This is a genomic window from Streptomyces sp. AC627_RSS907 (genome assembly GCF_019049165.1).
Genome location: NZ_JAGMUE010000047.1, coordinates 1 through 57,671 on the forward strand (window position 1 = coordinate 1; position 57,671 = coordinate 57,671).

48 protein-coding genes, 2 pseudogenes and 1 riboswitch (1 of these 51 running past the window's edge) are annotated in these 57,671 nt (G+C 71.8%); of the genes and pseudogenes, 34 read left to right on the plus strand and 16 right to left on the minus strand.

Features of this window, described 5'->3' with window-relative positions; all coding sequences use genetic code 11:
* The 4 genes and pseudogenes from KUM32_RS12755 to KUM32_RS12770 form a co-directional block, all read left to right on the plus strand.
* Positions 1-816: pseudogene (locus tag KUM32_RS12755) on the plus strand (ABC transporter ATP-binding protein); the annotation flags it as partial.
* Between the two features lie 163 nt (positions 817-979).
* Entirely contained in the window at positions 980-1,867 is an 888-nt protein-coding gene (gene whiH, locus KUM32_RS12760; protein WP_217141967.1) for a sporulation transcriptional regulator WhiH, read from the plus strand.
* Positions 1,868-2,328: 461 nt separating this feature from the next.
* Positions 2,329-3,855: an RNA polymerase sigma factor gene (locus KUM32_RS12765; RefSeq protein ID WP_217141968.1), complete on the plus strand. Its 1,527-nt coding sequence runs from the start codon at positions 2,329-2,331 to the stop codon at positions 3,853-3,855.
* Positions 3,856-3,989: 134 nt separating this feature from the next.
* Positions 3,990-4,865 (plus strand): serine protease, encoded by an 876-nt coding sequence (locus KUM32_RS12770; RefSeq protein ID WP_217141969.1) that lies wholly within the window; start codon positions 3,990-3,992, stop codon positions 4,863-4,865.
* Between the two features lie 101 nt (positions 4,866-4,966).
* On the opposite strand, the gene KUM32_RS12775 is transcribed toward KUM32_RS12770, so the two are convergent.
* A complete protein-coding gene (locus tag KUM32_RS12775; protein ID WP_007445070.1) occupies positions 4,967-5,197 on the minus strand; it encodes a hypothetical protein in 231 nt (76 codons plus the stop codon).
* Between the two features lie 440 nt (positions 5,198-5,637).
* Between KUM32_RS12775 and KUM32_RS12780 the strand changes: the two genes are divergently transcribed.
* From KUM32_RS12780 to KUM32_RS12790, 3 genes are all read left to right on the plus strand, one after another.
* Positions 5,638-7,761, plus strand: a complete 2,124-nt coding sequence (locus KUM32_RS12780) for a type IIA DNA topoisomerase subunit B (protein ID WP_217141970.1) — start codon at positions 5,638-5,640, stop codon at positions 7,759-7,761.
* Positions 7,762-8,040: 279 nt separating this feature from the next.
* Positions 8,041-8,604: a DUF485 domain-containing protein gene (locus KUM32_RS12785; RefSeq protein ID WP_217141971.1), complete on the plus strand. Its 564-nt coding sequence runs from the start codon at positions 8,041-8,043 to the stop codon at positions 8,602-8,604.
* Positions 8,601-10,193, plus strand: coding sequence for a cation acetate symporter (locus KUM32_RS12790; RefSeq protein WP_217141972.1), 1,593 nt, complete (start codon positions 8,601-8,603; stop codon positions 10,191-10,193). The genes KUM32_RS12785 and KUM32_RS12790 overlap by 4 nt, the downstream gene beginning before the upstream one ends.
* A gap of 30 nt (positions 10,194-10,223) precedes the next feature.
* Here the strand turns inward: KUM32_RS12790 and KUM32_RS12795 are convergent, their stop codons facing one another.
* From KUM32_RS12795 to KUM32_RS12805, 3 genes are all read right to left on the minus strand, one after another.
* The gene (locus KUM32_RS12795; protein ID WP_217141973.1) at positions 10,224-10,904 is read right to left on the minus strand and encodes a response regulator; all 681 of its coding nucleotides are present in this window, start codon (positions 10,902-10,904) and stop codon (positions 10,224-10,226) included.
* A complete protein-coding gene (locus tag KUM32_RS12800) occupies positions 10,901-12,571 on the minus strand; it encodes a sensor histidine kinase (protein WP_217141974.1) in 1,671 nt (556 codons plus the stop codon). Before KUM32_RS12800 ends, KUM32_RS12795 begins: the two co-directional genes overlap by 4 nt.
* A gap of 111 nt (positions 12,572-12,682) precedes the next feature.
* Positions 12,683-13,627 (minus strand): sucrase ferredoxin, encoded by a 945-nt coding sequence (locus KUM32_RS12805; RefSeq protein ID WP_217141975.1) that lies wholly within the window; start codon positions 13,625-13,627, stop codon positions 12,683-12,685.
* 280 nt (positions 13,628-13,907) lie between these two features.
* On the opposite strand from KUM32_RS12805, the gene KUM32_RS12810 reads away from it, so the two are divergent.
* A complete protein-coding gene (locus tag KUM32_RS12810; RefSeq protein ID WP_217141976.1) occupies positions 13,908-15,065 on the plus strand; it encodes a GTP-binding protein in 1,158 nt (385 codons plus the stop codon).
* Here KUM32_RS12810 and KUM32_RS12815 read toward each other — a convergent pair.
* Complete coding sequence (locus KUM32_RS12815; RefSeq protein ID WP_217141977.1) at positions 15,062-17,518, minus strand: DNA topoisomerase (ATP-hydrolyzing) subunit A; 2,457 nt, start codon at positions 17,516-17,518, stop codon at positions 15,062-15,064. The genes KUM32_RS12810 and KUM32_RS12815 overlap by 4 nt on opposite strands.
* Positions 17,519-17,809: 291 nt before the next feature.
* Between KUM32_RS12815 and KUM32_RS12820 the strand changes: the two genes are divergently transcribed.
* From KUM32_RS12820 to KUM32_RS12835, 4 genes are all read left to right on the plus strand, one after another.
* Positions 17,810-19,207: a pitrilysin family protein gene (locus KUM32_RS12820; RefSeq protein ID WP_217141978.1), complete on the plus strand. Its 1,398-nt coding sequence runs from the start codon at positions 17,810-17,812 to the stop codon at positions 19,205-19,207.
* Complete coding sequence (locus KUM32_RS12825; protein ID WP_217141979.1) at positions 19,204-20,592, plus strand: pitrilysin family protein; 1,389 nt, start codon at positions 19,204-19,206, stop codon at positions 20,590-20,592. Before KUM32_RS12820 ends, KUM32_RS12825 begins: the two co-directional genes overlap by 4 nt.
* A 190-nt stretch (positions 20,593-20,782) precedes the next feature.
* A riboswitch (cyclic di-AMP (ydaO/yuaA leader) is annotated at positions 20,783-20,945 on the plus strand.
* Between the two features lie 12 nt (positions 20,946-20,957).
* On the plus strand, positions 20,958-21,722 hold the full coding sequence (locus tag KUM32_RS12830; protein WP_217141980.1) for a M23 family metallopeptidase: 765 nt from the start codon (positions 20,958-20,960) through the stop codon (positions 21,720-21,722).
* A gap of 188 nt (positions 21,723-21,910) precedes the next feature.
* Entirely contained in the window at positions 21,911-22,609 is a 699-nt protein-coding gene (locus KUM32_RS12835; protein ID WP_217141981.1) for a GntR family transcriptional regulator, read from the plus strand.
* Between the two features lie 122 nt (positions 22,610-22,731).
* Here KUM32_RS12835 and KUM32_RS12840 read toward each other — a convergent pair whose 3' ends face one another.
* Entirely contained in the window at positions 22,732-23,013 is a 282-nt protein-coding gene (locus KUM32_RS12840; RefSeq protein ID WP_217141982.1) for an HPr family phosphocarrier protein, read from the minus strand.
* Positions 23,014-23,191: 178 nt separating this feature from the next.
* On the opposite strand from KUM32_RS12840, the gene KUM32_RS12845 reads away from it, so the two are divergent.
* The 4 genes from KUM32_RS12845 to KUM32_RS12860 all read left to right on the plus strand — a co-directional run bounded on the left by KUM32_RS12845 (position 23,192) and on the right by KUM32_RS12860 (position 28,579).
* Positions 23,192-26,011, plus strand: coding sequence for a bifunctional GNAT family N-acetyltransferase/acetate--CoA ligase family protein (locus KUM32_RS12845; protein WP_217141983.1), 2,820 nt, complete (start codon positions 23,192-23,194; stop codon positions 26,009-26,011).
* A gap of 73 nt (positions 26,012-26,084) precedes the next feature.
* Entirely contained in the window at positions 26,085-26,681 is a 597-nt protein-coding gene (locus tag KUM32_RS12850) for a DUF5998 family protein (RefSeq protein WP_217142035.1), read from the plus strand.
* On the plus strand, positions 26,681-27,874 hold the full coding sequence (locus KUM32_RS12855) for an alkaline phosphatase family protein (RefSeq protein ID WP_217141984.1): 1,194 nt from the start codon (positions 26,681-26,683) through the stop codon (positions 27,872-27,874). The genes KUM32_RS12850 and KUM32_RS12855 overlap by 1 nt, the downstream gene beginning before the upstream one ends.
* Before the next feature lie 57 nt (positions 27,875-27,931).
* Positions 27,932-28,579, plus strand: coding sequence for a thymidine kinase (locus KUM32_RS12860; protein ID WP_217141985.1), 648 nt, complete (start codon positions 27,932-27,934; stop codon positions 28,577-28,579).
* Positions 28,580-28,828: 249 nt separating this feature from the next.
* On the opposite strand, the gene KUM32_RS12865 is transcribed toward KUM32_RS12860, so the two are convergent.
* Positions 28,829-29,632, minus strand: a complete 804-nt coding sequence (locus KUM32_RS12865) for a VOC family protein (RefSeq protein ID WP_217141986.1) — start codon at positions 29,630-29,632, stop codon at positions 28,829-28,831.
* A gap of 238 nt (positions 29,633-29,870) precedes the next feature.
* Here KUM32_RS12865 and KUM32_RS12870 point away from each other — a divergent pair, with 238 nt between their 5' ends.
* The gene (locus KUM32_RS12870; RefSeq protein WP_217141987.1) at positions 29,871-30,722 is read left to right on the plus strand and encodes a sulfurtransferase; all 852 of its coding nucleotides are present in this window, start codon (positions 29,871-29,873) and stop codon (positions 30,720-30,722) included.
* 255 nt (positions 30,723-30,977) lie between these two features.
* On the opposite strand, the gene sepH is transcribed toward KUM32_RS12870, so the two are convergent.
* Complete coding sequence (sepH, locus tag KUM32_RS12875) at positions 30,978-32,036, minus strand: septation protein SepH (RefSeq protein WP_217141988.1); 1,059 nt, start codon at positions 32,034-32,036, stop codon at positions 30,978-30,980.
* 470 nt (positions 32,037-32,506) lie between these two features.
* Between sepH and KUM32_RS12880 the strand changes: the two genes are divergently transcribed.
* Positions 32,507-33,370 (plus strand): hypothetical protein, encoded by an 864-nt coding sequence (locus tag KUM32_RS12880; RefSeq protein WP_217141989.1) that lies wholly within the window; start codon positions 32,507-32,509, stop codon positions 33,368-33,370.
* Here the strand turns inward: KUM32_RS12880 and KUM32_RS12885 are convergent.
* Positions 33,294-34,631, minus strand: coding sequence for a D-arabinono-1,4-lactone oxidase (locus KUM32_RS12885; RefSeq protein ID WP_254405471.1), 1,338 nt, complete (start codon positions 34,629-34,631; stop codon positions 33,294-33,296). The genes KUM32_RS12880 and KUM32_RS12885 overlap by 77 nt on opposite strands.
* Positions 34,573-35,829 carry an MFS transporter gene (locus KUM32_RS12890; RefSeq protein ID WP_217141990.1) on the minus strand — a complete coding sequence of 419 codons (1,257 nt, stop codon included), beginning with the start codon at positions 35,827-35,829 and terminating at the stop codon, positions 34,573-34,575. The genes KUM32_RS12885 and KUM32_RS12890 overlap by 59 nt, the downstream gene beginning before the upstream one ends.
* A gap of 174 nt (positions 35,830-36,003) precedes the next feature.
* Between KUM32_RS12890 and KUM32_RS12895 the strand changes: the two genes are divergently transcribed.
* Together KUM32_RS12895 and KUM32_RS12900 are read left to right on the plus strand one after the other, a co-directional pair.
* Positions 36,004-37,131 (plus strand): ferrochelatase, encoded by a 1,128-nt coding sequence (locus KUM32_RS12895; protein ID WP_217141991.1) that lies wholly within the window; start codon positions 36,004-36,006, stop codon positions 37,129-37,131.
* Between the two features lie 8 nt (positions 37,132-37,139).
* Positions 37,140-37,958: an inositol monophosphatase family protein gene (locus tag KUM32_RS12900; protein ID WP_217141992.1), complete on the plus strand. Its 819-nt coding sequence runs from the start codon at positions 37,140-37,142 to the stop codon at positions 37,956-37,958.
* A gap of 105 nt (positions 37,959-38,063) precedes the next feature.
* Here KUM32_RS12900 and KUM32_RS12905 read toward each other — a convergent pair whose 3' ends face one another.
* A complete protein-coding gene (locus tag KUM32_RS12905; protein WP_167392522.1) occupies positions 38,064-38,237 on the minus strand; it encodes a hypothetical protein in 174 nt (57 codons plus the stop codon).
* Positions 38,238-38,921: 684 nt separating this feature from the next.
* Here KUM32_RS12905 and KUM32_RS12910 point away from each other — a divergent pair.
* The 4 genes from KUM32_RS12910 (at position 38,922) to KUM32_RS12925 (ending at position 42,477) form a co-directional block, all read left to right on the plus strand.
* Positions 38,922-39,575, plus strand: coding sequence for a response regulator transcription factor (locus KUM32_RS12910; protein WP_003993508.1), 654 nt, complete (start codon positions 38,922-38,924; stop codon positions 39,573-39,575).
* A gap of 6 nt (positions 39,576-39,581) precedes the next feature.
* Positions 39,582-40,826, plus strand: a complete 1,245-nt coding sequence (locus tag KUM32_RS12915; RefSeq protein WP_217141993.1) for a HAMP domain-containing sensor histidine kinase — start codon at positions 39,582-39,584, stop codon at positions 40,824-40,826.
* 405 nt (positions 40,827-41,231) lie between these two features.
* Positions 41,232-41,528, plus strand: coding sequence for a DUF4193 domain-containing protein (locus KUM32_RS12920; RefSeq protein WP_003993510.1), 297 nt, complete (start codon positions 41,232-41,234; stop codon positions 41,526-41,528).
* 13 nt (positions 41,529-41,541) lie between these two features.
* Entirely contained in the window at positions 41,542-42,477 is a 936-nt protein-coding gene (locus tag KUM32_RS12925; protein WP_217141994.1) for a hypothetical protein, read from the plus strand.
* Positions 42,478-42,511: 34 nt separating this feature from the next.
* On the opposite strand, the gene KUM32_RS12930 is transcribed toward KUM32_RS12925, so the two are convergent.
* Positions 42,512-42,973 (minus strand): DUF3093 domain-containing protein, encoded by a 462-nt coding sequence (locus KUM32_RS12930; protein WP_217141995.1) that lies wholly within the window; start codon positions 42,971-42,973, stop codon positions 42,512-42,514.
* Positions 42,974-43,030: 57 nt separating this feature from the next.
* On the opposite strand from KUM32_RS12930, the gene KUM32_RS12935 reads away from it, so the two are divergent.
* The 8 genes from KUM32_RS12935 (at position 43,031) to KUM32_RS12970 (ending at position 50,636) form a co-directional block, all read left to right on the plus strand.
* On the plus strand, positions 43,031-43,615 hold the full coding sequence (locus tag KUM32_RS12935; protein WP_217141996.1) for a PaaI family thioesterase: 585 nt from the start codon (positions 43,031-43,033) through the stop codon (positions 43,613-43,615).
* A complete protein-coding gene (gene dut / locus KUM32_RS12940; protein WP_308408644.1) occupies positions 43,612-44,172 on the plus strand; it encodes a dUTP diphosphatase in 561 nt (186 codons plus the stop codon). The genes KUM32_RS12935 and dut overlap by 4 nt, the downstream gene beginning before the upstream one ends.
* 1 nt (position 44,173) lies before the next feature.
* Positions 44,174-44,929 (plus strand): DUF3710 domain-containing protein, encoded by a 756-nt coding sequence (locus KUM32_RS12945; RefSeq protein WP_217141997.1) that lies wholly within the window; start codon positions 44,174-44,176, stop codon positions 44,927-44,929.
* A 292-nt stretch (positions 44,930-45,221) separates the two neighbouring features.
* Positions 45,222-45,914, plus strand: coding sequence for an ABC transporter ATP-binding protein (locus KUM32_RS12950; protein ID WP_217141998.1), 693 nt, complete (start codon positions 45,222-45,224; stop codon positions 45,912-45,914).
* 123 nt (positions 45,915-46,037) lie between these two features.
* On the plus strand, positions 46,038-48,599 hold the full coding sequence (locus KUM32_RS12955; RefSeq protein ID WP_217141999.1) for a sensor histidine kinase KdpD: 2,562 nt from the start codon (positions 46,038-46,040) through the stop codon (positions 48,597-48,599).
* Complete coding sequence (locus KUM32_RS12960) at positions 48,596-49,279, plus strand: response regulator (protein ID WP_217142000.1); 684 nt, start codon at positions 48,596-48,598, stop codon at positions 49,277-49,279. Before KUM32_RS12955 ends, KUM32_RS12960 begins: the two co-directional genes overlap by 4 nt.
* A 94-nt stretch (positions 49,280-49,373) precedes the next feature.
* Positions 49,374-49,772 (plus strand): OB-fold nucleic acid binding domain-containing protein, encoded by a 399-nt coding sequence (locus KUM32_RS12965; RefSeq protein WP_073731801.1) that lies wholly within the window; start codon positions 49,374-49,376, stop codon positions 49,770-49,772.
* 3 nt (positions 49,773-49,775) lie between these two features.
* Entirely contained in the window at positions 49,776-50,636 is an 861-nt protein-coding gene (locus tag KUM32_RS12970) for a DUF3159 domain-containing protein (protein ID WP_308408645.1), read from the plus strand.
* 109 nt (positions 50,637-50,745) lie between these two features.
* On the opposite strand, the gene KUM32_RS12975 is transcribed toward KUM32_RS12970, so the two are convergent.
* Both KUM32_RS12975 and KUM32_RS12980 read right to left on the minus strand, forming a co-directional pair.
* Positions 50,746-51,423 carry a TrkA family potassium uptake protein gene (locus tag KUM32_RS12975; protein WP_217142001.1) on the minus strand — a complete coding sequence of 226 codons (678 nt, stop codon included), beginning with the start codon at positions 51,421-51,423 and terminating at the stop codon, positions 50,746-50,748.
* Positions 51,423-52,094, minus strand: a complete 672-nt coding sequence (locus KUM32_RS12980; RefSeq protein ID WP_217142002.1) for a TrkA family potassium uptake protein — start codon at positions 52,092-52,094, stop codon at positions 51,423-51,425. Before KUM32_RS12980 ends, KUM32_RS12975 begins: the two co-directional genes overlap by 1 nt.
* A gap of 601 nt (positions 52,095-52,695) precedes the next feature.
* Between KUM32_RS12980 and KUM32_RS12985 the strand changes: the two genes are divergently transcribed.
* Positions 52,696-54,759, plus strand: a complete 2,064-nt coding sequence (locus KUM32_RS12985) for an APC family permease (RefSeq protein WP_217142003.1) — start codon at positions 52,696-52,698, stop codon at positions 54,757-54,759.
* Positions 54,760-54,821: 62 nt separating this feature from the next.
* Positions 54,822-56,174, plus strand: a complete 1,353-nt coding sequence (locus tag KUM32_RS12990) for a class I SAM-dependent RNA methyltransferase (RefSeq protein WP_217142004.1) — start codon at positions 54,822-54,824, stop codon at positions 56,172-56,174.
* A 693-nt stretch (positions 56,175-56,867) separates the two neighbouring features.
* Here KUM32_RS12990 and KUM32_RS12995 read toward each other — a convergent pair.
* Together KUM32_RS12995 and KUM32_RS13000 are read right to left on the minus strand one after the other, a co-directional pair.
* Complete coding sequence (locus tag KUM32_RS12995; protein ID WP_217142005.1) at positions 56,868-57,071, minus strand: hypothetical protein; 204 nt, start codon at positions 57,069-57,071, stop codon at positions 56,868-56,870.
* A gap of 284 nt (positions 57,072-57,355) precedes the next feature.
* Positions 57,356-57,671 (minus strand): annotated as a pseudogene (locus KUM32_RS13000) (XdhC family protein) (its annotated part continues 145 nt past the right edge of the window); the annotation flags it as partial.

Below are 57,671 nucleotides of genomic sequence, written 5' to 3' on the forward strand. Positions count from 1 at the left end.
CGCGACACGCACTCCCCGCTGCCGCCCCCCATCTCCGTCCGCTCCGCCCCCAGCCCCCTGCGCCCCCTCCGCTACGAACTCCGTCGTGCGACCGGCGTCAGCGCCGGGTTCGTCACCGGGGCCGTGGTGCTCGTCGTGTCCGCGGTCACCGCACTGGTCCTGGCCCGCGTCGGGCACACCCCGCAGCCGCGTCTGCTCGCCGCCTGGCCGCGGGAGCTGCCGCTGCCCCCTGCGGCGCTCGGCGCGGGGCTGCTCGGTGCGCTCGCCTTCGGCGACGAGTTCCGCCACCCCGCCCTGGCGGCGGACCGCGGCACCGTGCCCCGGCGTATGGGGCTGCTGACCGCCAAACTCCTGGTCTCCGCGGCCGGCGCGCTGGTGCTGGCCACCCTGACGGTGGGCTGCGACGCCGAAGTGCTCCATCTCTTCTACGGACGGGAACTCGTGCGAGTGCCCGCCGACTGGCCCGTACTGGGTGCCGGTTGGCTCGGACTCGTCATCGGCTGCGCGTGGTCCGGTGTGCTCGCCGCGGGCGTCTTCCGGTCCACCTCGGCCGGGCTCGCCGCGGTGGTCGCTGTTCCCGTCCTGGTCGTACCGCTCGTACAGGAGGTCTGGGAGGGACCGTCCGTGCGGACCGCCGCCGGCCTCCCGATGCGGGTGCGTGAGGTTCTCCTGACGCAGTGGCCCTTCGGCGGGGAACGGTATGTGGCCGAAGTGCTGCGCGTGGTCGTCCAACCCGTGGGCAGCGCACTGACGTTGTCGCTCACCACCCTGCTCTGCGCCTATCTGCTCATGACCGTGCGCAGCAGGGCCCGGTGAGGGGCCGTCCGCACCCTTCGGGTACGACCCTGCGCGCAACTCCCCGGAGAAAGCACATTTCTTTCCGATAAGGCGTCAATTGCGACGGGGTGAGCGATCACCCTTTCGTGTGCTTTTCACCAAAGCCCTCAAGGGAGTTGAGGGCGACGCCGACAAAGGATGCGTGACTACCCTTGCGCACTCCATGATGACCGCCGCCCGCTCCGCCGACTCCGGCCTCGCGAACCCGGGCGAACTCGACCGCTACCCCTACGCCGAGACGCCCGCCGTCGACCGCGTGGGGGCGCCCGCATGGGAGGGGACGGAGCCCGAGCTGGGCCGCGTGGGCCGGCGCAGCGCGGGCAGCCGTGGCCGTGGACTGCATGGGCAACTCGTTCAGCAGCTGGGTCAGATGATCGTCTCCGGTGATCTCGGCGCCGACCGCCCGCTGGTGCCCGAGGAGATCGGCCAGCGTTTCGAGGTGTCCCGTACCGTTGTCCGTGAGTCCCTGCGCGTGCTGGAGGCCAAGGGCCTGGTCAGTGCCCGTCCGAACGTCGGCACGCGCGTGCGCCCCGTCAGCGACTGGAACCTCCTCGACCCGGACATCATCGAATGGCGTGCCTTCGGGCCGCAGCGCGACGACCAGCGCCGGGAGCTCAGCGAGCTGCGCTGGACGATCGAACCGCTCGCCGCGCGCCTCGCCGCCGGGCACGGGCGCGAGGACGTCCAGCAGCGTCTGTCCGACATGGTCGGGATCATGGGGCACGCCATGGGGCAGGGCGACGCGCTCACCTTCTCGCGCGCCGACGCCGAGTTCCACTCGCTGCTGATCCAGATCGCGGGCAATCGCATGCTGGATCACCTGTCCGGGATCGTGTCCGCCGCCCTCCACGTCTCCGGTGGCCCGGTCACGGGCTGTGACCGGCCGAACGACGTCTCCCTGGCCCAGCACGGCAGGATCGTCGACGCCCTCGCCGCGGGGGACGGCGCGGCGGCCGAGGCGGCCATGCGCCAGCTTCTGACCGTCCACCCCGAGGTGGAGCGGGTGGTGCCCGCACCGCGCGATCACTGACTACGTTCCGCCGGACCGGCGCGGGCCGGCCGCTCCAGATCCCTCCTATGGACGTGGCCGACCGGGACGCCGACGCCGCGGACCCCGCGGAATCCTCGGTGATTCCGCGGGGTCCGACGGTGTGAGTCCGATGGTGTGATGAGAGGCCTGAGCCTCCGCGCGTGACCGGGAGCCCTCGGCAGGACCGGCTCGTACCCGCTGGTGACCGCTTTCATCCTCGTATGACCGAATTTAATAGCTTACGGGGTGTGACTCGGGCCACGCGGATTGGGCGTAACGCTCGCGGGAACAACGCGATGACCTAAGAGGTGACAGCCGCGGAGGGAATACGGACGCCGTTCATGGCGCTGTGCTTCTCCTCGGCCCCGCCCGCGCCGTCGGCCCACTCCCAAGCCGGCGGTCGGCTCCTGTCCGCCCGGACGGGGCCGGAAGCCGTTTTCCAACGTTCCGAGAGGTTGTTCGTGTCGGCCAGCACATCCCGTACGCTCCCGCCGGAGATCGCCGAGTCCGTCTCTGTCATGGCGCTCATTGAGCGGGGAAAGGCTGAGGGGCAGATCGCCGGCGATGACGTGCGTCGGGCCTTCGAAGCTGACCAGATTCCGGCCACTCAGTGGAAGAACGTACTGCGCAGCCTCAATCAGATCCTCGAGGAAGAGGGTGTGACGCTGATGGTCAGTGCCGCAGAGCCCAAGCGCACCCGAAAGAGCGTCGCAGCGAAGAGTCCCGCCAAGCGCACCGCCACGAAGACGGTCGCGGCGAAGACGGTGACCAGCAGGAAGGCCGCCGCGCCCGCCACCACGGCGGCGTCCGCCACCGACCCCGCCGTCGAGGAGGAGTCCGCCGCCAAGAAGGCGGTGGCCAAGAAGACGACCGCCAAGAAGGCGGCGGTGAAGAAGACGACCGCCAAGAAGACGGCGGCCAAGAAGACGACCGCCAAGAAGGACGACGGCGAGCTCCTCGAGGACGAGGTGATCGAGGAGCCGAAGGCGGAGGAGCCCGAGGGCACCGAGAACGCGGGCTTCGTGCTGTCCGACGAGGACGAGGACGACGCTCCGGCCCAGCAGGTCGCCGCGGCCGGCGCCACCGCCGACCCGGTCAAGGACTACCTCAAGCAGATCGGCAAGGTCCCCCTCCTCAACGCCGAGCAGGAGGTCGAACTCGCCAAGCGCATCGAGGCGGGCCTCTTCGCCGAGGACAAGCTGGCGAACTCCGACAAGCTCGCCCCCAAGCTCAAGCGTGAGCTGGAGATCATCGCCGAGGACGGTCGCCGCGCCAAGAACCACCTCCTGGAGGCCAACCTCCGTCTGGTGGTCTCCCTGGCCAAGCGCTACACCGGCCGCGGCATGCTCTTCCTGGACCTGATCCAGGAGGGCAACCTCGGTCTGATCCGCGCGGTGGAGAAGTTCGACTACACCAAGGGCTACAAGTTCTCCACGTACGCCACCTGGTGGATCCGGCAGGCGATCACCCGCGCGATGGCCGACCAGGCCCGCACCATCCGTATCCCGGTGCACATGGTCGAGGTCATCAACAAGCTCGCGCGCGTACAGCGCCAGATGCTCCAGGACCTGGGCCGCGAGCCCACCCCGGAGGAACTGGCCAAGGAACTCGACATGACCCCGGAGAAGGTCATCGAGGTCCAGAAGTACGGTCGCGAGCCCATCTCGCTGCACACCCCGCTGGGCGAGGACGGCGACAGCGAGTTCGGTGACCTCATCGAGGACTCCGAGGCCGTCGTACCGGCCGACGCGGTGAGCTTCACGCTCCTCCAGGAGCAGCTGCACTCCGTCCTGGACACCCTGTCCGAGCGTGAGGCCGGCGTCGTCTCCATGCGGTTCGGTCTCACCGACGGTCAGCCGAAGACCCTCGACGAGATCGGCAAGGTGTACGGCGTCACGCGGGAGCGCATCCGCCAGATCGAGTCGAAGACCATGTCGAAGCTGCGCCACCCGTCGCGCTCGCAGGTGCTGCGCGACTACCTCGACTAGGCCGCACCCGAACGACGGCGAGGGCCCGGTTCCCCCAGGTGGGGACCGGGCCCTCGTGCTGACCAGCGGGTGCGCGGTGCTGCGGACTGAATCACTCTGGGTGTCCCAAGACCACCTCGAAGTGAGGAGCCTGCATGCGTGGCCTTGTTGCCCGGGCACTGGCCCGGCCGCTGGTCCTGGCGGCCGCGGCCTCCGCGATACCCCTGGCGTCCGCCGCTCCCGCAGCCGCCGACAGCATCGTCGTCGGAGGCTTCCCGGTCGACGTGTCCGACAGCCCGTGGACCGTCGCCCTGTCCAGCCGTGACCGCTTCGGAGGTACGCGGGCGGGGCAGTTCTGCGGGGGAGTGGCCGTCGGCCGGACCACCGTGCTCACGGCGGCCCACTGCCTGGGCGAGGAGGTTCTCGGATCGCCGCCCGAGCAGGTGCGCGACCTGAAGGTCATCGCGGATCGCACGGATCTGCTCTCGGACCAGGGGCGTGAGATCCCCGTGCGTGACGTCTGGGTGAACCCGGCGCACGACGACGTCACCAATGCCGGAGACTTCGCGGTGCTCACCCTGTCAGAAGCCCTTCCCGTCGACTCGCTCATAGGGATGGCGGCGGCCGGCGACCCCGCGTACGGGCCCCAGACGGAAGCGCTCGTGTACGGATGGGGGGACGCCTCGGGAGCCGGGGACTACGCGAACGGCCTGCGGGCGGCTCGCGTGCGGGTACTTCCCGACGCGGACTGTGAACGGGCGTACCCGGGAAGTGAGGACGGCCGGTACGTCGCCGACACCATGCTGTGCGCCGGTGAGCAGGCCGGTGGCCGCGATGCCTGCCAGGGAGACAGCGGCGGGCCGCTGGTCGCCAAGGGGAGGCTCATCGGCCTCGTGTCCTGGGGGAGTGGCTGCGGGCGCCCGGGCAGCCCCGGGGTGTACACGCGCGTCTCCGCCGTTCTTCGGACGCTCGGCTGGGACACGGCTGGGACACTGCCGCAGGGCGGCGCGAGGGAGTCTGACGGCCGCTGAGGGCCTGGTGGGCACGAGCACGGGCGGCCACCTCCGGTCAGTGGAGGCGGCCGCCCGTTCATCGGCCTGTGCCGTGCTCGCTCGTCGTCGGGCGCGTAGTGTCAGCGCTCTTCCTCGGCGGAAGAGGCCGGAACGGCCGTCAGCCGCTCCGTCTCGTCCTGTATCTCAGCGGCGATCTTCTTGAGTTCCGGCTCGAACTTGCGACCATGGTGGGCGCAGAAGAGCAGTTCTCCGCCGCTCAGCAGGACGACGCGCAGGTATGCCTGGGCGCCGCAGCGGTCGCAGCGATCAGCGGCCGTCAGCGGGCTTGCGGAAGTCAGAACAGTAGTCACGTCGCCTCTTCTCTAGCTCGACGAGCTGTCGTACCAGGGTCAACATCCAACCAGCCCCAAAACGTTCCCGCTCGTGGCTTTTCCTCGAAAAAAACTTCCGAGGGGCCGGCTGTTGCCGGTTGGCGGCGAATGTGCCGTATTGCGTGTCTGTGTGTCGTACGGGTTCGCGCAGTCGGTCAGTGTCGGTCCCGCCGGCTGGGTTGCCGGTTTGTTCATGAGGACGTGCCCGGAGCCTAAATGGTTCATGCCTCGAAGGGAACGTGATGTGTACTTCACCCCATCGAGGGATCGAACAAGCATGCGACGCTGGTCTAGGGTGAGTCTTCCGCGAGGGTGGCGTTACAACGGCTCTACCAGGCCTCGGTACTCTCTGACCGGTGAACCGAGCCGCGCCCTTACCCAGCGGGGCCCCATCTGAAATTCAGCGAGGAGCGAACCGCGTGACCGCCGAGACATCCGTGCCGTCCACTGCGCTGCTGGCAGGAGCAGACCGGGACGGATCCAACTACACCGCGCGGCACCTGCTCGTCCTCGAAGGGCTCGAGGCCGTACGCAAGCGTCCGGGCATGTACATCGGATCGACCGACAGCCGTGGCCTGATGCACTGCCTCTGGGAGATCATCGACAACTCCGTCGACGAGGCCCTCGGAGGTTACTGCGACCACATCGAGGTGATCCTCCACGACGACGCCTCGGTGGAGGTGCGGGACAACGGCCGCGGCATCCCGGTCGACATCGAGCCCAAGACCGGCCTGTCCGGCGTCGAGGTCGTCATGACCAAGCTGCACGCCGGCGGAAAGTTCGGAGGCGGATCGTACGCCGCCTCCGGCGGTCTGCACGGCGTCGGTGCCTCCGTGGTGAACGCCCTGTCCGCCCGGCTGGACATCGAGGTGGACCGCGGCGGGCAGACCCATGCCATCAGCTTCCGGCGCGGTGTGCCGGGCGCGTTCGCGGGGCAGGGGCCGGCGGCCGGGTTCGAGGCCAGGAGCGGACTGCGCAAGGCCAAGAAGATCCCCAAGACCCGCAGCGGCACGCGCGTGCGGTACTGGGCGGACCGCCAGATCTTCCTCAAGGACGCCAAGCTCTCCCTGGAGACGCTGCACCAGCGGGCCCGCCAGACCGCCTTCCTGGTGCCCGGGCTGACGATCGTCGTCCGCGACGAGTTCGGTCTCGGTGACGGCGGCAGCAAGGGCGAGGAGTCCTTCCGCTTCGACGGCGGCATCAGTGAGTTCTGCGAGTTCCTGGCCAGTGACAGGCCCGTCTGTGACGTCCTCCGCTTCAGTGGACAGGGCAGCTTCAAGGAGACGGTGCCGGTCCTGGACGAGCATGGCCAGATGACGCCCACCGAGGTCACCCGCGAGCTCGGTGTCGACGTCGCGATGCGCTGGGGCACCGGTTACGACACCACCGTCAAGTCGTTCGTCAACATCATCGCCACGCCCAAGGGCGGCACCCACGTCGCCGGCTTCGAGCAGGCGGTCGCGAAGACGATGAACGAGGTGCTGCGCGCCAAGAAGCTGCTGCGCGTCGCCGAGGACGACATCGTCAAGGACGACGCTCTCGAGGGCCTCACCGCGGTCGTGACCGTCCGTCTCGCCGAGCCGCAGTTCGAGGGCCAGACCAAGGAGGTCCTCGGCACCTCGGCGGCCCGCCGCATCGTGAACAACGTGATCTCCAAGGAACTCAAGGCGTTCCTGACCTCCACCAAGCGTGACGCCGCCCAGCAGGCCCGGGTGGTCATGGAGAAGGCCGTCGCCGCGGCGCGCACCCGTATCGCCGCCCGCCAGCACAAGGACGCCCAGCGCCGCAAGACGGCCCTGGAGTCCTCCTCGCTGCCCGCGAAGCTCGCCGACTGCCGCAGCGACGACGTCGAGCGCAGCGAGCTGTTCATCGTCGAGGGCGACTCCGCGCTGGGCACGGCGAAGCTCGCCCGGAACTCCGAGTTCCAGGCGCTGCTGCCGATCCGCGGCAAGATCCTCAACGTCCAGAAGTCGTCCGTGACGGACATGCTGAAGAACGCCGAGTGCGGCGCGATCATCCAGGTCATAGGAGCCGGGTCCGGCCGCACCTTCGACATCGACGCGGCCCGCTACGGCAAGATCATCATGATGACCGACGCCGATGTGGACGGCTCCCACATCCGTACGCTCCTCCTGACCCTGTTCCACCGCTACATGCGGCCCATGGTGGAAGCGGGCCGGGTCTTCGCCGCGGTGCCGCCGCTGCACCGCATCGAGCTCGTTCAGCCGAAGAAGGGCCAGGACAAGTACGTCTACACGTACTCGGACCGCGAGCTGCGCGACAAGCTCATGGAGTACCAGAGCAAGGGCATCCGGTACAAGGACTCCATCCAGCGGTACAAGGGCCTGGGCGAGATGGACGCCGACCAGCTGGCCGAGACGACCATGGACCCGCGGCGCCGTACCCTGCGCCGGATCAACCTCACCGATCTGGACTCCGCCGAGCAGGTCTTCGACCTGCTGATGGGCAACGACGTCGCTCCTCGCAAGGAGTTCATCTCCAGCTCGGCGGCGACGCTGGACCGGTCGCGCATCGACGCGTAGCCGTTGATCCGGCCCGGGGTTCGGCCCCGGGCCGGGCCGGGGCGTCGGCCCGCGGGGAAGGTGCGGCTCCGGTCCCGGGAGCACCCCTCCACGCTTCGCCGTTTGTTCGCCGAGACGGGGCTCAGAGTCCTGTTCAGGCTGTGTCCTGCGTGTACAGGGAGCTGGGTCCTACGCGTACAGGAAGGGACGTGTGCGGCCCCGGTGGGTGAAGTCACCTGATGGGGTGAAGTGCGCGGGAAAGAAGAGTCAGGGATCTTCCCGTTCTGTCCATCCTTGGGCATGCAGTCAAGCAACGACCGCCCGCACGGCGCCGGGGATGGTCCGGAAAGCGCGGTCGACCACCGCGACGGCCCGGCCCCGGCCGCCGCCGGGGCGCCCCGGACCCCGTCGTACGCCGACCCCTGGTACGCCCCTCCCGCCACCGGCCGGGGCGGGCCGGCCGGTGCGGGTGCCCCCGAGGCCGCGCGGTCGTCGATGCGCCCGGACCCGGCGGGGCAGCTTCCCCGGGCCGCGGCCGACGTGTACCTGGAGGTCCAGCGCAGCGCGGCCTTCCGGGAGGTCCGCAGCCGGTACCGGAGGTTCGTGGTGCCCGCGGTGGCCGCCTTCTTCGGGTGGTACGTCGCCTACGTGGTGACCGCCACGACGGCGCCCGCGCTGATGGCCCGGCCGGTGGCCGGCGCGGTGAACGTGGCGATGCTCGCCGGACTCGGGCAGTTCGCCACCACCTTCCTGCTCACCTGGGCGTACGCCCGGCACGCTCGACTGCGCAGGGACCGGACCGCGCTCGAACTGCGCTGGAACACCCAGGAACTGACGCGCGGAGCACGGGGCGGTACGTCGTGACGGACGATCACCAGTCGCTCGCGCTGCTGCTGTTCAGCACGTTCGTCGCCGCCACGCTGGCGATCACGACGTGGGTGGGCCGCAACCGGCACGGTTCGCCGGAGGAGTTCTACGCGGGCGGCCGTCTCTTCTCTCCCATGGAGAATGGTTTCGCCATCGCGGGTGACTACCTTTCGGCCGCCTCCTTCCTCGGCATCTCCGGGCTCATCGCGCTCTACGGCTACGACGGCATGCTGTACTCGGTGGGCTTTCTGGTGGCCTGGCTCGTGGTGCTGTTCCTCGTCGCCGAACTGGTGCGCAACTGCGGCAGGTTCACCCTCGCCGACGTCGTCGCGGCGCGGATGCGGGAACGGCCCGTGCGGATCGCCGCGGGAACCTCCTCGGTCACCGTGTCGGTCCTGTACCTGGTGGCGCAGATGGTGGGCGCGGGCAGCCTGGTCGCGCTGCTGCTCGGGGGCACGACCGAGGCGGCGCGGACCTGGACCGTCATCGGCGTCGGCGCGCTCATGGTGATCTACGTGTCGCTGGGCGGGATGCGGGCCACCACCTGGATCCAGATCGTGAAGGCGGTGCTGCTGCTCGGCGGCACCGTGGCACTGACCGCGCTCGTCCTGTTCCGCTTCCACGGCGACATCGACCGGCTGCTGCGCACCGCGGCCGAGCGCAGCGGGCACGGCGACGCGTTCCTGGTGCCCGGGCTGGCGTACGGCGGGGACTGGACCTCCCGCTTCGACTTCATCAGCCTGGGACTCGCCCTGGTGCTGGGCACGGCCGGGCTGCCGCACATCCTGTCGCGTTTCTACACCGTGCCCACCGCCCGGGCGGCACGGCGATCGGCCGTCTGGGCGATCGGCCTCATCGGCGGGTTCTACCTGATGACGATCGTGCTCGGTTTCGGTGCCGCCGCCCTGGTCGGGCCGGACGCCGTGCGGGAGTCGAACGCCGCCGGGAACACGGCGGTGCCGCTGCTGGCCCTGGACCTGGGGGGTGGCGCGGACTCCACGGGAGGAACCGTTCTGTTCGCGGTCGTGGCGGCCGTCGCCTTCGCCACCATCCTCGCGGTGGTCGCCGGGATCACCCTGGCCTCCTCGGCATCCGTGGCCCACGACCTGTACGCGTCCCTGCGGCGCCGCGGCGCCCCGCCGCGCAGCGAGGTCGCCGTGGCGCGTACCGCCGCCGTCGGTATCGGCGCGATCGCGATCGGTCTCGGCCTGCTCGCCCGCGACCTCAACGTCGCGTTCCTGGTGGGCCTCGCCTTCGCCGTCGCGGCGTCCGCCAACCTCCCGGTGCTGCTCTACTCGCTGTTCTGGCGCGGTTTCACCACACGCGGCGCCGTGTGGGCCGTGTACGGCGGTCTGGTCCCGGCGGTGGTGCTCGTACTGCTGTCCCCGGTGGTGTCGGGCAGCCCGCGGTCGCTGTTCCCGGGCGTCGACTTCCAGTACTTCCCGCTGCAGAACCCCGGCCTCGTCTCGATCCCGCTGGGCTTCCTCGCGGGCTGGCTCGGCACGGTCACCTCGCGGGAGGTGCCCGACGAGGCCAGGCACGCCGAGACACAGGTGCGGTCGCTGACCGGGGCGGGGGCCGTGTAGGGGGAGGTGGCGCTGTGGGACCTGCTCCTCTCAGGGGCGGGTCGCCCACTCGTAGCGGTGCTCGGGACGGCCCGCTTCACCGTACTTGAGGGTCAGTCTGGCCCGTCCCGTGCGCTCCAGGAGCTTCAGGTAGCGCTGCGCGGTCTGGCGGCTCACTCCCGTCCGCTCCGCGATCTCCTGCGCGGAGAGGGGGCCGTCCGCCTTCAGCAGGCACTGGCGCACGAGCTCGGCGGTGGTGGGGGAGTGCCCCTTGGGCAGGCCCGGCTCCGACGGCGCCGACAGGGCACCGAAGATACGGTCGACCTCGGCCTGCTCAGCCTCACCACCGCCGTCCAGCGTACGGCGCAGCTCCGCGTACGCCTCCAGCTTGGCGCGCAGCCCCGCGAAGGCGAACGGCTTGACCAGGTACTGCAGAGCGCCCTGCCGCATCGCCGCCTGGACGGTCGACACGTCCCGAGCGGCCGTCACCATGATCACGTCGGTCTGGTGGCCGCGTCGCCGCATCTCCTGGACGACCTCCAGACCGGTCCGGTCGGGCAGGTAGTGGTCCAGCAGGATCAGATCCAGGCGGGGCAGCGTCTCCACGCTGCGCAGCGCCTCCAGCGCGCTGTGCGCCTCACCGGCGACGTGGAAGCCCGGCACCTTCTCGACGTAGACGGCGTTGACCCGCGCGACCCGCGTGTCGTCGTCCACCACCAGGACCTCGATCATCGGGACTCCTCCTCGGCAGCGGGGTTCACGGGGACGGTGAGGGCGGGTTCCGCGTCCGGCTCGGCCAGCGCCTCGGGCAGGACGACGACGAACTCCGCACCCCCGCCGTGCGCCTCCCCGACGGTGGCGCTGCCCCCCTGGCGCTCGGCCAGCCGGCGCACCAGGGACAGCCCGATGCCGCGCTGGCGGTGTGCCGGCGGCTTCTTGGTCGACCACCCCGCCGTGAACACCAGCTCGCGGTGTTCAGGAGCGATCCCGGGCCCCGTGTCGCGCACCCTGAGGGTCGTGGCGCGTCCGTGCGCCCGCAGTTCGACCTCCACGCGCGCGTGCGCCGCCCCCGCGACGGCGTCGAGCGCGTTGTCGACCAGGTTGCCGACGATCGTGACGAGCCCCCTGGGATCCACCAGACGGTCCGGCAGCCACGTCCGCTCCGACACCCACAGGGTGACCCCGCGTTCCGCCGCGACGGTCGCCTTGCCGACCAGCAGGGCGGCGAGGAGGGGGTCCTGGATCCTCTCGGTGATCTGCTCCGCGGTCGCCCGGTGCTCGCCGACCACCTCGCCGACGAACTCCACGGCGTCGTCGTACATCTCCAGTTCGAGCAGCCCCAGCAGGGTGTGCATGCGGTTGGCGTGCTCGTGGTCCTGCGCGCGCAGCGCGTCGATCAGGCCGCGCGTGGAGTCCAGCTCCCGGCCGAGCTGCTCGAGCTCGGTGCGGTCGCGCAGGGTGGCGACGGCGCCGCCGTCGTCGGTCGGCATCCGGTTGGCGACCAGCACCCGCTGGCCGCGCACGGTCAGCAGGTCGGTACCGGTCACCCGGCCGGCCAGGACGTCGGCCGTGCGCCCCGCGCCGAGCGCCTCGTCGGGGGTGCGGCCGACGGCCTCGGCGCCGATGCCCAGCAGGCGCTGCGCCTCGTCGTTGAGCAGGCGGACCCGGCCGCCGCGGTCCAGGGCGACGACGCCCTCCCGGATGCCGTGCAGCATGGCCTCCCGCTCCGCGAGCAGACCCGCGATGTCCGAGAAGGCCAGGTCACGGGTCTGCCGCTGCACCCGGCGCGAGATCAGCCAGGCGGCCAGCGCGCCCACGGCCAGGGCGCCACCGGCGTACGCGAACAGGCCGGGGATGGCGTGGATCAGCCGGGCCCGGACGCTGTCGTAGGCGATGCCGACCGAGACCGCCCCGACGATGTCGCCGTCGCCGTCGCGCAGCGGCACCTTGCCGCGCGCGGAGCGGCCCAGGGTGCCGTCGTCGATCTCCATGACCTCACGGCCGGACAGGGCCTGCCCGGGGTCGGTGGAGACGACGTCACCGATCCGCTCCGGGTCGGTGTGCGACCAGCGCACGCCGAGCCGGTCCATCACGACGACGTACTCGGCCTTCGTGGCCTTCCGGACCCGCTCCGCCGCCCGCTGCACCGGGCCGTCCGGTGTCGGCCGGGTGCTCCGCAGGTCCCGCACGACCTGCGGCTGCTGGGCGGTGGTCTGCGCGATGGCGAGCGCCCGGCGCATCGCCTGGTCGTCCAGCTGGTCACCGAGCGGAGCCAGGAACAGCCCGGTCGCGAGCACCGCGACTCCCGCGGCGATCGCCAGCTGCATCAGCAGCACCTGCGAGAACACCCGCCGCGGCAGGCCGAGGCGCCGGCGGCGTACGGAGGGAGTGGAGCTCATACCCATGACGGTACGTGGGAGCGGGCGGCAGGCCGTAGCGGGGTGTGGCGCGGATCTCCCGGTCGCGCCCGTGGACGGAGACGGGCCGGACGCCGCCCGCCCGGCGGGAGGTCAGCCGGCGAGCGCCGCCGCCATCGACAGCTCGCGCACCGCCGTCACCTCCATCCGCGCGGGTGAGCCCAGCACCGACGCCCCGCAGCTCTCCGGGCGGGGTGGCGCCGAAGCGCCCTGGGCGACGGTGACCCGCCAGTGCCGGCCGTCCACATGGGCCACGGTCACCTCCCAGTGCGGTGCGGCACCGTCCGTCCGCACGACGCTCAGCGCCTGGGCCGCCTGCTCGCCCGCGACCGAGCGCACGGCCAGCTCGGCCGCCTGCCCCGGGCGCGTCCACGCGGAGTTCCCGCGGCAGCCCTCGACGACGATCCGCCCGTCCCGCGCACCGTGCAGGATCTCCTCGACGGCGTGGGCCCCGACCCGGCCGTACGCGTACCCGTGGGGGAGCACGAGCACGGTCGGCGAGAAGCGGTGACCACCCAGATGGGTGACTTCCCAGACGCCGTCGGCGCCGGACGCGGCGAGCTCGGCCGCCAGCGGCCGGCCGAGGAGCGCGCAGCAGCGGTCGCGCTTGCCGTTGGTGCAGACGAGAGCGAGCGGATCACCCAGGTGGGGACCGCCTTCGAGCACCGCGTCGAACCTCCGGTGATCGCCCCTGCCGAGCGCGGCGAAATCGAGGTCGAGCAGTCGACGCGGGTCCGTGAGCGTGGCGCTGCGCAGCCACACCGTCCCCGGCACGGTGTGCGCGGCGTACACCCGGCGCTCGGCGGGGGCACCGCGGTCCGCGTGGCGCCCGGGACGGCGGATCAGCGCGATGCGTACGCCCGTCCCCTTCACCGCCGCCTCCAGGGCGCGTCCCAGTGCGGGCTCCAGGTGGCTCGAGGTGAGCGCCTTGGCGCCCCACGGGCCCGGCTGTTCGAGCAGCAACCAGGTCCTCGCGACGGGTGCGGTGCCCGAGACGGGCTCGTCGAGGTCCTGGGAGACGGTTGAGCACGTACTCACAGAGGTGAGCCTAACCTGACTTGCGTCGTGACGACTTCCAGCCGCGCCTGGACGCTGCTCCGGTAGGGGCAGGGGCGGCCTCGTACCGGGGTGGAGCCCGGTGGGCGAGAGGCCTGTGCCGTTCGGGGGCCGGGCCCGGTCGCTCGGCGGAGCGGCGAACAGGTGCCGACCGTCGACCGCTCGGGCGCCGCGGCGGCTCGTATTCTGAGCAGGCAATTCCGTAGGTGGGCGTACGCCGTCTCACGGACCGGCGTACACGTGGTGAGAGAGAGGCCGCACGGTGGGGCACCGCCCGACTCCGCAGCAGATCCCGGTTGTCGTACTCGCCGGATTCCTCGGCTCCGGAAAGACCACACTCCTCAACCACCTCCTGCACCGCAGCGGAGGCAGCCGGATCGGTGCCATCGTCAACGACTTCGGCTCGATCGAGATCGACGCGATGGCCGTCGCCGGCGCCCTCGGCGACTCCACCGTCTCGCTGGGCAACGGGTGCCTGTGCTGTGCCGTCGACGCCGGTGAACTCGACGGCTACCTGGAGCGGCTCGCCCGGCCCGATGCCGGTATCGACGTCATCGTCATCGAGGCCAGCGGTCTCGCCGAACCGCAGGAACTCGTGCGCATGCTCCTGGCCAGCGAGCAGCCGGAGGTCGTCTACGGCGGGCTCGTCGAGGTCGTCGACGCCGCCGAGTTCGACGACACGCGTGCGAAGCACCCCGAGATCGACCGGCATCTGGCGCTGGCCGACCTGGTCGTGGTCAACAAGACCGACCGGGCCCCGGACGCCGAGCGGGTGCTCGCCCTCGTCCGCTCGCTCAGCGACCGCGCCGCCGTCGTGCCCGCGACCTACGGCCGCATCGACCCCGAGTTCCTCTACGACTGCCGGCCGAGCGAGGAGCGCGTGGGGCAGCTGTCCTTCGACGACCTGCACGATCACTCCGCGCACGGTGCGTACGCCGAGCACCTGCACGCCGCCTACGACACCCTGTCGTTCGTCTCCGACGTCCCCCTCGACCCGCGCCGGCTCATGCGGTTCCTCGACAGCCGGCCGGAGGGCCTGTACCGGATCAAGGGGTACGTCGACTTCGGTCCGAACGACACGCGGAACCGGTACGCCGTCCACGCGGTCGGACGCTTCCTGCGCTTCTACCCGGAGGCCTGGACGCCCGACGAAGCGCGCCGCACCCAGCTGGTGCTCATCGGCTCGGGCATCGACGCGCCGGCCCTCGGCAAGGAGCTCGACGCGTGCCGCAGTGACGCCCCGCACGCCGACGAGCACGGCATGTGGGGCGTCCTGCGCTACGTACCGGACCCGGACGACGAGGACCGGGACGGCGATGACGCGGACGGCGACGATCCGGACGCCGACGATCCGGACGACGAGGACCCGGACGACGAGGACCCGGACGAGCCGGACCCCGTGGAACGTACGGGCCCTTAAGCCGGGCCGGCCACCACCGACACCGTCTTCGGCAGCGACACGCCCGAGCCGTCGCGGCGCGGGTCGATGTCCGGGAGCTGCGCCGGGGTGCCGTTCTTCTGCGCGGCCAGCGCCGGGGTGGCGCCCGCCCAGGCGAAGGCCAGGCAGTCCTCCCCCTTGAGGAACCGCTGGCAGCGCACACCACCCGTGGCGCGGCCCTTGCGCGGGTACTGGTCGAACGGCGTGAGCTTGGCCGTGGTCTGCACGGAGTCGTCCAGCGTGCCGCGCGAACCGGCGACCGTGAGGACCACCGCTTCCGCGGCCGGGTCCACCGCCGTGAAGGAGATGACCTTCGCGCCGTCGGCGAGCTTGATGCCCGCCACACCACCCGCCGGCCGGCCCTGCGGGCGGACCTGCGAGGCCTGGTAGCGCAGCAACTGCGCGTCGTCCGTGATGAAGACCAGGTCCTCCTCGCCGGTACGCAGCTCGGCCCCGCCGACGATCCGGTCGCCCTCCTTGAGCGTGATGACCTCCAGCTCGTCCTTGTTGGACGGGTAGTCGGGCACCACGCGCTTGACGACGCCCTGTTCCGTACCGAGCGCCAGGCCGGGCGAGGACTCGTCCAGCGTGGTCAGGCAGATCACCGACTCGTCGTCCTCGAGGGACACGAACTCCGCCAGCGGCGCGCCCCCCGAGAGGTTGGGCGTCGGCATGGACTCCGGGAGCTGGGGCAGGTCCACGACGTTCACCCGCAGCAGACGCCCGGCGGACGTCACCACGCCCACCTCGCCCCGCGCCGTGGCCGGCACCGCCGAGACGATCAGGTCGTGCTTGACGCGCTTGGCGCCGGCCTCCGGGGCGAAGGGCTCGTCGTTCGCGGTACGGGCCAGGAGACCCGTGGAGGACAGCAGCACCCGACACGGGTCGTCGGCCACCTGGAGCGGCACGGCGGCCACCGGGGCGCCGGACGACTCCAGCAGCACCGTACGCCGGTCGGTGCCGAACTTCTTCGACACCGCGGCCAGTTCGGCGGAGACCAGCTTGCGCAGCTCCGCGTCGGAGTCCAGGATCCGGGTCAGCTCCTCGATCTCCGTGTTGAGCCGGTCCTTCTCCGCCTCCAGCTCGACGCGGTCGTACTTGGTGAGCCGGCGCAGCGGCGTGTCCAGGATGTACTGCGTCTGGACGTCGCTCAGCGAGAAGCGTTCCATCAGGCGCTGCTTGGCCTGCGCGGAGTTCTCGCTGGAGCGGATGAGGCGGATGACCTCGTCGATGTCGATCAGCGCGGTGAGCAGGCCCTCGACCAGGTGCAGACGGTCGCGGCGCTTGGTCCGGCGGTACTCGCTGCGGCGCCGCACGACGTCGAAGCGGTGGTCGAGGTAGACCTCCAGCAGCTCCTTGAGGCCCAGGGTGAGGGGCTGGCCGTCGACCAGGGCGACGTTGTTGATGCCGAAGGACTCCTCCATCGGCGTCAGCTTGTAGAGCTGCTCCAGGACCGCCTCCGGCACGAAGCCGTTCTTGATCTCGATGACCAGGCGCAGTCCGTGCTCGCGGTCGGTGAGGTCCTTGACGTCGGCGATGCCCTGGAGCTTCTTCGAGCCGACCAGGTCCTTGATCTTGGCGATCACCTTCTCCGGGCCGACCGCGAAGGGCAGCTCGGTGACGACGAGGCCCTTGCGGCGGGCGGTCACCGTCTCCACGGACACCGTCGCGCGGATCTTGAAGGTGCCGCGGCCCGTCTCGTACGCGTCCCGGATGCCGGGGAGGCCGACGATCCGGCCGCCGGTGGGCAGGTCGGGACCCGGCACGTGCTTCATCAGGGCTTCGAGGTCGGCGTTCGGGTACCGGATCAGGTGCCGGGCGGCCGCGATCACCTCGCGCAGGTTGTGCGGCGGCATGTTCGTGGCCATGCCGACCGCGATGCCCGAGGCTCCGTTGACCAGCAGGTTCGGGAAGGCGGCGGGCAGGGCCACCGGCTCCTGCTCCTGGCCGTCGTAGTTGGGGCCGAAGTCGACGGTGTCCTCGTCGATCGACTCCGTCATCAGGCTGGTGGCCTCGGCCATCCGGCACTCGGTGTACCGCATGGCGGCCGGCGGGTCGTCGTTGCCCAGCGAGCCGAAGTTGCCGTGGCCGTCGACGAGGGGCACGCGCATCGAGAACGACTGGGCCATGCGCACCAGGGCGTCGTAGATCGACGCGTCGCCGTGCGGGTGGAGCTTGCCCATCACCTCGCCGACGACGCGCGCGCACTTGACGTAGCCACGCTCGGGGCGCAGGCCCATCTCGTTCATCTGGTAGACGATGCGGCGGTGCACCGGCTTGAGTCCGTCGCGGGCGTCCGGCAGGGCGCGGGAGTAGATGACCGAGTACGCGTACTCGAGGAAGGAGCCCTGCATCTCGTCGACGACGTCGATGTCGAGGATCTTCTCCTCGTACGAGTCGTCGGGCGGCGGGGTCTTCGTACTACGGCGGGCCATCGCTGCCGGCTCCTTGCTGAAGCGTGAACGGTGATCTGACGCGGTCCATTGTGGACCGCGGCACTGACAGCGACCGACCAGGACCCGTCACGGGCTGCCCGGCCGCCCGGGGCTGCCCGCAGCGTACGCCCTCGTGTCCGGCGGCTCGCCAACCCCATTCTCGCTCTCGGCGTACGAGACCCGGGAACTCCACCGACGCCCCGCACGCTTGCATACAGTGGCAGGATCGGTGGGAATTCCGCAGTTCCGCCCAATGATTCCACTCAGTTTTCCGCGATCGAAGGGACGTACATGCCCATGGGTCACACGGCCACAGCCCAGGCAGGCTCCGGCGGCCTGACAGCGACCGAGCACCGCCTGGCCAACGGCCTGCGCGTGGTGCTCTCCGAGGACCACCTGACCCCGGTCGCGGCGGTGTGCCTCTGGTACGACGTCGGCTCCCGCCACGAAGTCAAGGGGCGTACCGGCCTGGCTCACCTCTTCGAGCACCTGATGTTCCAGGGCTCCGCCCAGGTCAAGGGCAACGGCCACTTCGAACTGGTGCAGGGCGCGGGCGGCTCGCTCAACGGCACCACCAGCTTCGAGCGCACCAACTACTTCGAGACCATGCCCGCCCACCAGCTGGAGCTCGCCCTCTGGCTGGAGGCCGACCGCATGGGCTCCCTGCTGGCCGCCCTGGACGACGAGTCGATGGAGAACCAGCGGGACGTCGTCAAGAACGAACGCCGCCAGCGCTACGACAACGTGCCCTACGGCACGGCCTTCGAGAAGCTGACCGCGCTCGCCTACCCGGAGGGCCACCCCTACCACCACACGCCGATCGGCTCGATGGCCGACCTGGACGCGGCGACGCTGGAGGACGCGCGCGCGTTCTTCCGCACGTACTACGCGCCGAACAACGCCGTGCTGTCGGTCGTCGGCGACATCGACCCGGAGCAGACGCTCGCCTGGATCGAGAAGTACTTCGGCTCCATCGCCTCGCACGACGGCAAGCCCGCCCCCCGGGACGGCTCGCTGCCCGACGTCATGGGTGAGCAGCTGCGCGAGATCGTCGAGGAGGAGGTCCCGGCCCGCGCGCTGATGGCGGCCTACCGGCTGCCGGAGGACGGCACGCGCGCGTGCGACGCGGCGGACCTGGCGCTCACCGTCCTGGGCGGCGGCGAGTCGTCCCGCCTGTACAACCGGCTGGTGCGGCGCGACCGCACGGCCGTCGCCGCAGGGTTCGGCCTGCTGCGCCTGGCCGGGGCGCCCTCCCTGGGCTGGCTGGACGTGAAGACGTCCGGTGACGTCGAGGTGCCCGTCATCGAGGCCGCCATCGACGAGGAGCTCGCCCGGTTCGCCGAGGAGGGACCCACGGCCGAGGAGATGGAGCGGGCCCAGGCCCAGCTGGAGCGCGAGTGGCTCGACCGCCTCGGCACGGTCGCGGGCCGCGCCGACGAACTGTGCCGGTACGCCGTCCTGTTCGGCGACCCGCAGCTCGCCCTGACCGCCGTGCAGCGGGTGCTCGAGGTGACCGCGGAGGAGGTCCAGGAGATCGCCAAGGCCCGCCTGCGGCCCGACAACCGCGCGGTGCTCGTCTACGAGCCCACCGCCCCCGCCGACGAGACCACCGACGAGACCACCGTCACCGTCTCCGTGACCGACGCCGACTCCGACGCCACCGACGAGAACGAGGAGGCGGCCAAGTGACCGAGCTCGCCACCATGGAATTCCACCCGCGGCCGCAGGCCGGTGAGCCCAAGCCGTGGGCCTTCCCGACCCCCGAGCGCGGCAGCCTCGGCAACGGCCTCACCGTGCTGCGCTGCCACCGCCCCGGTCAGCAGGTCGTCGCCGTCGAGGTGCTCCTCGACGCACCCCTGGACGCCGAGCCGGCCGGTCTCGACGGCGTCGCCACGATCATGGCGCGCGCCTTCTCCGAGGGCACCGACAAGCACTCCGCGGAGGAGTTCGCCGCCGAGCTGGAGCGCTGCGGCGCCACCCTCGACGCGCACGCCGACCACCCCGGCGTCCGACTGAGCCTGGAGGTGCCGGCCTCACGTCTCGCCAAGGCGCTCGGCCTCCTCGCCGACGCCCTGAGGGCGCCCGCGTTCGCGGACAGCGAAGTGGAACGGCTGGTCCGCAATCGCCTCGACGAGATCCCGCACGAGCTGGCCAACCCCTCCCGCCGCGCGGCCAAGGAACTCTCCAAGGAACTGTTCCCGGCCGAGGCACGCATGTCGCGCCCGCGTCAGGGCACCGAGGAGACGGTCGCGCGCATCGACTCGGGGGCCGTGCGCGCCTTCTACGAGAAGCACATCCGCCCCGCCACGGCCACCGCCGTGGTGGTCGGCGACCTCACCGGCGTCGACCTCGACGCGCTGCTCGGCGACACGCTGGGCGCGTGGACCGGTTCCACCGCCGAGCCGCGCCCCGTGCCCCGGGTGACCGCCGACGACACCGGCCGGGTCGTCATCGTGGACCGCCCCGGAGCGGTCCAGACGCAGTTGCTGATCGGCCGCACCGGCGCCGACCGGCACGATCGCGTGTGGCCCGCGCAGGTGCTCGGCACCTACTGCCTGGGCGGCACCCTCACCTCCCGCCTGGACCGCGTCCTGCGTGAGGAGAAGGGATACACCTACGGCGTACGGGCGTTCGGCCAGGTCCTGCGGTCCGCCCCCGACGGCACGGGCGCCGCCATGCTCGCCATCAGCGGCTCCGTCGACACCCCCAACACCGGCCCCGCCCTGCAGGACCTGTGGACCGTGCTGCGCACGCTCGCCGAGGGCGGGCTCACCGACGCCGAGCGCGACGTCGCGGTGCAGAACCTCGTCGGTGTGGCGCCGCTGAAGTACGAGACCGCGGCGGCCGTGGCGAGCACGCTGGCCGACCAGGTCGAGCAGCACCTGCCCGACGACTACCAGGCCACGCTCTACCGTCAACTCGCCGAGACCGGCACGGTGGAGGCCACGGCGGCGGTGGTGAACGCCTTCCCGGTGGACCGGCTGGTGACGGTCCTCGTCGGTGACGCGGCGCAGATCAAGGAGCCGGTCGAGGCCCTCGGCATCGGCGAAGTCACCGTGGTGGCCGCCGAGTAGGGCGGACGGGTGAAGGGGCCCTGGTGACGGATGTGTCACCAGGGCTGCCTTTTGTCCGAATTGAGAGAGAGGCTGCCCGTCTGCCCTGTGGCATGCGCTACAAAAAGCCGGTTGCGTTTGAGGATTGAAGGCAGCCGCGTCTAGCGTCGTCCGGGCTGTTCGTCAGGCAGTGCGCCGCACCCGCGGCACCGGACAGTCATCGCCGAGTCCCCGTACGGCGCGAGCCAGGGGAGCCGGGGACCCACCGCAGTCCCTGGGGTGAATCGGACGCCCGCGCCCAGCGCGGGGGTCCGTAGGAGACCTTCCTGCTCCGAACCCGTCAGCTAACCCGGTAGGCGAGAGGGAAGGAAAGGAACAGCCTCCACATGGCGTTCACGCGCGCCACCGGTAAGCACCGCCGTCCCAGCCGGATGCACCGCACCACCGCCCGCGCGGCGGGTGTCGCGGCCCTCGCGACCACCGGCGTCGTCGGCACCCTCGCGGCTCCGGCGCTCGCCGCCGAGCCCGAGGTGGAGCAGAGCGGACTCACCCCGGTCGTCACCATCGGCGACTCCGTGGCCCACGAGATCGACGCCCAGGCCGCCGCGCAGAAGCAGGCCGCCCTGGACGCCGCCGCCCGTGAGGCGGCCGAGGAGGCCGCGCGCGAGCGGGCGGCCGAGGCGGCCGAGGAGGCGCGCGAGGCCAAGGAGCGCGCCGCGCGCGAGGCGGAGCGCAAGCGCCTCAACACCTTCGTGGCGCCGATCACCGCCTCCTACGTCTCCACCGCCTACCAGGCCGGCAGCTCCCTGTGGTCCTCCGGCAGTCACACCGGCATCGACTTCCACGCCTCCAGCGGCACCACCGTGCACGCGGTCGGCGTCGGCACGGTCGTCGAGGCCGGCTGGGGCGGCGCGTACGGCAACCAGGTCGTGATCAGGATGCACGACGGCACGTACACCCAGTACGGCCACCTGTCGTCCATCGGCGTCCGGGTGGGTCAGTCGGTCGTCGCCGGCCAGCAGATCGGCCTCTCCGGTGCCACCGGCAACGTCACCGGACCCCACCTGCACTTCGAGGCCCGCACGAGCCCCGAGTACGGCTCGGACATCGACCCCGTCGCCTACCTCCGCTCCCACGGCGTCAACGTCTGACGGCGGACGGCACGGCGACCGAAAGCCCCGGCTCCCCGAGCCGGGGCTTTCGGATTTCCGGGGGCGGTGTTGTCCAAAAAATATCCATGAAATCCGCCGCGCCGTCCGAATGTCCGCCCCATTGGCCTAGAGTCACGGAACACACGTCAATCGTCGACGTTTCACGGGGATTAAGGCGGAGGTCGGTCATGCGTATTCCGGCGCACTCGGTGTGCACGGCGATCCGGGACGACATCGTCGCCGGCGTCCACGGACGCGGCAGCCGGCTCACCGAGGAACTCCTCGCCCGCCGCTACGGCGTCTCCCGCGTCCCCGTCCGCGAGGCGCTGCGCACGCTGGAGGCCGAGGGGTTCGTGGTGACCCGGCGGCACGCGGGCGCGTGCGTCGCGGAGCCGTCCGAGCAGGAGGCCGCCGACCTGTTGGAGACGCGTACGCTCCTGGAGCCGCTCGGCGCTTCCCGGGCCGCCCGGCGCCGCACCGAGGCCCATCTCAAGGTGCTGCGCGGGCTGGTCAGACTGGGCCAGGAACGCGCCAGGCGGGGCAGCGGCGAGGACCTGCGTTCACTGGGCGGCTGGTTCCACGAGACCCTCGCGCAGGCCGCCGGCAGTCCCTCCCTGACGGCGCTGCTGACCCAGTTGCGCCACAAGATCGCCTGGATGTACGCCGTGGACGCGCCGGCCGGGCCGGTGGAGTGCTGGGCGGAGCACGGCGCGATCGTCGACGCGGTGGCCCGGGGCGACGCCGAGCGCGCGCGGGCGCTCATGGCGCTGCACACCGAGCGGTCGGTACCGGCCCACCGGTTGCGATTCGCCTCCGACGGTGACCAGCGGGCGGAACGTGTGAGGAACTCGCAACGTCCCGTAAACATGTCGAGCCTGCGGCATTAACGCGGGCGCCGTATACAAAGAGGAGCTGATTCCGGGGGCCATTTTCTGCTGCCCGGAAAAGGGAAAGCGAAAGGCCCACTCCGTGGTCCGGTCCGGGGCGGGCCTTTCGGTGCTGCCGTCGCTCAGACGGTCTCGGGGAGTTCTTCGAGACCCTCGGAGACCAGCTTCGCCAGCCGCTCCAGGGCGGCCTCCGCGCCCTCGGCGTCGGAGGCGAGGACGATCTCCTCGCCGCCCTGGGCGCCGAGACCGAGGACGGCCAGCATGGAGGCCGCGTTGACGGGGGCCCCGTCGGCCTTGGCGATCGTCACCGGGACGCCTGTGGCCGTGGCGGCTCGGACGAAGATGGAGGCGGGGCGGGCGTGGAGACCCTCGGCCCAGCCGACGTTGACGCGGCGCTCAGCCATGTGATGCTGCCCTTCAGGTGTTCAGGGTTGTCTAGACCAGTTTCCCACATCGTGAGGCATGCCCGGACGGACACGCTCCCCGGGGTGGGCGGCCGTCGGACCGCGGCCTCGGCCCGGCCTGCCGTCGTCCACAGACTGCCTCGCGCCGTTGTCGTACGCGAGCCGTACTCTGGGGCCCATGCAGACCTCGTCGGACCGGCACGAGTACCCCGCCCACTGGGAGGCCGACGTGGTGCTGCGCGACGGCGGTACCGCGCGCGTCCGCCCCATCACCGTCGATGACGCCGAGCGTCTGGTCAGCTTCTACGAGCAGGTCTCCGACGAGTCGAAGTACTACCGCTTCTTCGCGCCGTACCCTCGCCTGTCCGCCAAGGACGTCCGCCGTTTCACACACCACGACTTCGTCGACCGGGTGGGGCTCGCGGCCACGATCGGCGGCGAGTTCATCGCCACCGTACGCTACGACCGCATCGGCGCGGGGGGAACGCCCGCGTCCGCACCGGCCGACGAGGCCGAGGTCGCCTTCCTCGTCCAGGACGCACACCAGGGGCGCGGCGTCGCCTCGGCGCTCCTGGAACACATCGCGGCCGTCGCGCGTGAGCGCGGCATCCGCCGCTTCGCCGCCGAGGTGCTGCCCGCCAACACCAAGATGATCAAGGTGTTCATGGACGCCGGGTACACCCAGAAGCGCAGCTTCGAGGACGGCGTGGTCCGCCTGGAGTTCGACCTCGAACCCACCGACCGCTCGCTCGCCGTGCAGTACGCGCGCGAACACCGCGCGGAGGCGCGGTCCGTCCAGCGGCTGTTGCAGCCCGGCTCGGTGGCGGTCGTCGGCACCGGCCGCGCGCCGGGCGGCGTCGGCCGCAGCATCCTCGGCAACATACGGGACGCGGGCTACACCGGCCGGCTGTACGCCGTGAACAAGGCCTTTCCCGAGGAGCGCGGGGAACTCGACGGGGTGCCCGCGCGCCGCTCGGTGCGCGACATCGAGGGGCCCGTCGACCTCGCCGTCGTCGCCGTGCCCGCGGAGCACGTCCCCGAGGTCGTCACCGAGTGCGGCGAGCACGGTGTGCAGGGCCTGGTCGTGATCTCCGCCGGGTACGCCGACAGCGGCCCCGAGGGACGTGGACGCCAGCGCGCCCTCGTACGGCAGGCGCGCTCGTACGGCATGCGGATCATCGGGCCCAACGCCTTCGGGATCATCAACACCTCCCCGCAGGTGCGGCTCAACGCCTCCCTCGCCCCCGAGACGCCCCGCCCCGGACGGATCGGCCTGTTCGCCCAGTCCGGCGCGATCGGCATCGCCCTGCTGTCCCGGCTGCACCGGCGCGGCGGCGGGGTCACCGGCGTCACGGGCGTGTCGACCTTCGTCTCCTCCGGCAACCGCGCCGACGTCTCCGGCAACGACGTCCTGCAGTACTGGTACGACGACCCGGAGACCGACGTCGCCCTGATGTACCTGGAGTCCATCGGCAACCCGCGCAAGTTCACGCGCCTGGCCCGGCGGACGGCCGCCGCCAAGCCCCTGGTCGTGGTGCAGGGGGCCCGGCACGGCGGCGTGGCACCGCAGGGGCACGCGGTACAGGCGACGCGGCTGCCGCACGCGACGGTCTCCGCACTGCTGAGGCAGGCCGGCGTGATCCGCGTCGACACGATCACGGACCTGGTCGACGCGGGCCTGCTGCTCGCGCGCCAGCCCCTGCCCCCAGGGCCGAGGGTGGCCATCCTGGGGAACTCCGAGTCGCTGGGACTGCTCACGTACGACGCGTGCCTCTCCGAGGGGCTGCGGCCCCACCCGCCCCTGGACCTGACCACGGCCGCCTCGGCGGACGACTTCCACGCGGCCCTGTCCCGGGCCCTGGCCGACGCCACGTGCGACGCGGTCGTGGTGACCGCCATCCCGACGGTGGGGGAGGGGTCGGCGGGAGACGCGGCGCTCGCGGAGGCCCTGCGCTCGGCGGCGGCCGCGGTGCCCGCCAAGCCGGTCCTGGTGGTCCACGTGGAGCTGGGCGGGCTCGCGGAGGCCCTGTCCGCGGCGGCGAGCACGGCACCGCAGGCCGCTTCGGGCGCCCCCGAGGAGTCCCGGCCCACCGCCCCGGCCCAGCGGCCGCCCACCGTCCGGGCCCCCGAAGGCACCCACCTCATCCCCGCCTATCCCGCCGCCGAACGCGCCGTCCGCGCCCTCGCCCACGCGGTCTCCTACGCCCAGTGGCGACGCGACGCCGCCGACCCCGGCAAGGTGCCGGAGTACGAGGACATCGACGAGAGGGGCGCCGCGGAGCTCATCGGCGGGCACCTCGCGCGCGGCCAGGGCCTCACGCTCGGCGCCCAGGAGACCTGCGAGCTGCTCGGCCGCTACGGCGTCCACGTCCACCACGCGCTGCCCGCGCCCACCCCCGACGACGCCGTCGCCGCCGCGCGGACCCTCGGCTACCCCGTCGCACTCAAGGCCACCGCCCCCCACCTGCGTCACCGCGCCGACCTGGGCGGCGTACGCCTGGACCTCCCGGACGAGGAGCAACTGCGGCGGGCGTACGCCGAGTTGACCGAGCTGTTCGGCAAGCCCGAGGAACTGCGCCCGGTGGTGCAGGGCATGGCCCCGCGCGGCGTCGACACGGTCGTACGGGCGGTCATCGACCCGGCGGCCGGCGCGGTGCTCTCCTTCGGGCTGGCCGGGGCCGCCACCCAGCTGCTCGGCGACATGGCGCACCGGCTGATCCCGGTCACCGACCGGGAGGCCACCTCGCTGGTCCGCTCGATCCGCACGGCCCCCCTCCTCTTCGGCTGGCGCGGCTCGGCCCCGGTCGACACCGCCGCCCTGGAGGAGGTGCTGCTGCGGGTCTCCCGGCTGGTCGACGACCACCCCGAGGTCGTCGCCGTCACCCTGGAGCCGGTCGTCGTCGCCCAGCGCGGCCTGAGCGTCCTCAGCGCCTCCGTCCGCCTCGCGCCCCCTCCCGCCAGGGACGACCTCGGCCCGCGGACCCTGCCGGCGTACTGACCGCGTACCGAGCACGCACGGAGCGGGCCGGGGGCCGCACGAGCGTGCCGCGCAGTCAGTGGGTCCCCGTAGGATGGACGGCATGGCCAAGACCAGTACGACGACCCAGGGGCTGCGAGCGGCGATCGAACGCAGCGGCTACTACCCGGCCCTCGTGGCCGAGGCGGTGGAGGCCGCCGTGGGCGGCGAGCCCATCCGGTCGTACCTGGTCCATCAGGAGACCACGTTCGACCAGAACGAGGTGCGCCGGCACGTGACCGTGCTGGTGCTCACCGGCAACCGCTTCATCGTCAGTCACACCGACGAGCAGGCCGCCGACGACACGTCCCCGACGCCGTACGCCACGACGTCCACGGAGTCGGTCAAGCTCGGCCGGATCTCGTCCATCGTCGTCAGCCGCGTGGTCGCCAACCCGGAGCAGTACAAGCCGGGCACGCTGCCCCGCGAGATCGTGCTGACCATCGGCTGGGGCGCCGTCTCCCGCCTCGACCTCGAGCCGGCCGCCTGCGGCGACCCCAACTGCGAGGCCGACCACGGCTACACCGGAAGCTCGACCGCCGACGACCTCAGCCTGCGCGTCAGCGAGGCCGGGGACGGCCCGGAGACGGTGCGCCAGGCCCTCACCTTCGCGCAGGCCCTCTCCGAGGCGACCGCGGACTCCGCCCGCTGATGGTGCAGCCCGCCGCCTGGGACACCCACCCGGAACCGCTCCCCGTCGACTCCGCCCCCGTACCCGAGTACGGCAGCGGCTCGCTCGCCGACCTGCTGCCCACGCTGGCCGCCGGCCTCGGCGTCCCCGGCATGACCCCCGGAATCACCGAGCTGACCCCCGCCGACCGGAACTGCGTGTTCCTGATCGACGGCCTCGGCTGGGAGCAACTGCGGGCGCACCCGGAGGACGCCCCCTTCATGAGCTCGCTGCTGAGCAGCTCACGCGGCGGCACCGGACGCCCGATCACCGCCGGCTACCCGGCGACCACCGCGACCTCCCTCGCCTCCGTCGGCACCGGCCTGCCGCCGGGCGCCCACGGCCTGCCCGGCTACACCGTGCGCAACCCGGACACCGGCGAGCTGATGAACCAGCTGCGCTGGCAGCCGTGGACGGCGCCGGGTCCCTGGCAGCCGTACCCCACCGTCTTCCACCGCGCCCACGAGGCGGGCGTGCACGCCGCGCAGGTCTCCTCACCGACCTTCGCGAACACGCCGCTGACCAAGGTCGCCCTCAGCGGCGGCACCTTCCACGGCCGGCTGTCCGGCGAGGACCGCATGGACGTGGCCGCCGAACAGCTGGCCGCCGCCGACCGCGCCCTCGTCTACACGTACTACGCCGAGGTCGACGGCGCCGGCCACCGCTTCGGTGTCGACTCCGACACCTGGCGCGGCCAGCTCGCCCACGTCGACCGGCTCGTCCAGCGCCTCGCCGAGCAGCTGCCGCCGCGCAGCGCCCTCTACGTCACCGCCGACCACGGCATGATCGACGTGCCCTTCGACGAGGACCACCGCATCGACTTCGACGAGGACTGGGAGCTGAAGGCGGGCGTCGCCCTCCTCGGCGGCGAGGGCCGCGCCCGCCACGTGTACGCCGTTCCCGGCGCCCACAACGACGTCCTGACCTGCTGGCGCGAGGTGCTCGGTGAGCAGTTCTGGGTGGCGTCCCGGGACGAGGCGATCGCGGCGGGCTGGTTCGGCCCCCGCATCGACGACCGGGTGTACGACCGCATCGGTGACGTGGTGGCCGCCGCGCGCGACGACGTCCTGCTCATCGCCTCGGAGCGGGAGCCGAGGGAGTCGGCGATGGTCGGCAACCACGGGTCGATGACCCCCGCCGAGCAGCTCGTCCCCCTGCTCGAAGTACGCTCCTGAACCTCCGTCCCGCACCCCGCCCCACTCACCCCACTGCCGAAAGGTGTTCGACTCCCCATGCCCGAGCTGGTGTTCTTCTCCGGAACGATGGACTGCGGGAAGTCGACGCTGGCTCTCCAGATCGAGCACAACCGCTCGGCCCGGGGCCTGGCCGGCATGATCTTCACCCGCGACGACCGCGCGGGCGAGGGCAAGCTCTCCTCGCGGCTCGGCCTGGTCACCGACGCGGTGGAGGTCGCGGACGGACAGGACCTGTACGCCTACGTCGTCGACCACCTCTCGCAGGGCGGGCGCGTGGACTACGTGATCGCGGACGAGGCGCAGTTCCTGGCACCGGACCAGATAGACCAGCTCGCGCGCGTGGTCGACGACCTCGACGTCGACGTGTACGCCTTCGGCATCACCACCGACTTCCGCTCCAAGCTGTTCCCCGGCTCCCAGCGCCTGGTCGAACTCGCCGACCGTGTCGAGGTGCTCCAGGTGGAGGCCCTGTGCTGGTGCGGCGCCCGCGCCACGCACAACGCCCGCACCGTGGGCGGCGTCATGGTCGTCGAGGGCGCCCAGGTGGTCGTCGGCGACGTCGCCCAGTCCCCCGACGAGGTCGGCTACGAGGTCTTGTGCCGACGCCACCACCGCCGCCGCATGACGGCGGCGACGTCCCGCGCGGCGGCCCTGTCGCCGGACGTACTGCCGGTGGCCCGCTGACGGCCTTCGCCTCACGGACGCCGGACGTGCACGACTGCCGGGGCCGTCCGTGACGTTTCCGCCCGATCCGTAGCGCACCTCGCGGCCCTGCTGGGGCGGGCACCCGTCCCCGGACGGTCCGGGGAAGACGGACTGGGCGCAGGATGTTCTTCCGGTCGTCTCCGGAGGCCACGTGCCTGCCGGACTGTGTCCCGACCGAAACCGAACAAGCGGCTCCGGACGCCGAGCGGGCAGGTTCATCCCCCGGCGTCACCGCGGACTCTGCAGCAGCGCGAACCGCGCCCCCTCCGGATCCGCCACCGTCGCCACCCGGCCGTGCGGCGTGTCGCGGACGCGCTCCAGGACACGCCCGCCGAGACCGGCGAGCCGCTCCAGGGACTCCTCCGCGTCCGCCACCTCGAAGTACGTCGTCCAGTGCGGTCCCCGGTCGCGCGGCAGGGTGTCGCCGGTGCCGTGGACGCCCGCGACGGGGTGACCGTCGAGGAGCAGGGTCATGTAGTCGATGTCGGCGGAGACCTCCGGCACCAGCTCGAAGCCGAACACCGTCTCGTAGAACTTGGCGACGCTCGCCGCCTCGAAGGTCAGCAGCTCGTTCCACGCCGGTGTACCGGGCACGCCCGTGACGACCGTGCCGAGGTGGGCCGCCGCCTGCCAGATGCCGAAGACGGCGCCCGACGGGTCGCAGCAGATGGCCATGCGGCCGGCCTCGTCCGCGTCCAGCGGGCCCACGCCGACGGTGCCCCCGCACAGGCGTACCGTTTCGGCCGTCCGGTCGACGTCGTCGGAGGCGAAGTAGGGCGTCCAGGCGACGGGCAGGTCCCGGCCCGGGGGCAGTTGGCCGACACCCGCCACCTCGCGCCCGTCGAGCAGGGCCCGCGCGTAGGGGCCGAGTTGCCGGGGGCCGGGCTGGAACTCCCAGCCGAACAGTGCTCCGTAGAAGTCATGGGTCGCGGCCGGTCCGTGCACCGTCAGGCTCACCCAGCAGGGTGTGCCGGGCGGGCGCCGGGTGTTCGTCTCACCGTTCCGGCCGGCCGACCCCCGTGCGTCGGTCATCGTCACTCTCTTCTCGGCCCTCCGCGGGCCGTGCGTCCGCTTCCGCTCCGACGGAGCCCCCGTGTCGATGCCGGCACCGGTCCCGGTGCCGCGTGCCCGGGGCGCGCTCATGAGGCAGCCCGTCTGCACGGCTGGTACGGCATGTGCCCGAACCCGTACGCCTCGTGATCGGTACTGTCCGGCGGGCAGAGTAGCCCGACATCGGCGCGGCGGCCACTCGGTAGGTCAGGATGGGGCCATGAACGCCATCATCTCCGCATCCGAACTCGTGAGGGAACTGGCGGGCGAGCATCCGCCCGTCCTGCTCGACGTCCGCTGGCAGTTGAGCACGGCCGGGGCGGCGGGCGCTCCGCCGTTCGACGGCCGTGCCGCGTACGCGGCCGGGCACCTGCCCGGGGCCGTCTTCGTGGACCTGGACAGGGAACTGGCCTCCGTGCCCGGCGTCGGCGGCCGGCACCCGCTGCCCGACATGGCCCGGTTCGGCGCCGCGATGCGCCGGGCGGGCGTGTCGTCCGGCCGGCCGGTCGTCGTGTACGACGGCGGACAGGGGTGGGCGGCGGCCCGTGCCTGGTGGCTGCTGCGCTGGACGGGTCACCCGAACGTGCGGGTCCTCGACGGCGGGTTGCCGGCCTGGGAGGCGCCGCTGTCGACGGACGTCCCCGCCCCCGCGGAGGGTGACTTCACGCCCGCGCCGGGTGCGGCGGGGCTGCTGGACGCCGACGGGGCCGCCGCGCTGGCCCGCTCCGGGGTGCTGTTCGACGCCCGCGCGGGGGAGCGGTACCGGGGCGAAGTCGAGCCCATCGATCCGGTCGGCGGCCACATTCCGGGCGCCGTGTCGGCGCCGACGACCGACAACGTCGCGGCGGACGGCCGCTTCCTGCCCGCCGAGGAACTCCGGGCGCGCTTCGAGGCCCTGGGTGCCGCGGAGGACGGCGAGGTCGGCGTGTACTGCGGCTCGGGGGTCTCGGGTGCCCACGAGGTGCTGGCACTCGCGGTGGCGGGCATCCCGGCGTCGCTGTACGTGGGTTCCTGGTCGGAGTGGTCGACGGATCCGGAGCGGCCGGTCGCGGTGGGCCCCGACCCTCAGTAGGCAGGCCGACACCAGGTCGACGAGCCGAGCCGGTCGACGAGCTGAGCCGGTCGACGAGCCGAGCCGAGCCGGTCGACGGGGCGAGAAGGCCGACGGGCCGGGCAGATCGAGGAACCGGGCAGATCGAGGAACCGGGCCGGTCGATGGCCGAGCGGGCCGGGGGACCGGGCCGGTCGACGGACCGGGTCAGGGCCGCACCCACGCGGGTGCGGCCCTCGTCCTCGTCCTCGTGCCCGAAGGCCCCTCTACTCCTGTCTACTCCTGCTTCTTCCGCCGCGTTCCGAACACGATCTCGTCCCAGCTCGGCACCGCCGCGCGGCGGCCCGGCCGGACGCCGTCGGCCTCGGCCTGGCGGTCGGTGGAGCCGGTGAGACGGTCGCGGTGGCTGGCCACGGACCGCGGCATCAGGACGTCGGCATAGGCGGAACCGGCCGACGCCGCCGGCGCCGGGGGTTCCTCCACCTCGGGCTCCTCGGCGGGCTCCTCCGCCGGTTCCGCAGCGCGCTCGGGCACCACCAGGTCGCCCCGGAAGCTCGGCACCGCCTCCAGGAGGCTGGTGAGGGAGTCCCGTTCGCGCTCGGCCGAGGCGGTCGCCGCGGTCTCCTCGGCCGGTTCGGACGGCGGTGGAGGCAGGCTCGGCCGCTCCCGCTGCTCCCGGTCGAGGGAACGGTCCAGCGGACGGTCCCGTGGCAGCCGCGCGATGCGCGGGACGAACGGGAAACTGGGCTCGGGCGCCGCGAGGTCGTCGGACTCGCCGATCAGCGCGCGTGCCTCGTCGTCGACGGCCTGGACGAGCCGCCGGGGCGGGTCGTACGTCCAGCTCGCCGAGTGCGGCTCGCCCGCGACGAGGTAGACCAGCAGGACCTCCCAGGTGCCGTCGTCACGGCGCCAGGAGTCCCACTGGACGGTGTCCTTGTCGGCGCCGCGCAGCAGCAGCCGCTCCTGGACCGCCTCACCGAGGGGCGGGCCGGAGTTCTCGCCGGGACGGCGGACGGGGGTCTTGCGGGCCCGCTCCGCCATGAAGGCGCGCTCGGCCAGTACGGGCCCCTCGAAGCGGCGTACCCGGTCGACGGGGATGCCGGCCATCGTGGCGACCTCTTCCGCGGTCGCACCGGCTCTTATACGGGCCTGGATGTCGCGGGGGCGGAGATGGCTCTCCACCTCGATCTCGATCTGGCCGAGGCGGGGACGGTCGCCGCGTACGGCGGCCCGGAGCCGCTCGTCGATCGGAAGCGTGTACTCCGTGCTGTCCGCAGCCTTCAGCACCAGCCGTGTGCCGTCATTCGAGACGGCCACGACACGCAGTTCGGGCATGGGGACCTCCCGGGTGGTGCCTGCCGACGTCACGTGCGTCGCTGCTTCCGCTCTGTCGAGTGTGGCCTGCCCGGGTGCAGCCTGCCACAACCTTGCCGAGTTGCCCGGCGTGTCGGGCGTGAGCCCTGGAACGCCGTTATGGCACGGTACCTATTCGCAACGCCAAGTGACCAACTCGGTCACCCTGTGCAACTAGCCCCCTCCCGGCGGTCCTTCAAGGCCCTGAACCCCCTGACGGGAGACCGGACCCAGGGCTCGCAACAGTACTCCATTCGGGCCACGTGCGTGGATCGGCACGCCGCCCGACTTCCGGCGAGGGGGAGCACCGGGCCGCCCCGGTGTGATTTCCACGCTCCGGAGCGTGGCGTACTTCACGCAATCACCAGAAACGGAACTAATGGTTTCGTTCGTACGTCCCTTTCTCGTGCAGTTGATCGATCACGTACGGGAAAGGTGGGCAAGGTCCGGGGATGCGTGAAAAGCCCGATACCGTGGACGATGCGGACGTGCGTACGGAGGGGGAGACCAAGCGAATCGACCTGAGCCTGCCCCAGGTCGCGGGGAGCGCGCTGGCGGCGGTGGTGGCCGCCAAGCTCGCCTCCTCCTTCGGCGTGTACGGCACGATCCTCGGAGCCGGCCTGATCAGTGTCATCGCCACCTGTGGAGGCTCGGTCCTCCAGCACTTCTTCAAGCGCACCGGCGAGCAGCTGCGGGTCAGGCGAGCCGCCGAAGCCGCCGCCGGCGCCGGACGCGCCGACGGGCGCGCGGCGCCCGTCCCGGGCGAGTTCACCGAGGGCACCGTCTACCGCGCGCGGACGCGCGGCTGGAAGCGTCCGGTGATCGCGGCGGCCCTCGTCTTCGGTGTCACCATGGGCGGGATCACCGCGTACGAACTGGCCTCCGGCCACAGTCTGAGCGGCGACCGGAGCACCACCGTCGGAAACGCCTTCACGGGCAACCACAGGTCCGCTTCGGACAAGGAGGACTCGGACTCGGACTCGGACCGCCCGAGCGATCCGGCGGACAGCGGCGACCCGCAGGACTCCCGGGAAACCGGCGGCCCGGGGGATTCCGGCTCCGCTGACGACGCCCCGGCCGCGACCCCGTCCGGCACCCCTGACCGCACCGCCGACAGCACGCCGTCGGACGGCACCCCTTCGCAGGACGGCGGCACGGCGACGAGTCCGACGCCCACGCCGGACGCCACCGGGGCCGAGGGCTCGGGCGGGACCACGAGCCCGGACCCCGGCCCGTCGGCTACGGCCCGAGAACCCGGCGCAGATAGTCGTTCCGGAACAGACGGTCCGGATCAAGACGGTCCCGCAGCGCCGTGAACTCGCTGAAGCGCGGATACACCCGGGAGAAGTACTCGGCGTCCCGGGTGTGCACCTTCCCCCAGTGCGGCCGTCCGCCGTGGGCCGTGAAGACGCGCTCGGCGGCGGTGAAGTACGCCTGGTAGGGCGTACCCCGGAACATGTGCACGGCGATGTACGCGCTGTCGCGGCCCGAGGCCGTGGACAGCGTGATGTCGTCGGCCGGGGCCGTCCGCACCTCCACCGGGAAGCTGATCCGGAGCCGTGACCGGTCGACCATCGCCTTCAGCTCACGCAGCGTCTCGACGACGGCCTCGCGCGGGACGGCGTACTCCATCTCCATGAACCGCACCCGGCGCGGAGAGGTGAAGACCTTGTAGGGGATGTCCGTGTACGTCCGCGCGGACAGCGCCTTGCTGGAGACCCGCGCGATCGCCGGGACGGTGGCGGGCACCGCGCGCCCGACGTGGTTGGCCGCCTGGAACACGCCGTTGGACAGGAACTCGTCCTCGAACCAGCCCCGGAGCCGCCCCACCGGCTGCTCGGGTCCGGCGCTGCGGTTGTTGCGCTTGGTGTTGGTGTTGCCGGTGTGCGGGAACCAGTAGAACTCGAAGTGCTCGTTCTCGGCCCACAGTTCGTCGAAGTCGGAGAGGACCCGCTCCAGCGGCATCGGTTCCTCGCGGGCCGTGAGCAGGAAGACCGGCTCCACCGTGAAGGTGATCGCGGTGACGACGCCCAGGGCGCCGAGGCCGATCCGGGCGGCGGCGAAGACCTCGGGGTTCTCCTTCTCGGAACAGGTCAGCACCGAGCCGTCCGCCGTGACCAGTTCCAGGCCCCGGATCTGGGCGGCGATCGAGGCGGAGTCGCGGCCCGTGCCGTGGGTGCCGGTGGAGGTGGCTCCGGCCACGGTCTGCTCCATGATGTCGCCCATGTTCGCCAGCGACAGGCCCTCCCGCGCGAGGGCCAGGTTGAGCCTCTTGAGCGGCGTGCCGGCCTCGACCGTGACCGTCATGGCGGCGCGGTCGACGCTGCGGATGCCGGTCATGAGCCGAGGGCGTACCAGCACGCCGTGGGTCGCGGCTATGGACGTGAAGGAGTGTCCGGTGCCGACGGCCTTGACCGGCAGCCCGTCCTCGGCCGCCCTGCGAACGGCTTCGGCCAGCTCCTCGACGGAGGCCGGGGTGACCTCCCGCGCGGGGCGCGCGGAGACGTTGCCGCCCCAGTTACGCCATGTGCCGTTCTTTCCGCTCGTCTTCCCGATCACCGTGCGTGTACTGCTCAACGGTCCCTCCCCGACGCGGTTCCGGCCGCTTGAGCCGGCGGTACCCGAGGAAACCGACCGCGACCGCGACGGCCCCGGCCACCGCCGGAACCCCGTACCCGGCACGCGCCCCGGATGCGTCGATCACCCAGCCTCCCGCGGAGGAGCCGAGCGCGACCCCGACCGCGAGGCCGGTGCTCACCCAGGTCATGCCCTCGGTGAGCTGCGTGCGCGGTACGTGCTCTTCGATGAGGGACATGGTCGTGATCATCGTGGGAGCGATCGACAGACCCGCAACGAACAGCGCCACGGCCAGAGACAGCAGGTTTCCGACCAGTAGGAGGGGGATCATACTCACGGCCATCGCACAGACGCCCAGGAGCCAACGACGTTCGGGCGGTCCGGCGAAGCGCATCAGTCCGAAAATCATGGCCGCCGTGCACGAACCCGCCGCGTACAGGGCGAGCACCAGACTGGCGGCGGCCTTGTGGCCCTCGTCCTCGGCGAAGGCCACGGTGACGACGTCGATGGCCCCGAAGATCGTGCCCGTCGCCGTGAACGTGCCGACCAGGACCTGCAGGCCCCGGGAGCGCAGCGCGGTGCCGCCGCCCTTGTGCTCACGCGGATGCGGCTCCGGCTCGGTGGCGCGCTGCGAGGTCAGCCAGAAGACGCCCGCCGCCAGGAAGCAGGCGGCGAGCAGCGGCCCGGCCTCCGGGAACCACGCCGTGGACAGGCCGATGGAGATGATCGGTCCGAAGATGAAGCAGATCTCGTCCACCACGGACTCGAAGGAGTACGCGGTGTGCAGCTGCGGGGTGCCCCGGTACAGGGCCGCCCACCGGGCCCGGACCATCGCGCCGAGGCTCGGCACGCAGCCGACGCCGACGCAGGCCGCGAACAGCACCCAGTCCGGCCACCCGTAGTGCGCGGCCGGCAGCAGTACGGCCGCCGCGGCGAGCGAGACCAGGGTCGCCGGGCGCAGCACCCGTCGCTGGCCGTACCGGTCCACCAGGCGGGAGACCTGCGGCCCGGCCACGGCGGCGGACAGTGCGATGGTGGCCGACAGGGCCCCGGCCAGTCCGTACCGCCCGGTGAGCTGCGAGATCATCGTGACCACGCCGATGCCCATCATCGACAGCGGCATCCGGCCGAGGAAGCCCGCGGCGGAGAAACGCTTGGTTCCGGGGGCGGTGAACAGGGCGCGGTAGGGGCTGGGCAACGGTGTCTCCGGAACGGCTCAGTAAGGTGCTCGGTAAGGCGCGAACACAGTCGATACAGCTTACTCGTCAGGTGGCCCGGCATCACCCCTCCGGTCCGGCGAAAGGTCCGGCGCGCGCACGGTCGCTACCCCCACCGTTTCACCGCTGTCAGTACCGGGTGGCAGGATCGAGACATGTCTGACGTGCTCGATGCCAGCCCCTACGACGCCCTGCTCCTGCTCTCGTTCGGCGGCCCGGAGGGCCCGGACGACGTGGTCCCGTTCCTGGAGAACGTGACACGCGGGCGCGGCATCCCGAAGGAACGCCTCAAGGAAGTCGGCCGGCACTACTTCCTCTTCGGCGGGGTCAGCCCCATCAACGACCAGAACAGGGCCCTGCTGGACGCCCTGCGCGAGGACTTCGCCGAGCACGGCCTGGACCTGCCGGTCTACTGGGGCAACCGCAACTGGGCGCCGTACCTGACGGACACCCTGCGCGAGATGGTCCGCGACGGCCACCGCCGGATCCTCGTCCTCGCCACCAGCGCCTACGCCTCGTACTCGGGCTGCCGCCAGTACCGGGAGAACCTCGCGGACGCGCTCGCCGCCCTGGAGGCCGAGGGGCTGGAGCTGCCGGAGATCGACAAGCTCCGCCACTACTTCAACCACCCCGGCTTCGTCGAGCCCATGGTCGACGGTGTCGTCCGGTCCCTCGCCGAGCTCCCGGAGGAGGTCCGGGACGCCGCGCACATCGCGTTCTCGACCCACTCGATCCCCACCTCCGCAGCGGACACCTCCGGCCCGGTCGAGGAGCACGGCGACGGCGGGGCGTACGTCCGCCAGCACCTGGACGTGGCCCGGGTGATCGCCGACGCGGTCCGCGAGCGCACCGGCGTCGACCATCCCTGGCAGCTCGTCTACCAGTCGCGCTCCGGCGCCCCGCACATCCCGTGGCTGGAGCCCGACATCTGCGACCACCTGGAAGAGCGCCACGCCGCCGGCGTGCCCGCCGTGGTGATGGCCCCCATCGGCTTCGTCTCCGACCACATGGAGGTCCTGTACGACCTCGACACGGAGGCCACGGCCAAGGCCGGGGAGCTCGGGCTGCCGGTGCGCCGTTCGGCCACCGTCGGCGCCGACCCGCGGTTCGCCGCCGCCGTCCGCGACCTCGTCCTGGAGCGGGCCGCCGCCGAGCGCGGCCGGGAGGTCACGCCGTGCGCCCTGGGCGCCCTGGGCGCGAGCCACAACCTGTGCCCGGTCGGCTGCTGCCCCGCCCGTGCCCCGCGTCCCGCCGCCGCGGGCGCCGACAGCCCCTACGCGTGAGGAACCCCGTGACCGACGTGACGACCGACCCGCTCCACGCCGACCTGCTGAAGATCGCCCAGGAGGCCGCCCGCCGCGCGGGCGAGCTGCTGCGCGACGGCCGCCCCGCCGACCTCGCGGTCGCCGCCACCAAGTCCAGCCCGATCGACGTGGTCACCGAGATGGACATCGCGGCGGAGAAGCTGATCACCGGCCTGATCGCCGACCGCCGTCCCCACGACGGCTTCCTCGGGGAGGAGGGCGCCTCCACCGAGGGCACGAGCGGCGTCCGCTGGGTCATCGACCCGCTCGACGGCACGGTCAACTACCTGTACGGGCTGCCCACCTGGGCGGTCTCCATCGCCGCCGAGCAGGACGGCGAGCGGGTCGCCGGGGTGGTCGTGGCCCCCATGCGGGGCGAGGCCTACCACGCGGTGCGCGGCGGCGGGGCCTGGGCGACCGGCGCCTGGGACGGTGAGCGCCGGCTCGCCTGCCGTGCCGCCGCGCCGCTCGACCGGGCGCTGGTCTCCACCGGCTTCAACTACGTCGCCGACGTCCGCGCCGAACAGGCCGAGATCGCGCGGCGGCTGATCCCGCTGGTGCGCGACATCCGGCGCGGCGGCTCGGCCGCGATCGACCTGTGCGACGTGGCCGCGGGACGCCTGGACGGCTACTACGAACGCGGACTGCACCCCTGGGACCTCGCGGCGGGCGACCTGATCGCCCGGGAGGCGGGCGCGGTGACCGGTGGACGCCCCGGGGAACGCCCGTCGGGCGAGCTGACGATCGCGGCCACCCCGGCCGTGTTCGAGCCCCTCCAGCGGCTGCTGGTGGACTTCGGCGCCTGACGGCCCCGGTCCCGCGGAGGAGGTCCCGTCGGCCCGCCGCCGACACGGCGCGACGACGGGGCCCCGGCGCTGGATTCCGCCGGGGCCCCGTCGCTCACGGGCCGGTCAGACGCCGGTCGCGCCGACCTCCACACCGTGCTCGGCAGCGAGACGGCGCAGGTCGTCGAGCTCGCCCAGCTCCACCTCGACGAGGAACTCGTCCCCCTCGTCGCGGGCCCGGGACAGGTCGGACTCGGTCGTCTTTATGCGCTGCAGAAGTCCTGCGGTGAAAGCGTCCATGCTGCGCCCCCTCGTCCTGGGTCGTGGGTCGGTGGCACGGGGGTGTGCCGTTGGGAAGGGGCGATCACGTCTCCGGTGGAGTGCCCAGCGCTCACCCTGCCGGGCGGCGACCGTGCCGGACACCCACGCCCGCTCTGCGGAAGCGGACCGCGGCGTACCGCATGGTGGTGCGGCACAGGCAGAGCGTGATCGCGGGGTGTAAACCCGTCCTCCCCCCGCGCCCTTCCGCGGAAACCTCAACGAGGAAGAAAATCTCGCATTCCCGGTTCCGCCGCCGTTCCGGCCGTCCCGCGCCCCGGGGCCCAGGCCGTCGGCGGCCCCTGGAGCCGACCCGGGGCCGTCCTGGATCCGTCCCGGATCCGCTCGCGAGCCGTGCTCGGCCTGTCCTCGACCTGTCCCCGGCCTGCCCTCGACCTGTCCTCGGCCGGTCTTCGAGTCGTCCCTGGGTGTCGTCCTGAGCCTCGTCCCCGGCGTCGTCCTGCAGTGGAGCCGCCATGGAGCCGCCCTATGCAGCCGTCATGGGGTCACCGCGAGTCGCTCTCCCGGTTCGCCACCGGTCTCTCACCCGCCTTACAGCCGACTTATGGCCGAAAAGGGCAGGATGGAGGCAACACACCCACCAGCCCCCCTGCCCTCGTGCGCCCTGGACGCGCTACGCGGGTGGACACAGGAAGGACAAGCGACGTGCGCGTACTCGTCGTCGAGGACGAGCAACTGCTCGCCGATGCGGTGGCCACCGGACTGCGCCGGGAGGCCATGGCCGTCGACGTCGTGTACGACGGTGCGGCCGCCCTGGAGCGCATCGGCGTCAACGACTACGACGTGGTCGTCCTGGACCGCGACCTCCCCCTCGTGCACGGCGACGACGTGTGCCGCAAGATCGTCGAACTCGGCATGCCGACGCGCGTGCTGATGCTCACGGCCTCCGGCGACGTGAGCGACCGCGTCGAGGGCCTGGAGATCGGCGCCGACGACTATCTGCCCAAGCCCTTCGCGTTCAGCGAGCTCATCGCGCGCGTGCGCGCCCTGGGCCGGCGCACCAGCGTGCCCCTGCCGCCCGTCCTGGAGCGTGCCGGGATCAAGCTCGACCCCAACCGCCGCGAGGTCTTCCGCGACGGCAAGGAGGTGCAGCTCGCGCCCAAGGAGTTCGCCGTGCTGGAGGTGCTGATGCGCAGCGAGGGCGCGGTCGTCTCCGCGGAGCAGCTCCTGGAGAAGGCCTGGGACGAGAACACCGACCCGTTCACCAACGTCGTGCGCGTCACCGTCATGACCCTGCGCCGCAAGCTGGGCGAGCCGCCCGTCATCGTCACCGTCCCCGGCTCCGGCTACCGGATCTGACCGACCGTGGCGACGACACCCGCGCCCCCCGGGGCGCCTCCGAAACCCACCTGGGACCCCCGCTCGGCCACGCCCCTGCCGTGGCTGCGGCCCACCATCCGGATAAGGCTCACGCTGCTGTACGGCGGCATGTTCCTGATCGCCGGCATCCTGCTGCTGTCGATCATCTACCTGCTGGCCGCGCAGGCCGTGCGCACCGGCAACGAACCGCTCTACAAGATCGTCGACTTCAACGACCTCAGGGTCACCAGCAGCGACTGTCCCGTGGTCGACAACGGCAACCTGTCGCTGTCCGAGTTCAACGCCGCGATCAGCGACTGCATCGACCACCAGCGCAAGGTCGCCCTGGACAACCTGCTCAGCCGCTCGCTGCTGGCCCTGCTCGGCCTCGCCGTGATCGCCTTCGCCTTCGGCTACGCCATGGCCGGGCGCGTCCTGTCCCCGCTGGGCCGCATCACCCGCACCGCGCGCGCGGTGGCGGGCTCCGACCTCTCCCGGCGGATCGAGCTGGACGGACCGGACGACGAGCTGAAGGAACTGGCGGACACCTTCGACGACATGCTGGAGCGGCTCCAGCGGGCCTTCACCGCGCAGCAGCGCTTCGTCGGCAACGCCTCCCACGAGCTGCGCACACCGCTGGCGATCAACCGCACGCTCCTGGAAGTCCACCTGTCCGATCCGAACGCCCCGGTGGAGCTCCAGCAGCTCGGCAAGACACTGCTGGCCACCAACGAGCGCAGTGAACAACTCGTCGAAGGACTCCTGCTGCTCGCCCGCAGCGACAACCAGATCGTGGAGCGCAAGCCGGTGGACCTCGCCGAAGTGGCGGGCCAGGCCATCGACCAGGTGCACGCGGAGGCCGAGAGCAAGGGCGTGGAGCTGCGCGGGACGCGGGAGCCCGCGGTGGTGCAGGGCAACGGCGTCCTGCTGGAGCGGATCGCCCTGAACCTGGTGCAGAACGCCGTGCGCTACAACCTGGCCGAGCGGGGCTGGGTGGAGGTCACCACCGCGGTCGGGAACGGCCAGGCGGTCCTGGTGGTCACCAACACGGGGCCGGTCGTGCCGGCGTACGAGATCGACAACCTCTTCGAGCCGTTCCGGCGGCTGCGGACCGAGCGGACGGGCAGCGACAAGGGCGTCGGCCTCGGCCTGTCCATCGTGCGGTCCGTGGCCCGGGCGCACGGAGGGCAGATCTACGCGCAACCGCGCGAGGGCGGGGGGCTCGTGATGCGTGTCACGCTGCCCGTCTGAGATCATGACCTCGACATCTCGCCGAGCCCGAGAAAGTTTCGCTTTGAGCGGAATTTCCAGGTCGGCGGCCGGAGAATCCCGTGTGTGATCGATCACAGCGAAGGCTTTCCGGCCCTCTACTCTCCGTGATCATGCACCCTGGCGGAAGGCCGGGAAAATCCCGGTTTTCAGGGGTCCTGATCACGGGAAGTACACGGTGAGACGCCTTTGAAGTGCGGCATTCGGACCGTGTACGGTCCCCATCGCCATCCAAGCCGATCACTCTTGAGGAGTCCGGTTGGGTGTCGATTGAGTAACAGACCTTGATGTGAGGCAAAATCTCCGCCTCAGGTCGGGCACAAGTCCGGCCTCTCACGCGTTACGTGCGCTGGAGACACCGCAGACACCCAGAGGGGGAGAGCGACCATGGCAACCGATTACGACACTCCACGCAAGACCGACGACGACGTCGACTCGGACAGCCTCGAAGAGCTGAAGGCCCGGCGGAACGACAAGTCCGCCTCGGCCGTCGACGTCGACGAGTTCGAGGCCGCGGAAGGCCTCGAACTTCCCGGCGCCGACCTCTCGAACGAGGAACTGGCCGTCCGTGTGCTGCCCAAGCAGCAGGACGAGTTCACCTGCATGAGCTGCTTCCTGGTGCACCACCGCAGCCAGCTGGCCCGGGAGAAGAACGGCCAGCCGATCTGCCGCGACTGCGACTGAGGCGGGGTCGGCCGTGACCGGCTCGACCCCTTCCTGGAGGCGCCGCTTCTCCAGGCGAGGAGCGGACCAAGGACCGTCCGACGGTCCGTACAGCGCGCGCGACGACGAGCGAGGCCCGACCGACACGGGGACGGCCTCGCTCGAACCGGGGGCCGACCGGGGTGACCTCCCGGCGACCGTGGAGAAGCCGGCGCCCGCTGCCCGGCGCAGGGCAGCGGCGTTCCGGCAGAAGGCGGGCCAGGGCGTCCGCAAGGGCGGCGACCGCGCCAGAGCCGCCCTGGCGCACCTCGCCGACCGGATCATCGATCTGGCCCCGCGCGTGCCCGTACGGGACCTGGCGACGCTCCGGGAGCAGTTCCCCGGCCTCGGACCCGAGGAACTCGCCGACCGGCTGGTGGCCGGCGCCGCCAGGGGCTCGGCGACCGTCGGGGCCGGAGTCGGCGCGGCGGCGATGATGCCCGTACCGCCCGCGATGCCCGCGGAACTGGCCGCCGAGATCACCGGCGTCGCGGCGATCGAGCTCAAGCTGATCGCCGAACTCCACGAGGTCTACGGCCTGCGCCCGCCCGGCAGCCTCGCCCAGCGCAGCGCCGCGTACCTCACCTCCTGGTCCGACGAGCGCGGCGTCGACGCGACCAAGCCGTCGACCCTCGGCTCGGCGATGAACAGCCACATGAAGCGCCAGCTGCGCCAGCAGATCATGAAGCGCATGGTGCGCAACCTGCCGAACCTGATGCCGTTCATGGTGGGTGCGGCCGTGGGCGCCGTCATGAACCGCCGCGACACCAGGAAGCTCGCCGCCCGGATCCGCGCGGACCTGCGCGAACGGCAGGTGCCCTGGAGCGCCCTCGACGGCCTTCCGGCTCTGGAGCGACCGGAGGACGCGCTGGACATGGGCGCCGTCACCAAGGAGCTCGGCCACCGCCCCGGCGGAGACGACCGGCGCTGACCGCCGCAGGCGACGCTCGCCTCCCGCGCGTGCGCTACGCGGCCGCCTGCGCCGCCCGCAGGGCCTCCACCAGCCGCTCCGGCTCCCGCGTCGACAGGTACAGGTACGGCGTCGGGTCCTCGGGATCGGTGACCACGACACGCACGGCCCGCGGGATGTAGGCGCGCAGCAGCAGGAAGGCGCGGGTGTCGGCCTTGTGGGTACGCCAGGCACGGGCCTCCTCCGGATCGAGGATCTCCGCCTCGCCCAGGGCCGAGACCGGCACCTTCGCCTCGCCCGCGATCAGCGAGTCGCCGACGACACGAATGCGCACCGCGCCGTAGGAACTGGCGGCCACCGCCGCCACCGCCGTCCCGCCGGCCAGGCCGCCGAGGATCGGCAGCGTGCCGAAGGGCACCAGTATCAGGGCGAACGAGATGCCCACCAGGAAGGAGAGCAGCCACCAGGAGCGGGGCGCGGTGAGGCGTTCTTCGTAGGGCGCGGTGGAGAGCTGCATGGGCCAAGCTTGGCACGGTATCGGTGTTCGGCCGACGCGCGGGTAAGGTCTGCGCCTGTGAGTGGTACTTCCGCAGGTCTTCAGCCTCCCGCCGACGCCGTGAAACCCGTGCGGCACCCCGACGCGCCCGCCCCCGGCGAACTGCTCGGCGCGCACTACGGCCAGTGCTTCGGCTGCGGCGGCGACCAGCCCCACGGACTGCACCTGCAGGCGCGGGCCGGTGAAGGCGTGTCGATCACCGCCGAGTTCACCGTGCGGCCCGCCCACCAGGGCGCTCCCGGTCTGGCGCACGGCGGCGTACTGGCCACCGCCCTGGACGAGACCCTCGGCTCGCTGAACTGGCTGCTGCGCACGATCGCGGTGACCGGGCGGCTCGAGACCGACTTCCTGCGGCCGGTGCCCGTCGACACGAAGCTCCACCTGGAGGCCGAGGTCACCGCGGTGGCCGGCCGGAAGATCTACTCCACCGCCACCGGCCGGATCGGCGGCCCCGACGGCCCCGTGGCCGTCCGCGCCGACGCCCTCTTCGTCGAGGTCGAGGTCGATCACTTCGTGAACCACGGTCGCGAGGCGGAGATCCGCGCCGTCATGGACGACCCCGACCAGCTCCGTCGCGCCCGGGCCTTCGAGGTGAACCCGTGAGCCCCGGGAGCCGGGAACCCCTGGACGTCCTGATCCGCCGCGTCGACCCCGACGTACCGCTGCCCGCGTACGCGCGGCCCGGCGACGCGGGAGCCGACCTGCGCACCACCGTGGACTGCGAACTGTCTCCCGGCGAGCGGGCCGTTCTGCCCACGGGCGTGTCCGTGGCGCTCCCCGAGGGGTACGCGGCCTTCGTGCACCCGCGTTCCGGGCTGGCCGCCCGCCTCGGTGTCGCCCTCGTGAATGCCCCGGGGACGATTGATGCCGGGTACCGTGGGGAGATCAAGGTGATCGTGGTGAATCTCGACCCGCGCGAGACGGTGCGGTTCGAGCGCTTCGACCGGATTGCCCAACTGGTCGTCCAGCAGGTCGAGAGGGTCCGCTTCCGTCAGGTCGCGGAGCTTCCCGGCTCGGCGCGGGCCGAAGGGGGCTTCGGGTCCACCGGCGGACACGCCGAGACGGACCGTGCAAGCGGCACAAGCGGTCAGGTCGCCGAGGGCGGCCCGACGGGTGGGAATCGATACGCTTCGGTCGTATCCGACCGGGAAGGACAGTGACGTGTTCGGACGTCGCAAGAAGAGGGATGCCGCCGAGGACGCGGCCGGCGAGACCGAGCAGGTCGTCGACAGCGTCGACACCGAGGCGGACGGAGAGCGCGAGCGCGTGCGGCTCGAACCCGGTCCACGGCCCGACGGTCCCTGGGACAGCACCGAGGTCCAGAACCCGGGCGAGGGCCGGGTGGACCTGGGCGGCCTGTTCGTCCCCGGGGTCGAGGGCATGGAACTGCGGGTGGAGGTCGCGGGCGACGCGATCGTCGCCGCGACCGTCGTGCTGCGCGACAGCGCCATCCAGCTCCAGGGTTTCGCCGCGCCCAAGCGCGAGGGCATCTGGGGCGAGGTGCGCGAGGAGATCGGCTCCGGCATCACCCAGCAGGGTGGCATCGTCGACGAGGTCGAGGGCCCGCTCGGCTGGGAGCTGCGTGCCCAGGTCCCGGTGCAGCTGCCGGACGGCACGAGCGGCTTCCAGGTCGTGCGGTTCGTCGGTGTGGACGGTCCCCGCTGGTTCCTGCGCGGAGTGATCTCCGGCCAGGGCGCGGTGCAGCCGCAGGCCGCCGGTCTGCTGGAGCAGATCTTCCGGGACACGGTCGTCGTCCGTGGCGACGGCCCCATGGCCCCCCGGGACCCGATCGTCCTCAAGCTGCCGAACGACGCGCAGATGGTCCCCGAGGGCGTCCAGCAGGAGGAGGGGGGCTCCCGCTTCTCCGGCGGCATGGGCCAGCTCCAGCGCGGACCGGAGATCACCGAGGTCCGGTAGGCGAGAGGACTCCGTACGGACTTCCGCGCGCGCGTACGAGGACGCGCACCTGAGGACGCGCGTGCGAGGATGAGGGCCGCGCCCCACGGGGGCCGCGGCCCTCGGCCGTACCGGGGTCTCCGTCTCGTCGGCCGGGCTCGTGTGCCCGCGCGGATCACGGCCCGTGCGGGCACCGTCCGCGGACCGGCGGAGGCACGTGCCCGTGGACCCGGGGTGGCAATCCGGGCCGGACCGTTGAACGCCGCGGCGCGGGCTGGCCATACTGGCGCCCGGGGTACGGCGGGGAGGGCACATGAGTCAGCTGGTCACCGAGACCATGGTGAGCGTGGAGGACGTGCACAAGTCCTACGGCCACGGCACCGCGGCCGTGCACGCCCTGCGCGGCGTCTCCTTCACGGTGCCGCGCGGGGAGCTCGTCGCCCTCAAGGGACGCTCCGGGTCGGGGAAGACCACCCTGCTCAACATCGTCGGCGGTCTCGACGTACCGGATGCCGGACGGGTCGAGGTCGACGGCCGTGACCTGGCGGAGCTGGACGAGGACGGCCTGCTCGCCCTGCGCCGGGACCGGGTCGGCTTCGTCTTCCAGTCGTTCGGACTCATCCCGATCCTCACGGCCGCCGAGAACGTCGGCGTGCCGATGCGCCTGCGCCGGGCCGCACCGCGCGAGCGCGAGGAGCGGGTCGAACTGCTGCTCTCCCTGGTCGGCCTCGCCGACCACGCCGCCCAGCGGCCCGGCGAACTGTCCGGCGGACAGCAGCAGCGGGTCGCCATCGCCCGCGCCCTCGCCAACAACCCGGCCCTGCTCGTCGCCGACGAACCCACCGGCCAGCTCGACGCCGAGACCGGCCACGCCGTGATGGAGCTGCTGCGGGCCGTCGTACGCAGCGAGCGTGTCACCGCCCTGGTCGCCACCCACGACGCCACCCTGCTGGACCTCGCCGACCGGGTGCTGGAGCTGCGGGACGGGGAGATCACCGAGCGGTGACGCCGCGGGCGTCAGAGTTCCGTCAAGAGGTCCGGCGTCACGTACCAGCCCCCGTTCTGTCGTGATCGCGGGTCGTAAGGTCGACGCTGCGCAGTCAGCGGCGACCGGAAGACAATGAGGGCCATGGGACGCGGCACACTTCGGATCTACCTCGGCGCGGCGCCGGGCGTCGGCAAGACGTACGCGATGCTGTCCGAGGCGCACCGCCGCATCGAGCGGGGCACCGACTGCGTCGTGGCGTTCGTGGAGCACCACGGCAGGTCGCGCACCGAGGTGCTGCTGCACGGCCTGGAGCAGGTGCCGCGCCGGGAGCTGGTGCACCGCGGCGCGGTCTTCACCGAGCTGGACCTGGACGCGGTGCTGGCCCGCGCCCCCCGGGTGGCCCTGGTGGACGAGCTCGCCCACACCAACGTGCCCGGCGCCCGCAACGCCAAGCGCTGGCAGGACGTCGAAGAGCTGCTGGCCGCCGGCATCGACGTGGTGTCGACCGTCAACATCCAGCACCTGGAGTCGCTCGGCGACGTCGTCGAGTCGATCACGGGCGTGCGGCAGCAGGAGACCGTGCCGGACGAGATGGTGCGGCGCGCGGACCAGATCGAACTGGTGGACATGTCGCCGCAGGCGCTGCGCCGGCGCATGGCGCACGGCAACATCTACCAGCCCGACAAGGTCGACGCGGCCCTGTCCAACTACTTCCGCCCCGGCAACCTGACCGCCCTGCGCGAGCTGGCACTGCTGTGGGTGGCGGACCGGGCCGACGAGTACCTCCAGCAGTACCGCAACGAGCACCGGGTGTCGAAGATCTGGGGCTCGCGCGAGCGGATCGTGGTCGGCCTGACCGGCGGTCCCGAGGGGCGGACCCTGATACGGCGGGCCGCGCGCCTCGCGGAGAAGGGCGCCGGCGGTGAGGTGCTGGCCGTGTACATAGCCCGCAGCGACGGGCTGACCTCCGCCTCCCCGAAGGAACTCGCGGTGCAGCGCCCCCTGGTCGAGGACCTCGGCGGCACCTTCCACCACGTGCTCGGCGACGACATACCGGCCGCGCTGCTGGACTTCGCGCGCGGCGTCAACGCCACCCAGATCGTCCTCGGCTCCTCGCGCCGCAAGGCCTGGCAGTACGTCTTCGGCCCCGGCGTCGGAGCCACGGTGGCCCGCGAGTCCGGCCCCGACCTGGACGTCCACATCGTGACCCACGAAGAGGTCGCCAAGGGGCGCGGACTGCCGGTGGCCACAGGCGCGCGCCTCGGGCGCTCCCGGCGGCTCTGGGGCTGGCTCGTGGGCCTGGGCGGACCGGTGCTGCTGACGCTGCTGCTGGACACCGTGGACCTCGGACTCGCCAACGACGTCCTGTTCTACCTCGCGCTGACCGTGGCCGCGGCCCTGCTCGGCGGCCTGTATCCGGCGCTCGCGTCGGCGGCGGTCGGCTCCCTGCTGCTGAACTGGTTCTTCACACCGCCGGTCAACCGGATCACCATCGCCGACCCGAGGAACATACTTGCGCTCGCCATATTCGTGGGTGTCGCGCTCTCCGTGGCCTCGGTCGTCGACGTCGCGGCCCGCCGCACCCACCAGGCCGCCCGGTTGCGCGCCGAGTCGGAGATCCTGTCCTTCCTGGCCGGCGACGTCCTGCGCGGCGAGACCAGTCTGGAGACCCTGCTGGAACGGGTCCGCGAGACCTTCGGCATGGAGTCGGCCGTCCTGCTGGAGCGGGAGGGCGACGTCGCGCCCTGGACCTGCGCCGGCCGGGCCGGGACGGGACCGCCGGTGGAGCGCCCGGAGGACGCGGACGTGGACATGCCGGTCGGGGACCACATGGCCCTCGCGCTGACCGGCCGGGTGCTGCCCGCCGAGGACCGCCGGGTGCTGGCCGCCTTCGCCGCCCAGGCCGCCGTCGTACTGGACCGGCGACGCCTGCGCGAGGAGGCCGACCGGGCTCGCGCGCTGGCCGAGGGCAACCGCATCCGCACGGCACTGCTGGCCGCCGTCAGCCACGACCTGCGGACACCGCTGGCCGGGATCAAGGCGGCCGTCACCAGCCTGAGGTCCGACGACGTGGCGTGGTCGGAGGAGGACCAGGCGGAGCTGCTGGAGGGCATCGAGGAAGGCGCGGACCGCCTCGACCACCTCGTGGGCAACCTGCTCGACATGTCCCGCCTCCAGACCGGCACGGTCACCCCGCTGATCCGCGAGATCGACGTCGACGAGGTGGTGCCGATGGCGCTCGGCGGGGTGCCGGAGGCGAGCGTCGAGCTGGACATCCCCGAGACGCTGCCCATGGTCGCCGTGGACGCGGGGCTGCTGGAGAGGGCGATGGCCAACCTCGTGGAGAACGCCGTCAAGTACAGCCCGGCCGGCCGGACCGTCCTGGTGGCCGGAAGCGCCCTCGCGGACCGCGTCGAGGTGCGGGTCGTCGACCGGGGACCGGGCGTGCCGGACGACGCCAAGGACCGGATCTTCGAGCCCTTCCAGCGCTACGGGGACGCCCCGCGCGGAGCCGGCGTGGGGCTCGGCCTGGCCGTGGCCCGGGGCTTCGCCGAGGCGATGGGCGGCACCCTGAACGCCGAGGACACGCCCGGCGGCGGCCTCACCATGGTCCTCACCCTCCGCGCGGCGGGAGCGCCGCCCGGGGCCCCGGCACCCCCGCCCCTCCACTCCACGACCGCAGAAAGGCAGGCCGCCTCATGACCCGGGTGCTCGTGATAGACGACGAGCCGCAGATCGTGCGTGCCCTCGTGATCAACCTCAAGGCACGGCACTACGAGGTCGACGCCGCCCACGACGGTGCCACCGCCCTGCAGCTCGCCGCCGCCCGCCACCCCGACGTGGTGGTGCTGGACCTGGGCCTGCCCGACATGGACGGCGTCGAGGTGATCAGGGGGCTGCGGGGCTGGACCCGGGTGCCCATCCTGGTGCTGTCCGCGCGGCACTCCTCCGACGAGAAGGTCGAGGCACTCGACGCGGGCGCCGACGACTACGTCACCAAGCCCTTCGGCATGGACGAACTGCTGGCCCGGCTGCGCGCCGCCGTCCGCCGCGCCGAGCCGGTCCCGGGCGGTGAGGACGACGTGATCGTGGACACCGCGGAGTTCACCGTCGACCTGGCCGCGAAGAAGGTGAACCGGGACGGCAGGGACGTACGGCTGACCCCGACCGAGTGGCATCTGCTGGAGGTGCTGGTGCGCAACACCGGACGCCTGGTCGGCCAGAAGCAGCTGCTCCAGGAGGTGTGGGGGCCGTCGTACGGCACGGAGACGAACTACCTGCGGGTCTACATGGCCCAGCTGCGCCGCAAGCTGGAGGCCGACCCCTCGCATCCGCGGCACTTCATCACGGAGCCGGGCATGGGGTACCGCTTCGAGAAGTGAGCGGCGGTGAGCGGGAAGTGAGCCGTACGTGAGCCTCGCGATACGGGGCCCGAGCGGGTGCATGGCTGCCGGTGCGCCCCGGTACGCTTCAGATATGAGTGCTGCTCCGCGTTCCGACAAGCCGGTGGGCCGGTTCCGGCGCATGTTCGACCGGCTCTCCTCGTCCCAGGAGGACCTGGAGTCCGAGGAACTGCGCGAGGACGCCGACACGGCCGGCTGCACCCGCATCTGCGACTGCCAGGACCGCCAGATCGTGTCGGTAACTGGTACCTTGCGCACGGTCACCCTGCGACCGCGCGCGGGCGTCCCGGCCCTGGAGGCCGAACTCTTCGACGGCTCCGCCGCCCTGGACGTGGTGTGGCTGGGCAGACGTTCCATCGTCGGCATAGAGCCGGGGCGCAAGCTCATCGCATCGGGCCGGATCTCGATGAGCCGGGGCCGCCGGGTGCTCTTCAACCCGAAATACGAACTGAGACCCCTCGGACGGGAGTAGCCGGTGACGTCGCTCGACAAGCCGACCGAAGAAGCGGAAGCGGACGACGCCCGGGCGGTGACGGAGGCCGCGCTGTTCGAGGCGTTCGGCGGCGTCCGGGGCATGATCGAGACGGTGCTCCCGGGCCTGCTCTTCGTCACCATCTTCACCCTCAACAACGACCTGCACATGTCGGCGATCGCCGCCCTGGCCGTGTCGGTGGTGCTGGTCGTGGTCCGGCTGGCGATGAGGGACACCGTCAAGCACGCCTTCAGCGGGGTCTTCGGCGTCGCCTTCGGCGTGGTCTTCGCGATGATGACCGACAACGCCAAGAACTTCTACCTGCCGGGCATGCTCTACACGCTGGGCCTGGCGCTGGCGTACATCGTCACCTCGCTGGCCGGCGTGCCCCTGATCGGCCTGATCCTCGGCCCCGTCTTCAAGGAGAACCTCTCCTGGCGCACCCGCAACCCGGGCCGCAAGAAGGCGTACACCAAGGCCAGCTACGCCTGGGGCCTGATCCTGCTCGCCAAGAGCGCGATCCTCTTCCCGCTGTACTGGTGGGCGGACACCGAGGAGCTCGGCTGGGTCCTGGTGACCCTGAAGATCCCACCGTTCCTGCTCGCCGTCTGGCTGACCTGGGTCTTCCTCGCGAAGGCGCCGGCCCCCATCGACGTGTTCGCGGAGATGGAGGCGGCGGAGAAGGCCGAGGAGGAGAAGGCGCGGCGGGAGAAGGCCGAGCGCGAGGAGGCCGAGCGCCGGCGCACGACCGAGCTCTTCGGCGGCGTCAGGGAGCCCGGGGCCGACGACACGCCGCACCGGCTCGCGGAGGGCGGGAGCGACGTCGCGGACTCCTCGCGAAGCGGCAAGCACCGCAAGGGGTGACGGGTACGGCCGGCCCCGAGCAGGCGCGGCCCGACGGAGAGCCCCGGACGAGGAGGCTCGCCACGACGGTGGGGCGCCCGGAGAAGTCCGGGCGCCCCACCGTCGTACGTCAGCGTGCGGCGTCGGTCCGCCGTGCCGACAGCAGGTCCTCCAGCTGCTCCTCACGGGCCTGAGCCGCCACGAACAGCAGCTCGTCGCCGGCCTCCAGCGAGTCCTCCGGGGACGGGGTCAGCACCCGGGCACCCCGGATGATGGTGACCAGCGAGGTGTCCTGGGGCCACTCGACGTCCCGGACCCGGGTCCCGGCCAGGGCCGACTCCTCCGGCAGCGTCAGCTCCACCAGGTTGGCGTCGCCGTGGCTGAAGCGCAGCAGCCGGACCAGGTCGCCGACGCTCACCGCCTCCTCCACCAGGGCCGACATCAGCCGCGGTGTGGAGACGGCGACGTCCACGCCCCAGGACTCGTTGAACAGCCACTCGTTCTTCGGGTTGTTCACCCGGGCGACGACGCGCGGCACGCCGTACTCCGTCTTGGCCAGCAGGGACACGACCAGGTTCACCTTGTCGTCGCCCGTCGCGGCGATGACGACGTTGCAGCGCTGGAGCGCCGCCTCGTCCAGGGAGGTGATCTCGCACGCGTCGGCGAGCAGCCACTCCGCCATCGGGACGCGCTCGACCGAGATGGCGGTCGGCGCCTTGTCGATGAGCAGGACCTCGTGGCCGTTCTCCAGCAGCTCGCCGGCGATCGAACGGCCGACCGCACCGGCTCCGGCAATGGCGACCCTCATCAGTGACCGCCCTCCTCTTCGGGACCCTTGGCGAACGCCGCCTCGACCTTGTGGACCTCGTCGGTGCGCATCATCACGTGCACCAGGTCACCGTCCTGCAGCACGGTCTGCGACGTGGGGAGGATGGCTTCCCCGAGCCGGGTGAGGAACGCCACCCGCACCCCGGTCTCCTCCTGGAGCCGGCTGATCTTGTGACCGACCCAGGACGCCGAGGTGTGCACCTCGGCGAGCTGGACCCCACCGGTGGGGTCGCGCCACAGCGGCTCGGCGCCCGAGGGGAGCAGCCGGCGCAGCATCTGGTCGGCCGTCCAGCGGACGGTGGCGACCGTGGGGATGCCCAGGCGCTGGTAGACCTCGGCGCGCCGGGGATCGTAGATGCGGGCGGCGACGTTGTCCACGCCGAACATCTCGCGGGCCACGCGGGCGGCGATGATGTTGGAGTTGTCGCCGCTGGAGACGGCTGCGAAGGCACCGGCCTCCTCGATGCCCGCCTCGCGCAGGGTGTCCTGGTCGAAGCCGATGCCGGTGACCCTGCGGCCGCCGAACGAGGAACCCAGGCGACGGAAGGAGGTGGGGTCCTGGTCGATCACGGCGACCGTGTGCCCCTGCTGCTCCAGGGTCTGCGCGAGCGCGGAACCCACGCGTCCGCAGCCCATGATGACAATGTGCATCGCCTCACACCGCGCTTCCTGCGGGCCCGTCGGCCTCTGTGGATGTCCTGCTCATGTCTCTCTTTCGGCTCGCCTGGCGACACGTCGCGGCCAGTGTGCGGCCGCAGGGGAACATCATGCCGGTGAACGCCGACGGTGCCGCCGTCCGGGGGCCCGTCCCGGGCCGGACCCGGGCCGGGACGGGCCGGTTCCGGAGCTGTCCCCGCCCTTTCCGGGTCCGGGGCGCCGGGTTCGTTCCCCTGTCCGCACCCAACGTAGAGGCACGCCGTCGAGGACCGCAGGAGTCGAGGACCGCAGGAGTCGCCTCACCCCTCGGCCGACGACCCCCTGCGGCCGATGCTGCGGATGCTGGCGAGGGTGAGGATTCCGAGGCCCACGAGCGTGGCGGCGCCGCCGATCAGCTCTGCGGTCAGGTGCATCGAACCTCCAGGGGCGACAATGGCCGCGAGACGGGCGGTGTTTGTCATATAGGCATGCGAACCCCTCGATCTGCGGAATCCGCAGCCGCACCACCCTCCGAATTCACCCGGAGAGCAGATGACGCACGGGTCAGGGGTGGCGGGTGGGCGTCCGGCCGTTCGAACGCTTACGATCCTCTGTTGTGTCCAAACTGACCGACGTGCCCAAGCGGATTCTGATCGGGCGCGCACTGCGCAGTGACCGGCTGGGGGAAACGCTCCTGCCGAAGCGCGTCGCCCTTCCCGTCTTCGCCTCCGACCCACTGTCCTCCGTGGCCTACGCGCCGGGCGAGGTGCTGCTGGTCCTGTCGATCGCGGGCGTGTCGGCGTACCACTTCAGCCCCTGGATCGCGGTCGCGGTCGTCGTGCTGATGTTCACCGTCGTCGCCTCCTACCGGCAGAACGTGCACGCCTATCCGAGCGGTGGCGGCGACTACGAGGTGGCGAACACCAACCTCGGGCCGAAGGCGGGCCTGACGGTGGCGAGCGCGCTGCTGGTCGACTACGTCCTCACCGTCGCCGTCTCCATCTCCTCCGGCATCGAGAACCTCGGCTCCGCGATCCCCTTCGTCGTCGAGCACAAGGTCCTCTGCGCGGTCGCCGTGATCCTGCTGCTGACGCTGATGAACCTGCGCGGCGTGAAGGAGTCGGGCACGCTGTTCGCGATCCCGACGTACGTCTTCGTGGCGGGCGTCTTCCTCATGATCCTGTGGGGCGCGTTCCGCGGAGTGGTGCTCGGCGACACCATGCGCGCCCCGACGGCCGACTACGAGATCAAACCGGAACACGGGGGCCTGGCCGGCTTCGCCCTGGTCTTCCTCCTGCTGCGGGCCTTCTCCTCCGGCTGCGCCGCGCTCACCGGCGTCGAGGCCATCTCCAACGGTGTCCCGGCCTTCCGCAAGCCGAAGTCGAAGAACGCGGGCACCACGCTGGCGCTCATGGGCTTCCTCGCCGTCACCATGTTCTGCGGCATCATCGCGCTGGCCTCCGTGACCAAGGTCCGGATGGCCGAGAACCCGGCCGTCGACCTGATCCACAACGGCGTCGCGGTCGGCGCCGACTACGTCCAGAACCCGGTGATCTCCCAGGTCGCCGAGGCCGTGTTCGGCAAGGGCAGCTTCCTGTTCATCGTGCTGGCCGCGGCCACCGCGCTCGTGCTGTTCCTCGCCGCCAACACCGCGTACAACGGCTTCCCGCTGCTCGGCTCGATCCTCGCCCAGGACCGCTACCTGCCGCGCCAGCTGCACACCCGCGGCGACCGCCTGGCCTTCTCCAACGGCATCGTGCTGCTCGCCGGAGCGGCCATGCTCCTGGTGTGGATCTACGGCGCCGACTCCACGCGCCTGATCCAGCTCTACATCGTCGGCGTGTTCGTCTCCTTCACGCTCAGCCAGATCGGCATGGTCCGCCACTGGAACCGCCACCTGGCCGCCGAGCGGGACCAGGCCAAGCGCCGGCACATGATCCGCTCCCGGGCCATCAACACCTTCGGCGCCTTCTTCACCGGCCTGGTGCTCGTCGTCGTCCTGGCCACGAAGTTCACCCACGGCGCCTGGGTCGCCCTGCTCGGCATGTGCATCTTCTTCGCGACGATGACGGCGATCCGCAAGCACTACGACCGCGTCGCCGACGAGATCGCGGCCCCCGACGACCAGGAGGCGGCCTCCGGCGACGACATGGTGCGCCCCTCCCGCGTCCACTCCGTCGTCCTGATCTCCAAGATCCACCGCCCGACGCTGCGCGCCCTCGCCTACGCCAAGCTGCTGCGCTCGGACTCCCTGGAGGCGCTCAGCGTCAACGTCGACCCGGCGGAGACCAAGGCACTGCGCGAGGAGTGGGAGCGGCGCGGCATCGACGTACCGCTGAAGGTGCTGGACTCGCCGTACCGCGAGATCACGCGGCCGGTCATCGAGTACGTCAAGAGCCTGCGCAAGGAGTCGCCGCGCGACGCGGTCTCCGTGATCATCCCCGAGTACGTGGTCGGCCACTGGTACGAACACCTGCTCCACAACCAGAGCGCCCTGCGCCTCAAGGGCCGCCTGCTGTTCACGCCGGGCGTCATGGTCACCTCGGTCCCGTACCAGCTCCAGTCCTCCGAGGCCGCCAAGCAGCGGGCCCGCAAACGGCAGGACTGGAGCGCGCCCGGCGCCGTCCGGCGCGGTCCGGCCCAGCCCGACCGGGCGAAGGACTCCTCGTCGGCGACGTAGACTGGACGGCTGTTGTCCTCTGACGTCCGTTCCTGTCGTCCCGTTCTCTGGAGTCACCCGCCATGCAGGCAGAACCGAAGAAGTCGCAGGCGGAGTCACCAGCGGTCTCGCTGGTCGGCGAGGAGTACGAGGTCGAGGTCGGCCCCGTCGCCCACGGCGGCCACTGCATCGCCCGTACGTCCGAGGGGCAGGTGCTGTTCGTCCGGCACACACTGCCCGGCGAGCGGGTCGTCGCCCGGGTGACGGAGGGCGAGGAGGGCGCGCGCTTCCTGCGCGCCGACGCGGTCGAGATCCTCTCGGCCTCCAAGGACCGCGTCGAGGCGCCCTGCCCCTTCGCCGGTCCCGGCCGCTGCGGCGGCTGCGACTGGCAGCACGCCAAGCCGGGCGCCCAGCGCCGGCTGAAGGGCGAGGTGGTCGCCGAGCAGCTGAAGCGCCTCGCGGGCCTCACGCCCGAGGAGGCCGGCTGGGATGGCACGGTGATGCCGGCCGAGGGCGACAAGGTGCCCGCCGGGCAGGTCCCGTCGTGGCGCACCCGCGTGCAGTACGCCGTGGACGACGAGGGCCGCGCGGGCCTGCGCAAGCACCGCTCGCACGAGGTGCAGCCGATCGACCACTGCATGATCGCCGCCGAGGGCGTCAGCGAACTGGGCGTCGAGCGGCGCGACTGGACGGGCATGGAGTCCGTCGAGGCGATCGCGGCGACCGGTTCGCAGGACCGGCAGGTCATCCTGACCCCGAAGCCGGGCGCGCGGCTGCCCATCGTCGAACTGGACCGTCCGGTCTCCGTCATGCGCGTCGGCGAGAAGGACGGCGGCGTCCACCGCGTCCACGGCCGCCCCTTCGTCCGCGAGCGCGCGGACGGCCGCACCTACCGGGTGGGCAGCGGCGGTTTCTGGCAGGTCCACCCGAAGGCCGCCGACACGCTGGTCACGGCGGTCATGCAGGGCCTGCTGCCGCGCAAGGGCGACATGGCCCTCGACCTGTACTGCGGCGTGGGGCTGTTCGCCGGAGCACTGGCCGACCGCGTCGGCGAGGCGGGCGCGGTCCTCGGCATCGAGTCCGGCAAGCGCGCCGTCGAGGACGCCCGGCACAACCTCGCCGGCTTCGACCGCGTCCGCATCGAGCAGGGCAAGGTCGAGGCCGTCCTGCCGCGCACGGGGATCGACGAGGTCGACCTCATCGTCCTCGACCCGCCGCGCGCGGGGGCGGGCCGCAAGACGGTGCAGCACCTGTCGTCGCTGGGGGCGCGGAGGATCGCGTACGTGGCCTGCGACCCGGCCGCACTGGCGCGGGACCTGGGGTACTTCCGGGACGGGGGGTACCGGGTGCGGATGCTGCGGGTGTTCGATCTGTTTCCGATGACGCATCATGTGGAGTGCGTGGCGATCCTCGAACCGGTGTCGAAGGGCTCCTGACCTGCGGGTCTGTAGCCTAGGGCGTTCGCTGGACCTGTTTTCCTCCGCGGAACGGGTCGGGCAGGCACGCCGCTCGTACGAACTCGCCTGACCTGCGGGTACAGGGTGGCGAGGATCGTACGAGTGAGGTGGCGACGTAGCCTTCGTGATTCTTGACGCTCGGATGACGCTCGATTCGGCCAACTGACGCGGGGTCCCGTTGCTTGCACCACGGCACCGCCGTAATCGGGCACCGCTCCCTGTTTCCCGGGCCGGCCCTCCGAGGGAAGGGACCTTCGTCCCGTTCAGGACCCGTCACCCCTCGAAGTGAGACCGGGCCGGCCGGTAGGCGAGGTAGTGGGAGACTCGTCAGGGCAGGTGACGCTGCGACGGGCGAGGACCCGAGGCCGGCGATTCGACCGGTGGCAGGGTCGCACGTCTACTCGGGTGCAGCCCGTAGTCCGTCGCCCGTGGGCCCTGTCGCCGCAGGAACCGCGCAGGCGTTCTTGTACTCGGTGTGGTCAGCGGTGTCTTTGAGATCCTCGGCCATCACGAAGGGGACCTTGGGGCAAGGCCCGCGAGCGACTCGACCCCCCTGCGTAGGATGTCCTCCGCGGGAACGTTCCGGCATATCGCCCCTGACCTGGGCACTCACGGAACTGCGGTCAGAGCCGTTCTTCAAGAATCGCCATCATCGCATCCCTGCTCCGGCGATCACGACCGCGAGTGCGGGGCGCAGATCCTGGCGAGCAGGGGATGCAGTGGGCGGATCCCCTGGAACCGGCCGTATTCGGCGCCCTGCTTGGCCCGGCCGTAGACGCGTTCGCGGGTGGAGCCGACGTGGATGAACGCCATCGTGTCCGAGCCGGGCAGCGGTGGGGTGTGCGCGGCCCGTTCGCCGAGGAACCGGCGGCGCACGGCCTGGAGTTGAAGGGCGTGGTCGTGGGTGAAAGCGCGCAGGAAGGTGCCAGGTGCGGACGGGGCACGGGTCCTGCGAACACGGTCGGCGTTGCACCGTGGCGCAGGGCGTGGCGTCTGCCGCAGCCCCCGCACCGTTCCCCGCGCCGGTCGGCTTCACCCTCTGGGGCGCCAGCCGGGACAGGCCACACCGCTCGGCCGGCCGCATCACCGGGATCAGCCCGCTGTACGCGTTCGGATTCCGGTCGTCGAACGCAGCGGAGACCGTCGCCGGAGTACTCGCATCACGGGACGGGACGGTGGATGGGGCCGGAGCCGTGGGACAGGGACAGGCCGGTGGCGTGGTTGGTGTGGGCGGTGATCTCCGCGCGATGGAGACCGCGGTCTTCTCGGGCGTGTGGGCACCGAGGTCGAGCCCGATGGGGGAGTGCAGCAGGGCGAACCGGTCCTCTGGCACACCGGCCTCCCGCGGCAGTTCCAGGCGACGGGCGTGGGTACGGCGGGAGCCCATGGCGCCCACGTAGCCGACGGGGAGGCCGAGGGCCAGGCGCAGCAGGGGGATGTCGAACCTGGCGTCGTGGGTGAGGACGCAGATCGCGG

Bases quoted from the DNA above. Each gene is read 5' to 3' on its own strand.
- KUM32_RS12770 (WP_217141969.1), top strand. From the start codon at position 3,990: ATGCGTGGCCTTGTTGCCCGGGCACTGGCCCGGCCGCTGGTCCTGGCG.
- KUM32_RS12785 (WP_217141971.1), top strand. From the start codon at position 8,041: ATGCAGTCAAGCAACGACCGCCCGCACGGCGCCGGGGATGGTCCGGAA.
- KUM32_RS12795 (WP_217141973.1), bottom strand. From the start codon at position 10,904: ATGATCGAGGTCCTGGTGGTGGACGACGACACGCGGGTCGCGCGGGTC.
- KUM32_RS12800 (WP_217141974.1), bottom strand. From the start codon at position 12,571: ATGAGCTCCACTCCCTCCGTACGCCGCCGGCGCCTCGGCCTGCCGCGG.
- KUM32_RS12815 (WP_217141977.1), bottom strand. From the start codon at position 17,518: ATGGCCCGCCGTAGTACGAAGACCCCGCCGCCCGACGACTCGTACGAG.
- KUM32_RS12820 (WP_217141978.1), top strand. From the start codon at position 17,810: ATGCCCATGGGTCACACGGCCACAGCCCAGGCAGGCTCCGGCGGCCTG.
- KUM32_RS12830 (WP_217141980.1), top strand. From the start codon at position 20,958: ATGGCGTTCACGCGCGCCACCGGTAAGCACCGCCGTCCCAGCCGGATG.
- KUM32_RS12835 (WP_217141981.1), top strand. From the start codon at position 21,911: ATGCGTATTCCGGCGCACTCGGTGTGCACGGCGATCCGGGACGACATC.
- KUM32_RS12840 (WP_217141982.1), bottom strand. From the start codon at position 23,013: ATGGCTGAGCGCCGCGTCAACGTCGGCTGGGCCGAGGGTCTCCACGCC.
- KUM32_RS12845 (WP_217141983.1), top strand. From the start codon at position 23,192: ATGCAGACCTCGTCGGACCGGCACGAGTACCCCGCCCACTGGGAGGCC.
- KUM32_RS12850 (WP_217142035.1), top strand. From the start codon at position 26,085: ATGGACGGCATGGCCAAGACCAGTACGACGACCCAGGGGCTGCGAGCG.
- KUM32_RS12855 (WP_217141984.1), top strand. From the start codon at position 26,681: ATGGTGCAGCCCGCCGCCTGGGACACCCACCCGGAACCGCTCCCCGTC.
- KUM32_RS12860 (WP_217141985.1), top strand. From the start codon at position 27,932: ATGCCCGAGCTGGTGTTCTTCTCCGGAACGATGGACTGCGGGAAGTCG.
- KUM32_RS12865 (WP_217141986.1), bottom strand. From the start codon at position 29,632: ATGACCGACGCACGGGGGTCGGCCGGCCGGAACGGTGAGACGAACACC.
- KUM32_RS12870 (WP_217141987.1), top strand. From the start codon at position 29,871: ATGAACGCCATCATCTCCGCATCCGAACTCGTGAGGGAACTGGCGGGC.
- sepH (WP_217141988.1), bottom strand. From the start codon at position 32,036: ATGCCCGAACTGCGTGTCGTGGCCGTCTCGAATGACGGCACACGGCTG.
- KUM32_RS12880 (WP_217141989.1), top strand. From the start codon at position 32,507: ATGCGTGAAAAGCCCGATACCGTGGACGATGCGGACGTGCGTACGGAG.
- KUM32_RS12895 (WP_217141991.1), top strand. From the start codon at position 36,004: ATGTCTGACGTGCTCGATGCCAGCCCCTACGACGCCCTGCTCCTGCTC.
- KUM32_RS12905 (WP_167392522.1), bottom strand. From the start codon at position 38,237: ATGGACGCTTTCACCGCAGGACTTCTGCAGCGCATAAAGACGACCGAG.
- KUM32_RS12920 (WP_003993510.1), top strand. From the start codon at position 41,232: ATGGCAACCGATTACGACACTCCACGCAAGACCGACGACGACGTCGAC.
- KUM32_RS12930 (WP_217141995.1), bottom strand. From the start codon at position 42,973: ATGCAGCTCTCCACCGCGCCCTACGAAGAACGCCTCACCGCGCCCCGC.
- KUM32_RS12950 (WP_217141998.1), top strand. From the start codon at position 45,222: ATGAGTCAGCTGGTCACCGAGACCATGGTGAGCGTGGAGGACGTGCAC.
- KUM32_RS12955 (WP_217141999.1), top strand. From the start codon at position 46,038: ATGGGACGCGGCACACTTCGGATCTACCTCGGCGCGGCGCCGGGCGTC.
- KUM32_RS12960 (WP_217142000.1), top strand. From the start codon at position 48,596: ATGACCCGGGTGCTCGTGATAGACGACGAGCCGCAGATCGTGCGTGCC.
- KUM32_RS12965 (WP_073731801.1), top strand. From the start codon at position 49,374: ATGAGTGCTGCTCCGCGTTCCGACAAGCCGGTGGGCCGGTTCCGGCGC.
- KUM32_RS12975 (WP_217142001.1), bottom strand. From the start codon at position 51,423: ATGAGGGTCGCCATTGCCGGAGCCGGTGCGGTCGGCCGTTCGATCGCC.
- KUM32_RS12980 (WP_217142002.1), bottom strand. From the start codon at position 52,094: ATGCACATTGTCATCATGGGCTGCGGACGCGTGGGTTCCGCGCTCGCG.
- KUM32_RS12990 (WP_217142004.1), top strand. From the start codon at position 54,822: ATGCAGGCAGAACCGAAGAAGTCGCAGGCGGAGTCACCAGCGGTCTCG.